General features: G+C 32.4%; 69 protein-coding genes and 3 tRNA genes (1 of these 72 only partly in view). 57 read left to right on the forward strand and 15 right to left on the reverse strand.

Going from position 1 to position 55,719, the window contains the following annotated elements; all coding sequences use genetic code 11:
• The first annotated feature begins 87 nt into the window (after window positions 1-87).
• The 3 genes from MK115_RS03750 to MK115_RS03760 are packed head-to-tail and all read left to right on the forward strand — an operon-like array spanning window position 88 to window position 3,214.
• A complete protein-coding gene (locus tag MK115_RS03750) occupies window positions 88-987 on the forward strand; it encodes an alpha/beta fold hydrolase (RefSeq protein ID WP_287609408.1) in 900 nt (299 codons plus the stop codon).
• A 9-nt stretch (window positions 988-996) separates the two neighbouring features.
• Window positions 997-1,851: an aldose epimerase family protein gene (locus MK115_RS03755; protein WP_287609410.1), complete on the forward strand. Its 855-nt coding sequence runs from the start codon at window positions 997-999 to the stop codon at window positions 1,849-1,851.
• Window positions 1,852-1,864: 13 nt separating this feature from the next.
• A complete protein-coding gene (locus MK115_RS03760) occupies window positions 1,865-3,214 on the forward strand; it encodes a four-carbon acid sugar kinase family protein (protein ID WP_287609411.1) in 1,350 nt (449 codons plus the stop codon).
• 2 nt (window positions 3,215-3,216) lie between these two features.
• Here the strand turns inward: MK115_RS03760 and MK115_RS03765 are convergent, their stop codons facing one another.
• Entirely contained in the window at window positions 3,217-4,641 is a 1,425-nt protein-coding gene (locus MK115_RS03765; RefSeq protein WP_287609413.1) for an NADP-dependent isocitrate dehydrogenase, read from the reverse strand.
• A gap of 210 nt (window positions 4,642-4,851) precedes the next feature.
• Between MK115_RS03765 and MK115_RS03770 the strand changes: the two genes are divergently transcribed.
• Genes MK115_RS03770 through MK115_RS03790 form a run of 5 tightly spaced genes read left to right on the forward strand, consistent with a single transcriptional unit; the run spans window position 4,852 to window position 8,035 of the window.
• A complete protein-coding gene (locus MK115_RS03770; protein ID WP_032516106.1) occupies window positions 4,852-5,283 on the forward strand; it encodes a Tery_1686 family protein in 432 nt (143 codons plus the stop codon).
• A 57-nt stretch (window positions 5,284-5,340) separates the two neighbouring features.
• Window positions 5,341-6,051, forward strand: a complete 711-nt coding sequence (locus tag MK115_RS03775; RefSeq protein ID WP_011863697.1) for a biliverdin-producing heme oxygenase — start codon at window positions 5,341-5,343, stop codon at window positions 6,049-6,051.
• A 5-nt stretch (window positions 6,052-6,056) separates the two neighbouring features.
• Window positions 6,057-6,767: a 15,16-dihydrobiliverdin:ferredoxin oxidoreductase gene (locus tag MK115_RS03780; RefSeq protein ID WP_287609418.1), complete on the forward strand. Its 711-nt coding sequence runs from the start codon at window positions 6,057-6,059 to the stop codon at window positions 6,765-6,767.
• Window positions 6,768-7,529, forward strand: coding sequence for a phycoerythrobilin:ferredoxin oxidoreductase (locus MK115_RS03785; RefSeq protein ID WP_287609420.1), 762 nt, complete (start codon window positions 6,768-6,770; stop codon window positions 7,527-7,529).
• Between the two features lie 32 nt (window positions 7,530-7,561).
• The gene (locus MK115_RS03790; protein ID WP_287609422.1) at window positions 7,562-8,035 is read left to right on the forward strand and encodes a low molecular weight protein-tyrosine-phosphatase; all 474 of its coding nucleotides are present in this window, start codon (window positions 7,562-7,564) and stop codon (window positions 8,033-8,035) included.
• A gap of 2 nt (window positions 8,036-8,037) precedes the next feature.
• On the opposite strand, the gene MK115_RS03795 is transcribed toward MK115_RS03790, so the two are convergent.
• Entirely contained in the window at window positions 8,038-9,570 is a 1,533-nt protein-coding gene (locus tag MK115_RS03795; RefSeq protein ID WP_287609424.1) for a bifunctional pantoate--beta-alanine ligase/(d)CMP kinase, read from the reverse strand.
• Between the two features lie 98 nt (window positions 9,571-9,668).
• On the opposite strand from MK115_RS03795, the gene purM reads away from it, so the two are divergent.
• The 3 genes from purM (at window position 9,669) to MK115_RS03810 (ending at window position 11,643) form a co-directional block, all read left to right on the forward strand.
• A complete protein-coding gene (purM, locus tag MK115_RS03800) occupies window positions 9,669-10,712 on the forward strand; it encodes a phosphoribosylformylglycinamidine cyclo-ligase (RefSeq protein ID WP_287609426.1) in 1,044 nt (347 codons plus the stop codon).
• Window positions 10,713-10,844: 132 nt separating this feature from the next.
• Window positions 10,845-11,489 carry a DUF8655 family protein gene (locus MK115_RS03805; protein ID WP_011863691.1) on the forward strand — a complete coding sequence of 215 codons (645 nt, stop codon included), beginning with the start codon at window positions 10,845-10,847 and terminating at the stop codon, window positions 11,487-11,489.
• Window positions 11,476-11,643, forward strand: a complete 168-nt coding sequence (locus MK115_RS03810) for a DUF8639 family protein (protein ID WP_179850891.1) — start codon at window positions 11,476-11,478, stop codon at window positions 11,641-11,643. The genes MK115_RS03805 and MK115_RS03810 overlap by 14 nt, the downstream gene beginning before the upstream one ends.
• 211 nt (window positions 11,644-11,854) lie before the next feature.
• Here MK115_RS03810 and MK115_RS03815 read toward each other — a convergent pair.
• Window positions 11,855-11,925, reverse strand: a tRNA-Cys gene (locus tag MK115_RS03815).
• A gap of 42 nt (window positions 11,926-11,967) precedes the next feature.
• On the opposite strand from MK115_RS03815, the gene MK115_RS03820 reads away from it, so the two are divergent.
• A complete protein-coding gene (locus MK115_RS03820) occupies window positions 11,968-13,197 on the forward strand; it encodes a lipid-A-disaccharide synthase-related protein (RefSeq protein ID WP_287609430.1) in 1,230 nt (409 codons plus the stop codon).
• A 35-nt stretch (window positions 13,198-13,232) separates the two neighbouring features.
• A complete protein-coding gene (locus MK115_RS03825; protein ID WP_025972613.1) occupies window positions 13,233-13,499 on the forward strand; it encodes a DUF8658 family protein in 267 nt (88 codons plus the stop codon).
• A 3-nt stretch (window positions 13,500-13,502) separates the two neighbouring features.
• Here MK115_RS03825 and MK115_RS03830 read toward each other — a convergent pair whose 3' ends face one another.
• Window positions 13,503-14,138: a ribonuclease D gene (locus tag MK115_RS03830; RefSeq protein WP_287609434.1), complete on the reverse strand. Its 636-nt coding sequence runs from the start codon at window positions 14,136-14,138 to the stop codon at window positions 13,503-13,505.
• A 163-nt stretch (window positions 14,139-14,301) separates the two neighbouring features.
• On the opposite strand from MK115_RS03830, the gene MK115_RS03835 reads away from it, so the two are divergent.
• Window positions 14,302-14,859 carry a cofactor assembly of complex C subunit B gene (locus MK115_RS03835; protein ID WP_025928914.1) on the forward strand — a complete coding sequence of 186 codons (558 nt, stop codon included), beginning with the start codon at window positions 14,302-14,304 and terminating at the stop codon, window positions 14,857-14,859.
• A 28-nt stretch (window positions 14,860-14,887) separates the two neighbouring features.
• Here MK115_RS03835 and hemF read toward each other — a convergent pair whose 3' ends face one another.
• A complete protein-coding gene (gene hemF, locus MK115_RS03840; protein ID WP_287609440.1) occupies window positions 14,888-15,916 on the reverse strand; it encodes an oxygen-dependent coproporphyrinogen oxidase in 1,029 nt (342 codons plus the stop codon).
• 159 nt (window positions 15,917-16,075) lie between these two features.
• Here hemF and MK115_RS03845 point away from each other — a divergent pair, with 159 nt between their 5' ends.
• The 8 genes from MK115_RS03845 (at window position 16,076) to MK115_RS03880 (ending at window position 26,488) form a co-directional block, all read left to right on the forward strand.
• The gene (locus MK115_RS03845; RefSeq protein ID WP_287609442.1) at window positions 16,076-17,146 is read left to right on the forward strand and encodes an Mrp/NBP35 family ATP-binding protein; all 1,071 of its coding nucleotides are present in this window, start codon (window positions 16,076-16,078) and stop codon (window positions 17,144-17,146) included.
• A 3-nt stretch (window positions 17,147-17,149) separates the two neighbouring features.
• The gene (gene rodA / locus MK115_RS03850) at window positions 17,150-18,418 is read left to right on the forward strand and encodes a rod shape-determining protein RodA (RefSeq protein WP_287609443.1); all 1,269 of its coding nucleotides are present in this window, start codon (window positions 17,150-17,152) and stop codon (window positions 18,416-18,418) included.
• Window positions 18,418-19,782, forward strand: coding sequence for a sensor histidine kinase (locus tag MK115_RS03855; protein ID WP_287609444.1), 1,365 nt, complete (start codon window positions 18,418-18,420; stop codon window positions 19,780-19,782). The genes rodA and MK115_RS03855 overlap by 1 nt, the downstream gene beginning before the upstream one ends.
• A gap of 111 nt (window positions 19,783-19,893) precedes the next feature.
• Entirely contained in the window at window positions 19,894-20,316 is a 423-nt protein-coding gene (locus tag MK115_RS03860; protein ID WP_002807018.1) for a photosystem I reaction center subunit II PsaD, read from the forward strand.
• A 59-nt stretch (window positions 20,317-20,375) separates the two neighbouring features.
• A complete protein-coding gene (locus MK115_RS03865; RefSeq protein ID WP_287609445.1) occupies window positions 20,376-21,896 on the forward strand; it encodes an anthranilate synthase component I family protein in 1,521 nt (506 codons plus the stop codon).
• Complete coding sequence (gene gshA / locus MK115_RS03870) at window positions 21,897-23,015, forward strand: glutamate--cysteine ligase (protein WP_287609447.1); 1,119 nt, start codon at window positions 21,897-21,899, stop codon at window positions 23,013-23,015.
• 53 nt (window positions 23,016-23,068) lie between these two features.
• Window positions 23,069-26,038: a phosphoenolpyruvate carboxylase gene (gene ppc / locus MK115_RS03875; protein WP_287609449.1), complete on the forward strand. Its 2,970-nt coding sequence runs from the start codon at window positions 23,069-23,071 to the stop codon at window positions 26,036-26,038.
• 3 nt (window positions 26,039-26,041) lie between these two features.
• Window positions 26,042-26,488 (forward strand): N-acetyltransferase, encoded by a 447-nt coding sequence (locus MK115_RS03880; RefSeq protein WP_287609451.1) that lies wholly within the window; start codon window positions 26,042-26,044, stop codon window positions 26,486-26,488.
• Window positions 26,489-26,499: 11 nt separating this feature from the next.
• Here the strand turns inward: MK115_RS03880 and MK115_RS03885 are convergent.
• Window positions 26,500-26,573: transfer RNA gene (locus MK115_RS03885), tRNA-Arg, on the reverse strand.
• Between the two features lie 77 nt (window positions 26,574-26,650).
• On the opposite strand from MK115_RS03885, the gene recF reads away from it, so the two are divergent.
• Window positions 26,651-27,742: a DNA replication/repair protein RecF gene (gene recF / locus MK115_RS03890; RefSeq protein ID WP_287609563.1), complete on the forward strand. Its 1,092-nt coding sequence runs from the start codon at window positions 26,651-26,653 to the stop codon at window positions 27,740-27,742.
• Window positions 27,743-27,794: 52 nt separating this feature from the next.
• Window positions 27,795-28,229: an adenosylmethionine decarboxylase gene (speD, locus tag MK115_RS03895; protein ID WP_287609454.1), complete on the forward strand. Its 435-nt coding sequence runs from the start codon at window positions 27,795-27,797 to the stop codon at window positions 28,227-28,229.
• 6 nt (window positions 28,230-28,235) lie between these two features.
• On the opposite strand, the gene larE is transcribed toward speD, so the two are convergent.
• Window positions 28,236-29,060: an ATP-dependent sacrificial sulfur transferase LarE gene (larE, locus tag MK115_RS03900; RefSeq protein WP_287609456.1), complete on the reverse strand. Its 825-nt coding sequence runs from the start codon at window positions 29,058-29,060 to the stop codon at window positions 28,236-28,238.
• Window positions 29,061-29,168: 108 nt separating this feature from the next.
• Between larE and MK115_RS03905 the strand changes: the two genes are divergently transcribed.
• Window positions 29,169-30,329, forward strand: a complete 1,161-nt coding sequence (locus MK115_RS03905; protein WP_287609457.1) for a cob(I)yrinic acid a,c-diamide adenosyltransferase — start codon at window positions 29,169-29,171, stop codon at window positions 30,327-30,329.
• Between the two features lie 14 nt (window positions 30,330-30,343).
• On the opposite strand, the gene moeB is transcribed toward MK115_RS03905, so the two are convergent.
• Window positions 30,344-31,489 (reverse strand): molybdopterin-synthase adenylyltransferase MoeB, encoded by a 1,146-nt coding sequence (gene moeB, locus MK115_RS03910; protein ID WP_287609458.1) that lies wholly within the window; start codon window positions 31,487-31,489, stop codon window positions 30,344-30,346.
• A 294-nt stretch (window positions 31,490-31,783) separates the two neighbouring features.
• Here moeB and MK115_RS03915 point away from each other — a divergent pair, with 294 nt between their 5' ends.
• Window positions 31,784-32,149: a CAAD domain-containing protein gene (locus MK115_RS03915; protein ID WP_011819180.1), complete on the forward strand. Its 366-nt coding sequence runs from the start codon at window positions 31,784-31,786 to the stop codon at window positions 32,147-32,149.
• 7 nt (window positions 32,150-32,156) lie between these two features.
• Here the strand turns inward: MK115_RS03915 and MK115_RS03920 are convergent, their stop codons facing one another.
• Window positions 32,157-33,035, reverse strand: a complete 879-nt coding sequence (locus MK115_RS03920) for a fructosamine kinase family protein (protein ID WP_287609463.1) — start codon at window positions 33,033-33,035, stop codon at window positions 32,157-32,159.
• A 4-nt stretch (window positions 33,036-33,039) separates the two neighbouring features.
• On the opposite strand from MK115_RS03920, the gene crtD reads away from it, so the two are divergent.
• A complete protein-coding gene (gene crtD, locus MK115_RS03925; protein WP_287609465.1) occupies window positions 33,040-34,545 on the forward strand; it encodes a C-3',4' desaturase CrtD in 1,506 nt (501 codons plus the stop codon).
• Here the strand turns inward: crtD and MK115_RS03930 are convergent.
• Entirely contained in the window at window positions 34,535-35,374 is an 840-nt protein-coding gene (locus MK115_RS03930; RefSeq protein ID WP_287609467.1) for a prephenate/arogenate dehydrogenase, read from the reverse strand. The genes crtD and MK115_RS03930 overlap by 11 nt on opposite strands.
• Before the next feature lie 95 nt (window positions 35,375-35,469).
• Between MK115_RS03930 and MK115_RS03935 the strand changes: the two genes are divergently transcribed.
• Together MK115_RS03935 and MK115_RS03940 are read left to right on the forward strand one after the other, a co-directional pair.
• On the forward strand, window positions 35,470-36,918 hold the full coding sequence (locus MK115_RS03935) for a DNA helicase (RefSeq protein WP_287609469.1): 1,449 nt from the start codon (window positions 35,470-35,472) through the stop codon (window positions 36,916-36,918).
• 29 nt (window positions 36,919-36,947) lie between these two features.
• Window positions 36,948-37,193, forward strand: a complete 246-nt coding sequence (locus MK115_RS03940) for a DUF2839 domain-containing protein (protein ID WP_025895071.1) — start codon at window positions 36,948-36,950, stop codon at window positions 37,191-37,193.
• A gap of 2 nt (window positions 37,194-37,195) precedes the next feature.
• On the opposite strand, the gene recA is transcribed toward MK115_RS03940, so the two are convergent.
• The 5 genes from recA to ndhN form a co-directional block, all read right to left on the reverse strand.
• A complete protein-coding gene (gene recA, locus MK115_RS03945) occupies window positions 37,196-38,293 on the reverse strand; it encodes a recombinase RecA (RefSeq protein ID WP_011819174.1) in 1,098 nt (365 codons plus the stop codon).
• Window positions 38,294-38,405: 112 nt separating this feature from the next.
• Window positions 38,406-39,182 (reverse strand): HAD family hydrolase, encoded by a 777-nt coding sequence (locus MK115_RS03950; protein WP_287609480.1) that lies wholly within the window; start codon window positions 39,180-39,182, stop codon window positions 38,406-38,408.
• A gap of 16 nt (window positions 39,183-39,198) precedes the next feature.
• Window positions 39,199-39,270: transfer RNA gene (locus MK115_RS03955), tRNA-Gln, on the reverse strand.
• 94 nt (window positions 39,271-39,364) lie between these two features.
• A complete protein-coding gene (locus MK115_RS03960) occupies window positions 39,365-40,372 on the reverse strand; it encodes a Light dependent period protein LdpA domain-containing protein (protein ID WP_287609482.1) in 1,008 nt (335 codons plus the stop codon).
• A 5-nt stretch (window positions 40,373-40,377) separates the two neighbouring features.
• Window positions 40,378-40,854 (reverse strand): NAD(P)H-quinone oxidoreductase subunit N, encoded by a 477-nt coding sequence (ndhN, locus tag MK115_RS03965; protein ID WP_011819171.1) that lies wholly within the window; start codon window positions 40,852-40,854, stop codon window positions 40,378-40,380.
• Window positions 40,855-41,133: 279 nt separating this feature from the next.
• Between ndhN and rplC the strand changes: the two genes are divergently transcribed.
• From rplC to rpsI, 28 genes are all read left to right on the forward strand, one after another.
• Window positions 41,134-41,787: a 50S ribosomal protein L3 gene (gene rplC, locus MK115_RS03970; protein ID WP_287609484.1), complete on the forward strand. Its 654-nt coding sequence runs from the start codon at window positions 41,134-41,136 to the stop codon at window positions 41,785-41,787.
• On the forward strand, window positions 41,784-42,416 hold the full coding sequence (gene rplD / locus MK115_RS03975; RefSeq protein ID WP_025956207.1) for a 50S ribosomal protein L4: 633 nt from the start codon (window positions 41,784-41,786) through the stop codon (window positions 42,414-42,416). The genes rplC and rplD overlap by 4 nt, the downstream gene beginning before the upstream one ends.
• Window positions 42,413-42,715, forward strand: a complete 303-nt coding sequence (locus tag MK115_RS03980) for a 50S ribosomal protein L23 (RefSeq protein WP_011377190.1) — start codon at window positions 42,413-42,415, stop codon at window positions 42,713-42,715. Before rplD ends, MK115_RS03980 begins: the two co-directional genes overlap by 4 nt.
• Before the next feature lie 12 nt (window positions 42,716-42,727).
• A complete protein-coding gene (gene rplB, locus MK115_RS03985) occupies window positions 42,728-43,591 on the forward strand; it encodes a 50S ribosomal protein L2 (protein WP_002807290.1) in 864 nt (287 codons plus the stop codon).
• 37 nt (window positions 43,592-43,628) lie between these two features.
• Window positions 43,629-43,907, forward strand: coding sequence for a 30S ribosomal protein S19 (gene rpsS, locus MK115_RS03990; RefSeq protein ID WP_011819167.1), 279 nt, complete (start codon window positions 43,629-43,631; stop codon window positions 43,905-43,907).
• Window positions 43,904-44,290, forward strand: coding sequence for a 50S ribosomal protein L22 (gene rplV, locus MK115_RS03995; RefSeq protein WP_025895064.1), 387 nt, complete (start codon window positions 43,904-43,906; stop codon window positions 44,288-44,290). The genes rpsS and rplV overlap by 4 nt, the downstream gene beginning before the upstream one ends.
• The gene (gene rpsC / locus MK115_RS04000) at window positions 44,290-45,021 is read left to right on the forward strand and encodes a 30S ribosomal protein S3 (protein ID WP_011819165.1); all 732 of its coding nucleotides are present in this window, start codon (window positions 44,290-44,292) and stop codon (window positions 45,019-45,021) included. Before rplV ends, rpsC begins: the two co-directional genes overlap by 1 nt.
• An 11-nt stretch (window positions 45,022-45,032) precedes the next feature.
• Window positions 45,033-45,515 (forward strand): 50S ribosomal protein L16, encoded by a 483-nt coding sequence (gene rplP / locus MK115_RS04005; RefSeq protein WP_025942068.1) that lies wholly within the window; start codon window positions 45,033-45,035, stop codon window positions 45,513-45,515.
• The gene (rpmC, locus tag MK115_RS04010) at window positions 45,512-45,730 is read left to right on the forward strand and encodes a 50S ribosomal protein L29 (RefSeq protein WP_025895061.1); all 219 of its coding nucleotides are present in this window, start codon (window positions 45,512-45,514) and stop codon (window positions 45,728-45,730) included. The genes rplP and rpmC overlap by 4 nt, the downstream gene beginning before the upstream one ends.
• Before the next feature lie 9 nt (window positions 45,731-45,739).
• The gene (gene rpsQ, locus MK115_RS04015; RefSeq protein ID WP_011819162.1) at window positions 45,740-46,006 is read left to right on the forward strand and encodes a 30S ribosomal protein S17; all 267 of its coding nucleotides are present in this window, start codon (window positions 45,740-45,742) and stop codon (window positions 46,004-46,006) included.
• Entirely contained in the window at window positions 46,003-46,368 is a 366-nt protein-coding gene (rplN, locus tag MK115_RS04020; protein ID WP_002807235.1) for a 50S ribosomal protein L14, read from the forward strand. The genes rpsQ and rplN overlap by 4 nt, the downstream gene beginning before the upstream one ends.
• Window positions 46,369-46,725, forward strand: a complete 357-nt coding sequence (gene rplX / locus MK115_RS04025) for a 50S ribosomal protein L24 (protein ID WP_011819161.1) — start codon at window positions 46,369-46,371, stop codon at window positions 46,723-46,725.
• 74 nt (window positions 46,726-46,799) lie between these two features.
• Window positions 46,800-47,339: a 50S ribosomal protein L5 gene (gene rplE / locus MK115_RS04030; protein ID WP_011819160.1), complete on the forward strand. Its 540-nt coding sequence runs from the start codon at window positions 46,800-46,802 to the stop codon at window positions 47,337-47,339.
• Window positions 47,340-47,348: 9 nt separating this feature from the next.
• Window positions 47,349-47,750, forward strand: a complete 402-nt coding sequence (gene rpsH / locus MK115_RS04035) for a 30S ribosomal protein S8 (protein ID WP_011819159.1) — start codon at window positions 47,349-47,351, stop codon at window positions 47,748-47,750.
• A gap of 12 nt (window positions 47,751-47,762) precedes the next feature.
• A complete protein-coding gene (rplF, locus tag MK115_RS04040; RefSeq protein ID WP_025922639.1) occupies window positions 47,763-48,302 on the forward strand; it encodes a 50S ribosomal protein L6 in 540 nt (179 codons plus the stop codon).
• A 14-nt stretch (window positions 48,303-48,316) separates the two neighbouring features.
• Window positions 48,317-48,685, forward strand: coding sequence for a 50S ribosomal protein L18 (gene rplR, locus MK115_RS04045; RefSeq protein ID WP_011863649.1), 369 nt, complete (start codon window positions 48,317-48,319; stop codon window positions 48,683-48,685).
• Window positions 48,686-48,700: 15 nt separating this feature from the next.
• The gene (rpsE, locus tag MK115_RS04050) at window positions 48,701-49,321 is read left to right on the forward strand and encodes a 30S ribosomal protein S5 (RefSeq protein ID WP_052044759.1); all 621 of its coding nucleotides are present in this window, start codon (window positions 48,701-48,703) and stop codon (window positions 49,319-49,321) included.
• 4 nt (window positions 49,322-49,325) lie between these two features.
• Window positions 49,326-49,784: a 50S ribosomal protein L15 gene (gene rplO / locus MK115_RS04055; RefSeq protein WP_079318692.1), complete on the forward strand. Its 459-nt coding sequence runs from the start codon at window positions 49,326-49,328 to the stop codon at window positions 49,782-49,784.
• 29 nt (window positions 49,785-49,813) lie between these two features.
• Complete coding sequence (gene secY / locus MK115_RS04060) at window positions 49,814-51,133, forward strand: preprotein translocase subunit SecY (RefSeq protein WP_079339907.1); 1,320 nt, start codon at window positions 49,814-49,816, stop codon at window positions 51,131-51,133.
• Entirely contained in the window at window positions 51,133-51,681 is a 549-nt protein-coding gene (locus MK115_RS04065; RefSeq protein WP_287609539.1) for an adenylate kinase, read from the forward strand. Before secY ends, MK115_RS04065 begins: the two co-directional genes overlap by 1 nt.
• A gap of 45 nt (window positions 51,682-51,726) precedes the next feature.
• Window positions 51,727-51,843: a 50S ribosomal protein L36 gene (gene rpmJ / locus MK115_RS04070; protein WP_011377173.1), complete on the forward strand. Its 117-nt coding sequence runs from the start codon at window positions 51,727-51,729 to the stop codon at window positions 51,841-51,843.
• Between the two features lie 41 nt (window positions 51,844-51,884).
• Window positions 51,885-52,250 (forward strand): 30S ribosomal protein S13, encoded by a 366-nt coding sequence (gene rpsM / locus MK115_RS04075; RefSeq protein ID WP_002807728.1) that lies wholly within the window; start codon window positions 51,885-51,887, stop codon window positions 52,248-52,250.
• Window positions 52,251-52,294: 44 nt separating this feature from the next.
• Window positions 52,295-52,687, forward strand: a complete 393-nt coding sequence (gene rpsK, locus MK115_RS04080) for a 30S ribosomal protein S11 (protein ID WP_002805825.1) — start codon at window positions 52,295-52,297, stop codon at window positions 52,685-52,687.
• 51 nt (window positions 52,688-52,738) lie between these two features.
• The gene (locus tag MK115_RS04085) at window positions 52,739-53,677 is read left to right on the forward strand and encodes a DNA-directed RNA polymerase subunit alpha (RefSeq protein WP_025937644.1); all 939 of its coding nucleotides are present in this window, start codon (window positions 52,739-52,741) and stop codon (window positions 53,675-53,677) included.
• A gap of 14 nt (window positions 53,678-53,691) precedes the next feature.
• Window positions 53,692-54,042, forward strand: coding sequence for a 50S ribosomal protein L17 (gene rplQ / locus MK115_RS04090; RefSeq protein WP_025895051.1), 351 nt, complete (start codon window positions 53,692-53,694; stop codon window positions 54,040-54,042).
• A gap of 38 nt (window positions 54,043-54,080) precedes the next feature.
• Window positions 54,081-54,887: a tRNA pseudouridine(38-40) synthase TruA gene (gene truA / locus MK115_RS04095; protein WP_287609546.1), complete on the forward strand. Its 807-nt coding sequence runs from the start codon at window positions 54,081-54,083 to the stop codon at window positions 54,885-54,887.
• A 114-nt stretch (window positions 54,888-55,001) separates the two neighbouring features.
• On the forward strand, window positions 55,002-55,433 hold the full coding sequence (gene rplM / locus MK115_RS04100) for a 50S ribosomal protein L13 (RefSeq protein ID WP_011863640.1): 432 nt from the start codon (window positions 55,002-55,004) through the stop codon (window positions 55,431-55,433).
• A gap of 9 nt (window positions 55,434-55,442) precedes the next feature.
• Window positions 55,443-55,719 carry the 5' portion of a 30S ribosomal protein S9 gene (rpsI, locus tag MK115_RS04105; protein WP_011819147.1) on the forward strand. It continues 134 nt past the right edge of the window, so only the first 277 of its 411 coding nucleotides appear in the window; the start codon lies at window positions 55,443-55,445; its stop codon lies beyond the right edge, outside the window.

The following is a 55,719-nucleotide window of genomic DNA, read 5'->3' on the forward strand; positions in this document are numbered from 1 at the left end:
AAATTTCAGATGATGTTGCAGCTGATCCTGTCGGTCTTCTTTAAGAAATAAGTTTATTAGAATCGACCAATATAATATTTTCAATAAATGGAAAAATCAGCTCAGATAGATAGTGATGTAAATTATGACTGGAATTTTTTAAATTACCCAATACATACTGTTTCTGCTAAGCCTGAACAAACATCTAAAGAATACGCAATTTTATTAATTCATGGTTTCGGTGCTTCTACGGATCATTGGAGATTTAATATCCCTGTTTTGAGTACAAAATACGAAGTTCATGCTATGGATTTACTCGGTTTTGGAAAAAGTCCTAAGCCTCAAGACGTCGAATACTCAGGATCTTTATGGAAAGATCAGGTTGTCGCTTATGTAAAAGAGAAAATAAAAAAACCTACAATTGTTGTTGGAAATTCATTAGGTGGTTATGCAGCATTAGCAGCTGGTGCAGAATTAAATGAGCTAAATGCAGGAGTGATATTACTTAATGCTGCAGGATATTTTAGTGAAGAAAAAACTATCAAAAAGAATATGTTGCAAACTTCAATTGAAACAGTTGCCGGCATATTTTTGAAAAATATTGTTCTTCAACGTTTGATTTTTGAGAATATGAGAAATCCAAAAAATATTAAAAAAACTTTGAATCAAGTTTATGTTGATAAAAAAAATGTTGATGATTTTTTAGTTGAGTCAATAAGGAAGCCTTCTCTAGATTTCGGAGCTTTTAATGTTTTTAGAAGTGTATTTAACCCATCAGGTCCTCAGGGATTGCCGTTGGATAAGCTATTCGCAAAACTAAATGCACCATTATTACTTCTTTGGGGAGGGAAAGATCCATGGATGAACACTCCAAAAAAAAGAAATCTATATAAAAAATTTACACCAAAGAATACAAAAGAAATTATTCTTGATGCAGGACATTGTCCTCATGATGAGATACCTGAATTAGTTAATCAGCATATTTTGGATTGGGTTGATTCTCTTTAAGTAATAATCGTGAAACTTGAATTATCTAATAAGGACCAAGGAATTTTTGTCTTTCAATTAGATAAAAATAATTACATTAAATTTTGTCCTGAAAGAGGAGGCGTTATTACAAATTGGGTTTCGGATGGTAATGAAATACTTTATTTCGATGAAACAAGATTTATGGATAAGACAAAAAGTATTAGGGGAGGCATTCCAATCTTGTTTCCAATTTGTGGAAATCTCAATACCTCTAGTTCAGTATTTGGAAATGGTTATTTGCAATTACCACAACATGGTTTCGCTAGGGATTTGCAATGGCAATACTCCTTCAATGAAAATGAAAAATTTTTATGCTTATTCTTAAATGCATCTAAAAAAACCAAAAAATATTATCCTTTCGATTTCGAACTAAAAATAGAAGTTACCTTAAAAATTAACTCTTTAGAATTTGAAATTACAATCCATAACAAAACAGACTTTGCTATGCCTATAAATTTTGGTTTGCATCCTTATTTTAATGTTTCAGATTTCAAAAATTTAGAGTTTGTTGATAATCCACTTAATTGTCAGGATCAAGAAAGAAATACTATAAGTAATACTTTGGATGAATTAAACAAAATTAATTTAGGAGTTGATCTACTTATGTATACTTCCGGTAGAAGCTCTTTTCGAGATAAAATTTTTAAAAGAGAGGTAACTTTAAATCATCCATATCCTTTTGATTTAGGCGTTATTTGGAGTGATCCTCCAAGAAGAATGATATGTCTCGAACCTTGGACTAGTCCCCGAAATTCTTTTGTTGATGGATTTAGAAACATTATGATTCCTTCAAATGATAGTAAAAGGTTAAATGCCTCAATACAAATAAAATCTCTTAAGTAATTTTGCAATACTTATGAAATTTGTCGTTATAGATGATGATCCCACAGGCTCTCAAACTGTTCACGATTGCTTATTACTGCTTAAGTGGGACTGCTCAACTTTAGTCAAAGGTTTTGAATCTAAATCTAATTTATTTTTTATTTTGGCTAATACAAGGTCACTATCGGAAAATGATGCGAAATTAACAATAGAGGAAATTTGCAAAAATCTTAAGACTGTAATTACTTCTCAAGCCTATGAAGAAGAAATTATTTTTATAAGTAGAGGAGACTCTACTCTTCGAGGACATAACTTTTTAGAGCCAAGTGCCCTAAATAGTTGCTTAGGTCCTTTTGATGCTACTTTTCATATTCCAGCTTTCATAGAGGGTAAAAGATTAACAATTAATGGATCTCATTTTGTTGATAAAACTCCTATTAGTCAAACAATTTTTGCAACAGATAAAATTTTTGGATATGAGACAAGTAATGTCAAGAATCTTTTATTTCAGCAGAGTAAATCGCAAATAAATTTTGAAGATATTCAAAATCTTTTATTGTCAGATATCGAAATGCTAAATGATGAAGAAAATAATATTGTTTTTAAAACACTAAAGAACTTGAAGAATAATAAACATGTAGTTGTAGATGTAGAAAATTATTCTCAACTAAAAAAATTTTCTTTAGTAATTAAAAAATTAATTAAACAAAAAAAATTCCTTTTTCGAACTGCAGCAAGTTTTATAAGTTCAATTTCTGAGAAAAAAAGTGTCTCTCAGAGTGAAATATTTTTCTCTAATTTAAGAATAAGAAATAAAGAAAAGAGTTTTCTTCCAGGACTGATAATTGTTGGATCTTATGTAGAACTTTCAACAATACAATTGAATAATTTATTAGAGATAAGTAATTGCAATCCAGTTGAATTAGATGTTTTTGAATTCTTTAAAATTACTTCATCAGATAATAATCAGAAGCGAAGGAATTTGTTTAAAAATAAATTTTTGAAAGAAATTAGATTTTCTTTTGAGAAAGGAAAAACTCCTGTTTTGTTTACTTCAAGAAAATTTATGTCTTTAGATTCTTCTGAACTATTTAATTTTTATAATTTACTTGCTTGTTTTATTGCTGAATTAGTCGCAGATTTGAAGTATGAAATAGGATATTTGATTTCAAAAGGTGGAATAACAACAAATTTGATTCTTAGTAAAGGACTTAATGCAGATTATGTTTATCTTGAAGGACAGATTTTAACTGGCATTTCAGTGGTGACTTACAACCTAAAAAATGGCGAAAAACTTCCCATTGTTACTCATCCTGGAAACATTGGCACTAAAGATTCACTGGTTAATATTTGGAAAGTTTTTGAAAATAAAAATAATTTTTAAAATTAGAAATTTGAGATAATTTCTTCAGCAAAACTGCTGCAGGATAAGGGTTCTACTTTTGGTTCCATTAAGCGTGCTAGATCATAGGTGACTTTTTTTTGCTCTATTGCCTTACTTAAACCATTAGTAATTAAGTTAGCTGCCTCATCCCAACCAAAATATTCAAGCATCATTACACCACTAAGAATTACTGAGCCTGGATTAATCTTATTTAAGCCTGCATGTTTTGGCGCAGTACCGTGCGTAGCTTCGAAAATTGCTGCATTATCTCCAATATTTGCACCAGGAGCCATACCTAGGCCACCAACAATTGCTGCAGCTGCATCAGAAACATAGTCTCCATTGAGATTTAAGGTTGCAAGAATTGAATATTCTTGAGGTCTAGTTTGAATTTGTTGAAATATACTATCAGCTATCCGATCATCAACAAGAATAAGTTCTCTCCATTTTCCATCTCCGTGAGAATTTGATATTGATGCAATAACTTCTTTAATTTCTTCGCAAATGAATGCTTTTTTGTTATTTGTAAGCTTGTCAAAACCTGGTTCAATTTTTCGAGCATTATTTTCAATTGTAATTTCTGGATTTTTCTGAATATTATCTAAAATCCAGCTTTCTCTTTCTGTAATGCAATCTTCTCTAAATTCATTTACTGCTAATTCATATCCCCAATCTCTAAATGCACCTTCTGTATATTTCATAATATTCCCTTTATGTACAAGAGTCACATGCCTTTTATCTCCTGATAATCTTTTGGCATGTTCAATAGCTTTTCTAATATGCCTTTGGCTACCAGATTTACTCACCGGTTTTATTCCAATACCTGATCCGTCTGGTATAGATCTATTTTTTAAATTTTTACTTTTTGGTATGACAACGTTATTTAAGTGATTAATTAATTCAAGACAATTATTATCCTCCGCTTCCCATTCAATTCCCATGTAGATATCCTCAGTATTTTCTCTATAAACAATAACGTCTAAATTTTGGGGATTTTTGTGAGGGCTTGGAGTTCCTGAATAATATTTGCATGGTCTAACACAGCTATATAAATCAAATATTTGCCTTAATGCAACATTAAGAGATCTAATACCTCCACCGATGGGAGTCGTTAAAGGACCTTTGATGGCTACACCAAAGTGTTTGATTGCTTCAATAGTATCTTGAGGGAGATAGTTATATGTTCCATAAAGTTCACAAGCTTCATCGCCTGCATAGACTTTAAACCAATTAATTTTTCTTTCATCTCCATAGCTTTTTTTAATCGCTGAATCAAGAACGATTTGAGTAGCAGGCCAAATATCAACTCCAGTACCATCACCCCTAATAAATGGGACAATTGGATTATTAGGAACATTAGGTTTGCCTTGATTAAAAGTTATTATCTCGCCTTCATTAGGTAAAGTTAATTTTTCAAATTTTGGCATAGCATTGAATTAATAAAAGATAACTCATTGAAGTTCCTCGTATTGTAATTTGCGATGAGTTATTTTCTTTAAAACCTAGAAATTTATTATTCAAATGTGAATAGAGAATAGTTTATTGATCAGCATTTCAACATCTTTATTAAAAGAAAAAGTAGTTAATAAGCAAGTTAAAGCAAATTATGTCATTTTCAAAAAAATACTCAGCTACTTATGAATGCGAGTTCAAATGTAAGTAATGTTGAAATAGCTAATAAAATTGCTTCCACTGCAGCTTTGTTTCGGAAATATTTTCCAGATGCAAGCGTAAACTTTAGTCCCTGGGACAATTCAAATAATGAATCCATGCAAGATACTATTGATTTTGCGTTTCATTTCCCTGGTTGGAGTCCTCTTATTGAATGTAGAGCAATACTCTTACAATTAAGAATTGAAAATGATAATAATGGCAGAGTTCCGAAATTGTTGGGAATAATAATGCGAGGTATGATTGTTCCCTCCGAGAGATGGAGAGTGGCTACCATCGGTGATTGGGAAATGACTGGTACTCATCTACCGCAAAAGGAACAAAAAGATAACCTTTTTTTGGTTTGTAAAGAACTTTATAAGCTATTCTCTACAACATCCGCTGGTAACAAAAATTAGCTGTTTTATGTATTTTCCTTGTAGATTAAATACACTTACAAAAATAATTCAAAATATATGGCAGTTGCTCTTGCAGGACAATTAAGAGAAGGGACAAAAAAATCCCATACTATGGCAGAAAATACTGGCTTTGTGGCTTGTTTTTTAAAAGGAGTTGTTGAAAAAAAATCTTATAGAAAATTAATTAGTGATTTATATTTTGTTTATGAAGCTATGGAAGAAGAAATTGAAAGACTGGTCAATGAGGAACATCCCGTAATAAAACCTATAGGTTTTAAATCATTATTCAGGAAAGAAACTCTTGTAAATGATCTTAAATTTTATTTTGGTGAAAACTGGAAGAATGAAATTAATATTTCTCACTCAGCAAAAGAATATGTTGAAAGAATCCGAGAGGTCGCAAAAAATTCACCAGAGCTATTGGTTGGTCACCACTACACTCGCTATATAGGAGATTTATCTGGGGGGCAAATCTTGAAAAGGATCGCTAAAAAAGCATTAAATTTGCAGGGAAATGATGGTTTAAATTTTTATGAGTTTGAATTAATTGCTGATGAAAAGAAATTCAAGGAAGAATATTCCCTTACTTTGAATCAACTTCCAATAAATCAAAAGACTGCTGATCAAATTATTGATGAAGCTAATCAAGCTTTTACTTACAATATGAAAATGTTTAAGGAGCTTGAAGGTAACTTGATTGCTGTTTTAGGCAAGATTGTATTCAATTACATTACAAAAAAAGTTAGGAAAGGAAGTACCGAGACCTAATATTTATGTTTGATTCATTAGTTGATTTCCTTAAAACCAATATTGATGAATTAAATGGTCATGAAGTACAAATATCTAGCGAATTCAAAGAACATCACAATGAAGACTCAAAATATATTATTAAAAATTGGCTTTTTTCATCTCCCGAATATAGAAAGTGGCGAATAACAAGATTAGATGGTGGCAAAAAACTGCAAGTGTTTAATACGGTCGCATATCCTAATTTTGATAGTGAAATGCCTATTTTAGGAGCTGATATTTTATGGTTTGGAACTTCTCAAAAGTTATTAGCAATACTTGATTATCAACCTTTAATTCAAGAAGGCAAATATCTTGAAAAATATTGTTCAAGTTTAGGTAGTATTAAGAAAAAATATTCTGCATTTGATAATAATAAAATGAAGAATATATATGATTCAAAAAAGTATTTTTCCCCATGGGTGATTATATGTAGAGGAAATAAATTAAATCTTGATAGAGATTTAAATAATATATTCCATTCATTTGTAAATAATTATTTGAACATTTATAAATCGAATCCTGTTAATCAATTTTTAAATGCAGAAGAAATAAAGATTAATCAAATTAAATATGATAAGTACAGTTTTGAAAAAGACCCTGCAGATAAATTGTTTAAATCTTTTTTTGGAGAAAAATGGACAAAAAAATTTATCAATAAATTTCTTTTTACATTAAATAATGAGATTATTCATTGAATGTTAATACAAGATACTATTTTTTACAGGCCAGATTGGAGATGGCATAATTTTTTAAAATATTTAACAAATAATTTAAGTAAATATAACTGTTTAGAAAAAACAATACCCTCGGAATATTCTTATAAAGATTCAACTTATGGTTCAAAAAAATCAAAAAAAAATGTGAATCTATCTACTTGGGGTGTAACGCATAAAAAAAGAATTCAATTCGCAAGAGCAGTTTGTATAAATAGTCCAAATTATTCTGTTTTAAATTTTTTAATTATTCCTAATACTATTTATAACGTCCCATTTTTTGGAGTAGATTTTGTTTCTCTACCTAATAGTCATTTATTAGTATTAGATTTTCAGCCTTCATTAAAAATACAAAATCAATACAATAATGAGTTATTAGAAAAACTTATAAAACTCAAAAATCATTGTCATTCATCACTCCCATTAGCTGAAAAAATGTCTGCAGATGTAGCTAGATTTTTTTCTCCAGGAGTAATATGGTCAAAATTACCAAAAGAAGAAAGAAGTGATTTTTTAATTGCTAATCAGCTTTATACCTCATTTAAGGAATATCTTGATTTGTATTTGGAAATTCTTTTCGAAAGCAAAGAAGTCAATATTGAACTGCAAAAAGAATTAATAAACGGTCAAAATAATTATTTGAATTATAGAAGAGATAACGATCCAGCAAGGCCAATGTTGTCGAGTTTGTTTGGTAAAGAATTTACTGAATCTTTAATTAAAGAAGTTTTATTTACTACTTAAAAGTCTTATAATTTATTGAAATTTGAAATCATATGAAAAAAATTTCTGTTCTTTTTGTATGTTTGGGAAATATTTGTAGGTCTCCTGCAGCAGAAGCTATCTTTATAAGTCTACTTGAAAAGAAGGGATTAACCGATGGCTTTATTGTAGATTCTGCTGGAACTGGGAGTTGGCATATTGGAAAAAAAGCTGACTCTAGGATGAGAATTGCGGCAGAAAGAAGAGATATAAATATCTTAAGCAGGGCTCGTCAAATTACTAGCAAAGATTTTGACGAATTTAACTATATTCTTGCGATGGACGATTCAAATTTTAGAAATATTCAAGATCTTAAAAATAGAACAGCTTCAACTGGTTTTGCATCAATTAAAAAAATACAAGATTTTAGATCAGTTTTTAATGAGCAAGAAGTTCCTGACCCATATTTTGGAGGTGATGAGGGCTTCGATTATGTCCTTGATATTTTAGAAGACTCTGTAAACGGTTTTTTGGAAAGTATTTCTTGAATTTATTTGATCTCAGTCTCTTTAGGAATCTTGTCATTATAAAGATCAATAATTTTATCCACTACCTCATTAATTGTATATCCATCCGTAATAATTTCTATTGCGTCATTCGCTTTTATTAGAGGTGAAATTTCCCTATTGGAATCTTCAAAATCTCTTTTCTTTATAAGTTCTTTTAATGTATGAAGGTCTATTTCTTGTGAGTCTTTACTATTTTTATCAGATTTTCTTCTTTTTGCTCTTTCATCGATGCTAGCAGTTAAAAATATTTTAAGTTCTGCATGAGGAAAAACAGTAGTTCCTATATCTCTTCCCTCAGCTACAAGTCCGCCTGATTCTCCAATTTTTCTTTGTTCTTCTACTAAGAATTTTCTTACTTCTTTTATTGAGGAAATTTTAGAAACGATGGAACTTATCTTTTGCGACCTAATTTCTTCAGTAACACAGTAGTTATTAACATAAACATCCTGATGTGAATTTGTATTTGACTTGAAAACAATAGATATATCTTTAAGAATATTCTGTAATTTTTTTTCTTTTTTATAATCAATATTTTCTTTTAGTATAAGCCAACTCAATGCCCTATACATTGCGCCAGTATCTAAATATAGAAGTTTAAGTTTCTTCGCTATTAACTTTGTTACAGTACTTTTACCTGAACCTGCAGGACCATCAATTGCAATAATCGGCCTTCTTTTCATTAGAAAAACGTGATCAATTAATCTTGTCTCTCCACATCTTATCGCACCAGCCAGTAACGAAATATTATCCTCAAGTCTTGCTTTTTGGAGTGTATGAGGGTGTAAATGTTCTAAATATTCAATTGAAATTTTTTTTGCTGATAGCTTTTTAATTATTTGGTTTAAATTGATCTTTTTATCTTGTTGAAAATTTTTTTTTGCTTCTAATAACTCACTTGAAAAAAACCTAATCAATTTTCTTTCGTTTTTTGATAAATGTACATTACGTGAACTTAAAGGAATTCCATCAAAATCTCTTTGTGTAGGAATGGATTTAATAGCAACATTTAATTTCTTTCTTAGGACAAGATTTTTTAAAATTAAAAGTTGTTGCCAATCTTTTTCTCCTAAGTAAAGATTTTTTGGCTTGATGAGATTAAGTAATCTATAAACTACTGTACAAACGCCATCAAAATGTCCAATTCGATTTAATCCACATAATGCAGAAGATAATTCTATTGGAGCTTTTAGGAATTTAATATTTTTATTATTCGGTGGATATATATCTTCATTACTTGGGATGAAGATGGCATCTGCGCCATTTGAAAAGGAGATTTTTATATCATTATCAATTGTTTTAGGGTAATTCTCTAAATCTAACTTGTTATCAAATTGAAGTGGATTAATAAAAATACTTACTAAATTAACATTAGAATTGTCATTTTTTGCTGTTGATATTAGTTTTATATGTCCATTATGAAGATTACCCATTGTTGGAATGAAGTTAATTTCACTATTTATATTTCTCCTCCAATTTTCTATTTCTTCAGTTTTCCTTATGATTACTTTCTTCACTTTGTTTTTAAAAAATAAATCTATTTGATAAATAATTACTGGACAAAAGCAATCTTAGGAGGAATATCTATATAGGGAAAGTCTATCATTTTTATTTCATGGATTACAAAACATCAGGTGTTGATATAGAAGCTGGGCGAGAATTTGTTTCCGAAATTAAACAGGCAGTTGAAGGAACTCATACATCTAATGTGATTGAGGGTATTGGCGGGTTCGGAGGTTTGTTTAGAATTCCTATCGATAGTTTTAAAAAACCAGTTCTTGTTTCAGGAACTGATGGTGTTGGAACAAAATTAGAATTAGCCCAAAGTAAAAACTTTCACTTTGAGGTTGGTATTGATTTAGTTGCTATGTGCATGAACGATATCATTACTAGTGGTGCAAAACCTTTATTTTTTCTGGATTATATTGCTACTGGTAAGCTTGATAAGAAACAATTATTGAGGGTTGTTCAGGGAATTTCACATGGCTGCGGAGAAAATAACTGTTCATTACTCGGCGGAGAAACTGCTGAAATGCCTGGATTTTATTCAAAAAATAAGTATGATCTTGCAGGATTTTGTGTTGGAATAGTTGATGAGGATAAGCTTATTAATGGTAAAAAAGTCTCTGAAAATGACTTAATAATTGCTTTAAAAAGTAATGGAGTTCATAGTAACGGCTTTAGTTTAGTAAGAAAAATTATTCAAAACAATAATCAAATAGATAAAGAATTTGAAAAAGTTTCTCACTTAAATTTTTATGATGAGTTATTGAAACCTACAAAAATTTACAATAATGTGATTAACCAAATGTTATCTGAAAATATAGAAATTAAAGCAATGTCTCATATAACTGGAGGAGGAATTCCAGAAAATTTACCAAGATGTATTCCTTCTGATTTTATTCCTTATATCAATACCAGTTCTTGGGAAATACCTATTTTATTTAAATTCCTTAAAGAGAAAGGATCGATTCCTGAAAAAGATTTTTGGAATACTTTCAATCTTGGAGTGGGATTTTGTTTAATTATTGATAAACAATTTAAGGACGCGATATTAAGTATCTGTAAAGATTATGATATAGATAGTTGGGAAATTGGAAAGATAGTTCGAAAAAATGATTCAACAATTAGTAAATTTTTGCCAGAAATTTTAACTTAAATTTTTTTATCTTTTTTAAATGAGTTTTAAAAAATTATTTTTTATACCCAAATGAAAAAGTTAGGTGTAATATAATAAAATTACCGCCGAATTATATCGGAAGTTTAAGTATTAAGATTTAACCTTTATTCAATGCCCTTTGCAAATAATCAAAGAATTACACGTAGACGTAGTTCAGCTGGCCCTACACCTCCAAAAAGACCAATAGGTAATAATTCTGAATCAATTGGTAGACAGGCTCAAGGCCCAAGACCAACTTTCTTGACACTAAGGGATCATGGGAAAGTTTTTGTCGCTGATTTACCTAATTTGTCCGATGGTCAATTAGCGCATATTAGTAAAGAAGCTAATGAAGTTTTAAATAGTTTGGAAAAAAGACTTAGTGATCTTGAAAATGAACCTAATGTTAGTAATCCGGAAAACGATACGCTGATAAAAGCTTCTACCAAAAGAGATGTCACACTGAGGTTTATTAAATCAATAGAAGAAGAACAAGAACATAGAAAGAATAATCCTGCTTTACGAGATGCTGCATCTGAATCGTTACCGAGAACTTTTCTTGAGGTTGCTAGACATAGATTGCCTGGAGCAACTTTTGATTCACTACTTCGAGAGGCTCTTGAAGCTTGTGCAGTTGATGAGAGTACTGAAGAAAATCAAGTTATTGATGAGCCTAAAGAAACTGTAAAAATTATGGATATACCCTCTTCCAACACTAATGCTTCACTTGTTGTTAGTATCGACTCAAGTGATGATTCTAAGAATGACTCTATTTGATTCAACACAAGAGTTAATAAGTTTTAAAGACCAAAATAATTCAAAAATTAACCTTACTTCAGAGAAAGATCCCATTTTATGTAATCATTGCAAAAGGACTGCATCAAATGGTGTTAGATGTTTAGGAATGTGTGTAGCAGATAATGATTACTAAAATAATTCAAATTTATATATAAATAATCTGATGAAAATAATTAATAAATTAATTAAATTTTATTTATTAATAGATATCGGGTATTATTTATCAATAAATAAAGAAAAGATCATTTTTCTATATATCAATAAGTAATTGAAACTTTATACCTTTTATTTCAAATTGAAGTTCTTAGAAAACTTCATAATTAAATGTGTAAAAAAATTAAATAAGGCGGCACCCAGATTCGAACTGGGGATAAAGGATTTGCAATCCTCTGCCTTACCACTTGGCCATGCCGCCGAAAAAGATTCGATTGAGTCTTTTTATGATCTTAACAGTAAGGTGTCTCATTCTCTATTATTTATATGCAATGGTCATGGAGAAGATGTAATCGCATCGGAAATAATAAAAAGATTACTAAAAAAAATAAAAAATAAAAATATTGAAGTTTTGCCGTTAGTAGGAAATGGAGATGTATTTAATTCCATAAAATCAAAGAATTTTCGTAAAATAGGATATTTAAAAGAGCTGCCTAGTGGAGGTTTTAGTAATCAAAGTCTGAAGGGATTTGTGCTTGATTTGTTTGCAGGATTTTTAATCGATAATTTAAGAAATTTTCTACTTGTAAAACAGAAGTCAAAACATAACTGCAAAATTATCGCAGTAGGCGATTTCTTGCCATTACTCTACGCTTGGAGTTCAGAATGCGAATTTAGTTTCATTGGAACTCCCAAAAGTGATCATACTTGGAGTAGTGGGCCAGGTTGGGATTTAAGCGATTTTTATCATAAGTTGAAAGGTTCTGAATGGGATCCATGGGAAATGTTTTTAATGAAATCTCCAAGATGTAAAAATTTAATTATGAGAGATAAAATTACAGCTAATAATTTGAATAAAAAAAATATTGATGCAAAATACTTGGGTAATCCAATGATGGATTTTGTTAATGCAACAAACGATAAGATATCAAATATTATTTCTTTTAAAAGGATTATTTTATTAGTTGGAAGTAGATACCCTGAAGCTCTTAAAAATCTTGATAATTTTCTAAATTGTTTGCAAGATTTTGATTTATCAAAGGATTTGGTAATACTTTTGCCTTTGAGCATTAATGCGAATGTGATTCAAATTCAAAATTATTTAAATAAATATGGTTTTATAAAACAGAGTAAAGTTAAATTTCTAATTGATGAAGATTCAGTATGGAAAAAGAAAGATCAATATGTAGTGATTGGAAAAGGTAAATTCAATTCATGGGCCAATATGGCAGAAGTTGGCTTGTCTAATGCAGGAACTGCTACAGAGCAAATTGCTGGCCTTGGAATTCCATCTCTTTCTCTACCGGGACCTGGACCACAATTTACAAAATCATTTGCAAAAAGGCAATCAAGATTATTGGGAGGTAGTGTTTTAGTTTGCAAGAACAAAAAAATTCTTTTAAAACGTTTAAGTTTACTTTTGAAAGGAAAAGTTGATAGGTTAGAACAAGCAAAAATTGGAAAAAAAAGAATGGGGGAATCCGGAGCAAGTAAGAAAATCGTAGATGCCATAAACCTTCATTTGTTATCTTAGTAAATGGCACTAGCTTATTAATTATTAATTCTTTTATGTATCCAATAAATGATCGGCAATATCTAAAAATTTGTGCAGAGATTGCAAAACTTATGAGTATAAGCTTATCTTCTGCTAAAAAGAAAGTAGAAATTCAAATTGCAAAAGAAGGCTCGAAAACTATTCAAGAAAAAATACAAGTTGCGCAAAATGTTTTAAAAATTTGTGAAAAAAATGATGGAGATAAATTAAGTTCTTCAAGAATACTTGATAAGCTTATGGAAACTCTTGATGGTGAAGATAATTTTTTAACTGAAGATTGATTCTTAATGTTCAAATATATTTGAGAATTTTAGTATGTCTAAATCAGCATGTACAGAAACTGTTTCGAAACATTTTTGAGCTAATTCATATCTATTCTCTCTTTCTAAGATAACTTTTAATTTATGCATAGCTTCAATTAAATATCTAACATCATTTGCTGCATAATCTAATTGATCTTTTGTTAAATCTTCGTTGCTACCCCAATCACTACTTTGCGAGCTTTTGTCCAGTTCTATACCTAACAATTCATTAATTAAATCCTTTAAACCGTGTTTATTTGTATAAGTTCTTGCCAACTTACTAGCAATTTTTGTACAAAAAATATTTTTTGTATTAATTTCAAGATTGCATTTTAGAGCTGCTACATCAAATCTCGCATAGTGAAATATTTTAGTAATTTTGTCATCTTCAAGAAGTGCTTTTAAATGAGGTGAAGAAGATGTATTAAGTTCGATTTTTATACAGGATGTTCTTTTAAATTCATTGCATATTTGTACTAAACAGAGTCTATCTCTTCCATGAATTAAACCCATTGCTTCAGTGTCAATAGCTAGGTAGGATGATTTTTTATAAAGATTGTATAAATCTACTGTTAAATCGCTATAAAGAAGATCAATATTTTTATTTTCAATAGTCATTTTTAATAAGTATTTAAGGAAATTTAAGATTTAGAATATTACTTAAGATTTTATTTAATTAAGAATTTTTATCTAATAGGAATATTTTACAGAATAATTCTAAAAAATTATAATATGATGTAACTTTAATTTTTATTCTCGAGTTACTAGAAAAAATTATTTAATGTCATATTCCTTAAATTCAACATTATTGCTGACAATTCTCTTGGCCATAGGATTATTTTTTTTTCTTAGGGCTTCCAGTAAAGATAGAACAACCATCGTTGAGATTTCATCTTCTCAGCAGCCAATTAAGGTTTTAAATGGTTTATGTGAATGGCTTAATTTGAGGGGATGGAAGCAAACAGGAGGAGATTTTGAACAAAGAATTTTAATATTCAAGGGTCAAGTTGTTTCTAGTAAATTTTTAGCAATTTTTTTAGGTTTTCTTGGCGGTTTTGGTTCTTGTGCTTTGGGATTAGTAATTATTCAAATATATCCTGAATTAGGTTGGTGGCCTATTCTTTTGGGATTAATTGGTGGCCCTTTGTCTGGAATTGTTTATTTTAAAAAATCAGCAAGAGAGGAGAAATTTGAATTAAGGTTGATCAACGAAAATGAAAATGATTCAACTTTCATGAGACTAAGAGCGCATAGGGATGAATTAATCTCTTTAGAAAATGAACTTGGAGAAAAACTTCAATTGAAAAGTGACGGTTCTTTATTTAAAACACCTATTTAAGATACTTTAAAATTTTATTCGATAATTTTTAATCAAAAATATTATTCTCTATACAGAATTTCTCTAACTCTTTATCATTTAACCAATCTTGGGGTTTTGTAAAAATTGATGTGAGAAATTCCTCTCGAGAACCCTTTTTAGCTTTATATCCATATTCCCATCTAGCTAAAGGCGGTAAGGACATTAATATAGATTCAGTTCTGCCATTTGTTTGTAGTCCAAAAATCGTCCCTCTATCCCAAACTAAATTGAATTCGACATATCTACCTCTTCGATATAGCTGGAATTCTCTTTCCTTCGATGAATATGTTTGAGAAGCTCTTTTTTCAATAATGGGCAAATATGAAGGGAGGAATGCCTGCCCACAGTTTTCCGCTAAAGAAAATAAATCATCCCAATTTAAATTAGATCTGCCAATATTTTGTGAAGCTTTTGATGCTTCTCCATTTTGATTATTTCCTCTATAAATATTGCCTGAACCATCTTGATAATCATAAAAAATACCTCCTATGCCTCTAGATTCATTTCTATGCTTCAAGAAGAAATATTCATCACACCATGGTTTGAAAACTTTATGCAAATCTTGATCAACTTTCTCACAAGCTTTTTTATGCTCATTATGAAAATTCCTTACATCAGAAAGATAAGGATAAAAAGGGGTTAAGTCTGCACCTCCCCCAAACCACCAAACAGGACCAGCTTCGAAATATCGATAATTCAGATGAACTGTAGGAATATAGGGATTCTTAGGATGCAAAACCATAGAAGTTCCCGTAGCAAACCATTCATGACCTTTTGCTTCGGGCCTTTGAGAGATTATAGATTGAGGTAATTCTTTTCCCTGTACTTCCGAGAAATTTACGCCTGCTTGCTCAAAAATAGAACCATTTTTCAATACTCTTGATCTTCCACCGCCACCTTCGTCTCTTAGCCAGGATTCTTCTGTAAATTTCCCTTTGCCATCTACATTTTCAAGTCCTGAACAAATTTTGTCTTGTAGAGTTAATAAGAGATTTTTAGTTTTTTCTCTCGAGTTTTTAGGAGGTTCTTTCAACATGTATTTAGTAAATCTTGAAGAAAAAAATTTTTTTGGTTAATTATAAGTTTCTCTTTATAATTTCTCTTAGGGGGTCCTTATTGCCTATTATTTGATAGTTCGACATAGTTCTTAATCTTTTAAACAGTCGACTACCTTGTCAAAATATTTAAAAATTTAATGACCACAATAGAAGATGCGAATTTTGCTTTACAAAAAGTTCTAGATGCTGGATCACAGAAAAATGTAATTGAATTAGCTTGGATTAAAAATGTAAGAGTAACTATACCGAGAGTAATCGTAACATTATCATTACCATCATTTGCAAATTCTCAGAGAGATAGAATTGTACAAGAGGTTAGAAAAGTACTACTGGATTTTGAAGATATTGATGATGTTCAAATAGAGATAGATAATAATCCTTCCAAAACAGAATCTCAAAATCAAAGTAATGCTCCTGAGTTGCAGAAGATTGATGGGATTCGGCATATCATAGCTGTTAGCAGTGGTAAAGGTGGAGTTGGAAAAAGTACCATTGCAGTTAATCTCGCTTGTTCTCTAGCTAAATTAGGCTTAAAAACTGGTTTGCTGGATGCGGATATATATGGACCTAATACTCCCTCAATGATGGGAGTTGCCGAACAGAATCCAAAGGTTACAGAAGGTAGTGGCAGTGATCAAAGGTTAATACCAATAAATAAATATGGAATTTCATTGGTATCAATGGGTTTCCTCATAGAAGAAGGTCAGCCAGTTATATGGAGAGGACCAATGCTTAATAGTATTATCCGACAATTTTTGTACCAAGTTGAATGGAATAATCTTGATTTTTTGGTTATTGACTTGCCTCCAGGAACAGGAGACGCTCAAATATCCCTTTCTCAATCTGTGCCTATTTCTGGAGCTATAGTTGTCACTACTCCTCAACAAGTATCTTTGCAAGATGCAAGGAGGGGATTAGCAATGTTTAAACAACTCGGAGTACCTTTACTGGGAATTGTAGAAAATATGTCAGTATTTATTCCGCCAGATATGCCAGGTAAAAAATATGAAATTTTTGGTAAAGGTGGTGGACAAACATTAGCTAACGAAAATGACTTACCATTATTAGCTCAAATTCCTATTGAAATCCCTCTCGTTGATGATAGTAATAAAGGTGTACCAATCTCAATAAGCCAGCCCAATAAAGAAAGTTCTGTTGTATTTGGTAATTTAGCTCAATTAATTAAGAATCAATTTGTTAATAGTTAATTGATGTTTAAGAGAATTTCTTTATTAAATAACAGAGGATTTTTACAAAAAAAAGACAACTTTAATAGAGGTTTTTTATTTTCTCCGCTACTTATAATTCCCCTGTTTTTAGTTATTATTTCGGGTTTTTTGATAAAAAGTATTCAGGGTGATTTTTTAGTATCGAACTATTTAGGTCATATCCTAACTGGTTTTTTAGGTTATTTTTTAGCATTTTTTATTTCTTATATACCGTTAGAGAGAATTAGAAAGTATGTGGTTCCATTTTATTTGTGTACTTTAATATCCTTATTACTAATTTATTTTTTTGGGATTTCAGTTTCTGGAGCTCAAAGATGGCTAAACTTGGGCATCTTTTCTTTTCAGCCTTCAGAGGTAGCTAAACTTAGTACTGTATTAACTCTTGCTTTAGTACTCGACAAAAAAATAATCCTAACAATAAGAGATTTAGTATTGCCCTTATTAGTAGTAGTTATTCCTTGGTTATTAATTTTCTTTCAACCGGACTTAGGTACCTCTTTAGTTTTAATTGTTTTGACAGGTGTGATGCTCTATTGGTCGCAAATGCCCATAGAGTGGATTTTGATATTAGTGTTTTGTATTATCACATCTATATTATATCTAACCTTACCAACTCTTCTTATTTTCTGGATTCCAGTTATAGGATATCTTGCTTATAGATCTTCAAAAAAGAAAATTATTTTTTCTGCTCTCGCTATTTCGTTCCATTTATTAGTGGCAAAATTGACACCAATTTTGTGGCAATATGGCTTAAAAGAATATCAAAAAGATAGATTAGTTTTATTTTTAGATCCAAATAGAGATCCATTAGGTGGCGGATATCATTTGATACAGAGTCAAATTGCAATTGGTTCTGGAGGATTATTTGGGACTGGTTTGCTAAAAGGTAAGCTGACTAATTTGCAATTTATACCAGAACAACATACTGATTTTATATTCAGTGCTTTAGGCGAAGAATTGGGTTTTGTGGGGTGCATAGTAGTTTTATTTTTGTTCTTTTTTTTGATTAAAAAACTTATTAATACTGCAACAATTGCTAGGACTAACTTTGAATCTCTAATTGTTATTGGAATAGCCTCAACTTTTTTATTTCAAATAATTATTAACTTATTTATGACTATTGGATTAGGACCAGTTACTGGGATTCCCCTTCCTTTTATGAGCTATGGTCGAACGTCATTGGTGACTAATTTTATATCTATTGGATTTGTTTTATCTATATTGAAACGTTCTAGATCACTAAGAAGTTGATGAAATCACAAATAACTATAAAAAAAATTCAAGAGCTTTTGATTAAAGGAGTTCAAACCATATATGTGGATGATGATACATCCAGAAGAATGTGGTGGGCTTCTTTAGAAGTTATTCAAAAAGATTTCCTTTCTCAGAATTATAAACAGGGGGGGATATGGGTTGCCTCGCCTTTGCCAGCTTTTAATGATAAAAAATTTTTAAATCAACTTCATGGATGGCTTTGGTCTCCTGAGGGGTTTCCATACTTTCAAAATGAGAATGCAGGTTTTTTACCAGTCAATAATTCAGAAAAGATAAAAAAAGATTTCGATTTAGTTAGTAATTATAAAGTCTTAAATCTTTGTCAAGAAGATGGCTATGAACCTTTTTTGATGATAATCACCCCAAATTTTCAATGCGTATTATCAATTGTAGGAGAAAAAGATAAGAAAATTCTATTAATGAAGTGTGATGAAGAAAGCCTAAAACTTTCAATTGAATTAATGCATGCAAAATTAAATCAAGAAAATTATGAGGAAGGAGTAAAATTTCGTAATGCAATCAATAATTTAGGTAACCTTAATATTAATAATCAATTTGAAAAATTATTTTGGCCAATATTATCGGCAAAATTAGCAAATATTACGCCAAATCATAATATACAGAATTCTGTGAAAAATGATGAAAAAAATGTGCAAATAACTGAAGCAAAATTATTACGTGCAATTTCTCATGAAGTAAGAACTCCTTTGGCAACAATAAGAACCCTAATAAGTTCTACTTTAAAAAAATATAAAATGGATGAATCAATGAGAAATCGTTTAATTCAAATAGATAATGAATGTAATGAACAAATTGATAGGTTTGGTTTAATCTTTAATGCAGCAGAATTAGTTAGTAATGAAGTACCATCATTGAATAACTTGGCGAAAATTAATTTAGCCGAAATTTTCAAAAAGCTTGCTCCTTTGTGGAATAAACAATTAAATCGACGTGGTATTTCTTTGAAGATAGATATCCCCAAACAACTTCCACAAATTTTGAGTGATTCTGAAAAATTAGAATTAATGTTAAGAGGATTAATTGATAAAAATACTAGAGGATTAAAAGAAGGTAGTACATTAATTTTAGAATTAAGACCAGCTGGTCAAAAACTCAAACTTCAACTCAAAGTACAAAAATTAGATAACAATCAAAAAGAAATTCTAAAAAAAGATAACGGTTCTGATATTGGTCCTGTTTTAAATTGGAACCCTCAAACTGGAAGTTTACAACTTAGTCAAAATGCCACTCAAAAGTTGTTAGCTAGTTTAGGAGGGCATGTCACACAAAGACGTGATACAGGTTTGACAGTATTTTTTCCGATTTCAGATGCAAAATGAAATGAGAATTAAGTTATACATATATTAAATAATGTAGAAAATTTCTTATTAATTTTGAATTTTGCAAAATATGAATGCTAATTTCTTATTATAAATAACTCAAAATTTAGGATGACTGAAACTTTAGTTGGTCAATTTCCAAAGCATATAGGAAGTACTGGGGGTTTATTAAACTCAGCAGAAACCGAAGAAAAATATGCAATTGTATGGAAAAGTTCAAAGGAACAAGCATTTGAATTGCCCACCGGTGGAGCGGCTATTATGCATGAAGGTGATAATTTAATGTACTTTGCAAGAAAAGAACAATGCCTTGCATTAGGGACACAATTAAGAGCCTTCAAACCAAGAATTGAAGATTTTAAAATCTACCGAATTTTCCCAGGTGGCGATATTGAATTTTTACACCCAAAGGATGGTGTTTTCTCTGAAAAAGTAAATGAAGGCAGAGAGAAAGTAGGTCATAATCCTAGAAGAATAGGTGAGAATCCTAATCCAGCTGGTTTGAAATTTACAACTAAGAATACTTTTGATTAACTTCCTTAAAGTTGATATAAAAGAAGAAAATAATTATAATTTGGGCTGACATTATTAATATGATCAGCTCACAGAAAGATAGTTTTTTAAAGGCTTACAAAGAAGGTAAAAATTTTATACCTATAGTTGAAACTTGGCCAGCAGATTTAGAGACTCCATTATCGACTTGGTTAAAATTATCTTCAAAAGATTCCCATGGTGTTTTTCTTGAATCTGTTGAAGGTGGGGAGAATTTGGGTAGGTGGAGTATTGTTGCTACTAAACCTCTTTGGGAAGCAGTTTGTTATGGAGAAGAAATAGTTAAAACTTGGAATAATGGCAAAACTGAAACACATAAAGGTGATCCTTTTGATATTTTAAGAAGTTGGACAAAGGAATATAAGTCAACCATGCTTGATGACTTACCATCAATTGGACAGTTATATGGCTCTTGGGGTTATGAATTAATAAATCGAATAGAACCAAGCGTTCCAATAAATGAAATACCAGAAAACAATATCCCTTATGGTTCCTGGATGTTTTTTGATCAGTTAGTTGTTTTTGATCAAATAAAAAGATGTATTACTGCAGTGGTTTATGCAGATACAACTTCTTCAAAAGAGTGCTCAATTGAAGAGTTGTATCTAAACTCAATTTCTAAAATTCAGAAAACTAGAAATTTAATGAGAGTTCCTCTAAAAGAAAATGAGTTTTTAGATTGGAATGAAAATGAGAATTTGAATTTAGATCTAGAAAGTAATTGGGAGAAAAAAGATTTTGAGGATGCAGTTCTCTCTGCAAAAGAATACATAAGAAAGGGAGATATCTTCCAAATAGTTATAAGTCAGAGATTCCAAACTCAAGTCAATAATGATCCCTTTAATTTATATAGAAGTTTGAGGATGGTTAATCCATCTCCATACATGTCATTTTTTGATTTCGGCTCATGGTATCTGATAGGTTCAAGTCCTGAAGTAATGGTTAAAGCAGAAAAAAATAAAAATAGTCAGATTGTTGCAAGCTTAAGACCAATAGCTGGCACAAGACCTAGAGGTATTGATAATCAACAAGACTTGGAATTAGAAAAGGATTTATTAAAAGATCCAAAAGAGATAGCTGAGCATGTAATGCTAATTGATCTTGGGAGAAATGATCTTGGAAGAGTTTGTGAAATTGGTACTGTCAAGGTTAAGGATTTAATGGTTATTGAGAAATATTCACATGTTATGCATATAGTCAGTCAAGTTGAGGGAATCTTAAAAAACAATGCTGATGTATGGGATTTGCTCAAAGCATCCTTTCCCGCTGGGACAGTAACTGGCGCCCCAAAAATAAGAGCTATGCAATTGATTAAGCACTTTGAAAAAGATGCTAGAGGACCTTATGCTGGTGTTTACGGATCTATTGATATTAATGGTGCATTAAATACAGCAATTACGATAAGAACCATGATAGTTAAACCCTCAAGAGATGGGAAATATGATGTATCAGTGCAAGCAGGAGCTGGAATAGTTGCTGATTCTTTTCCTGAAAATGAATATCAAGAGACGATAAATAAAGCAAAGGGGATACTAAAAGCATTAGCCTGTTTGGATAAATAAATGAGTCAAAATAATCTTTATAAGGGTTTTGAGGTGGAACTTTTCACAGGTTCTTTAAATTCTCATATTGGTGTTTCGGCTGAAATTGAGAAAAAATTTCCTGATTTTGTAAAAGAGCCAGATAACAGAAACGTTGAATACATAACAACACCTGAAAAAGACTACGGTTCTTTATATGAGAAATTAATAACTCCAAGAAAAAAGTTAAGGAAGTGGCTAAATACTAAAAATTTAACAATCATTCCTTCATCCACTCTTTGTTTTAAACACGATATTCAATTTCAAAGATCTGATATTGACAACGTCTATCATCAATTTATTCAAGATAATTATGGAATATCTATTGCAACTTCAAGTGTCCATATAAACATAGGAATAGATGATTTAGATAAACTTTTTACAGCTATAAGACTTATAAGATCTGAGGCTGCTCTATATCTATCATTAAGTGCTAGTTCACCTTTTTTAAATAATAAAATTACGAATAATCACTCTCAGAGATGGATCCAGTTTCCTAAAACACCAAGTAGGGTGCCTTTTTTTGTAAATCATAATTCTTATATCGACTGGATAGAGGAAAATATATCTAATAAAAACATGCAAAATATTAGGCATTTTTGGTCGTCAATCCGACCAAATGGTCCCCAAAGACCTTTAATTCTTGATCGTTTGGAATTAAGAATTTGTGATTTTGTTCACGATATTAATCTGCTTTTAGGGATAACGGCCATGATAGAACTAAGGATTTTAAATCTTTTTGAAAATATAAATACCTTAGATCCTATGAATGCTAGTATTTTTTCTATGGATGAGTTGTCAGAAATATGTGATCAAAATGAAATTAATGCTGCTAAAGATAGTCTGAATTCAGAGTTAATTCACTGGCAAGATGGCAAAAAAGTTATTTGTAGAGAATGGATTCAAAACTTATTATCAGATTTATCATCCACAGCAGAAAATTTTGGTATGAAACATCTTTTAGATCCTATCTATAAAGTGCTTGAAGAAGGTAATCAATCTATGAAATGGATAAATCAATATGAAAAAGGTCTTTCTATTGAGCAGATAATGAAAATTTCTATCGAAGATATGATTAGGAGTGAGGCCAAGAATGTTTGATTATTTAAATAAACATTTGATCTGAACATTTTCACTTGTGACATAATGATTATATGGAATCTTTTCGACAGATAAAAAATAATAACGTGGATCTGATAAGTAACAATGATCCACTTGATAAAAATCGTCTTTTAATTGAAGATCTCTGGGAATCTGTGCTCAGAGAAGAATGCCCAGATGATCAAGCAGAGAGATTGATACAGCTTAAAGAATTAAGTTATTCAAAACAAATTGATGGTGATAGTTCAAAAACTTTTAAAAATGAAATAGTTGATATTGTAAATTCTATGGATTTAGCAGAATCTATAGCAGCAGCAAGGGCGTTTTCATTATATTTTCAACTCGTGAATATTTTGGAACAAAGAGTTGAGGAAGATAGATATATTCAAAGCTTTACCAATAAGGATGTTCAAAAATCGCCCGACAATCTTGATCCTTTTGCCCCAGCATTGGCTAGGCAAAATGCTCCAGTAACTTTTAGAGAATTATTTTACAGGCTGAGAAAATTAAATGTACCACCAGGAAAATTAGAGGAGTTATTACAGGAAATGGATATTCGTTTAGTTTTTACTGCACATCCGACGGAGATAGTAAGACATACGATTAGACATAAGCAAACAAGAGTAGCAAATTTGTTAAAAAAAATACAGATTGAGCAATTTCTAACAAAAGAAGAAAAAATTTCTCTAAAAACCCAATTAAAAGAGGAAGTAAGACTTTGGTGGAGAACAGATGAATTGCATCAATTTAAACCTTCAGTTTTAGATGAAGTTGATTATGCCTTGCATTATTTTCAGCAAGTTTTATTTAATGCGATGCCTCAATTGAGGGGCAGGATCGCTGAAGCACTTACCGAAAATTATCCAGATGTTCAGTTGCCCTCAGAATCTTTTTGTAACTTCGGTTCTTGGGTAGGCTCTGATAGGGACGGTAATCCATCGGTCACTCCTGAGATAACATGGAGAACTGCTTGCTACCAAAGGCAGTTGATGTTGGAAAGATATATTATTGCGACGTCTAATCTTAGAGATCAATTAAGTGTGTCGATGCAATGGAGTCAAGTAAGTTCCTCCTTATTAGAGTCACTCGAAACTGACAGGGTTAAGTTCCCTGAAATATATGAAGCTAGAGCTACAAGGTATAGATCAGAACCTTACAGATTAAAATTAAGTTATATTTTAGAGAAATTAAGGTTAACACAAGAAAGAAATAATTTATTAGCTGATAGTGGGTGGAAATTTGACTTGGAGGGAGAAACTGATAACAAAAATCTAGATAAAGTTGAAAACTTATATTACAAGTCAGTAAACGAATTTACTTATGATCTCGAACTAATTAAAAATAGCTTGATTAGTACAGATTTAACTTGTGAGTCTGTAAATACCTTACTTACTCAGGTTCATATTTTTGGATTTTCTTTAGCAAGTTTAGATATTCGTCAAGAGAGTACAAGGCATAGTGACGCTATACAAGAGCTTACAAATTATCTTGATTTATCTGTTCAATATGACCAAATGTCTGAGGAAGAGAAAATTAAATGGCTTATAGACGAATTAAATACAAAAAGGCCTTTAATTCCATCTGACGTTAACTGGACAAAAACTACAGAAGAAACCTTTTCAGTTTTTAAAATGGTTAAGAGACTACAGCAAGAATTTGGAAGTCGCATTTGTCATTCTTATGTAATTTCAATGAGTCATAGTGCATCTGATTTGCTTGAAGTTCTCTTACTGGCAAAAGAAATGGGACTTCTTGATCAAAATTCACAAAAGTCAAAATTATTAGTTGTTCCTCTTTTTGAAACTGTGGAAGACCTTAAAAGAGCACCAGAAGTAATGGAAAAGTTGTTTAAATTAGATTTCTATAGATCATTATTGCCAAAAGTAGGAGAATCTTTTAAACCTCTGCAAGAATTAATGCTTGGATATTCTGATAGCAATAAAGATTCAGGGTTTGTTTCTAGTAATTGGGAAATTCATAGAGCCCAAATAGCTCTTCAAAATCTCTCAAGTAGAAATAACATATTGCTAAGACTTTTTCATGGAAGAGGTGGTTCTGTAGGGAGAGGAGGAGGACCAGCCTATCAGGCAATATTGGCTCAACCAAGCGGCACTTTAAAAGGGCGAATAAAAATAACAGAACAAGGTGAAGTTTTAGCTTCTAAATATAGTCTTCCCGAACTGGCTTTGTACAATCTTGAGACTGTAACTACAGCGGTAATTCAAAATAGTTTGGTAAATAATAGACTTGACGCTACTCCAGAATGGAATCAATTAATGTCTAGGTTGGCAGAAACATCAAGGTCTCATTACAGAAAATTAGTGCATGAGAATCCTGATTTGTTAAATTTCTTTCAAGAGGTCACTCCAATAGAAGAAATAAGTAAATTACAGATATCTAGTAGGCCTGCTAGAAGAAAAAAAGGTGCAAAAGATTTGTCAAGTTTAAGAGCTATTCCATGGGTATTTGGTTGGACACAAAGTAGATTTCTTTTGCCAAGTTGGTTTGGAGTAGGCACTGCATTGTCATCTGAATTAAATTCAGATCCACAACAAATTGAATTATTAAGAGTTCTGCATCAAAGATGGCCATTTTTTAGGATGCTCATATCTAAGGTAGAAATGACATTATCTAAGGTGGATTTGGAAGTTGCTAGATATTATGTTGATACTCTTGGTAGTAAAGAAAATAAAGATTCTTTTGATGATATTTTTGAAGTAATTTCTAAAGAATATAATCTTACAAAATCTTTAATACTTGAAATTACTGGTAAAAATAAGCTCCTAGAATCTGATAGAGACTTGAAATCATCAGTAAGCTTGAGAAATAAGACAATTATTCCATTAGGGTTTTTGCAGGTTTCACTTCTAAGAAGATTAAGAGACCAGACAAGACAACCTCCAATAAGCGAATTTATTATAGATAAAGATGAATCTAGAAGAGCTTACAGCAGAAGTGAACTATTGAGGGGAGCACTTTTAACTATTAATGGGATAGCAGCTGGCATGAGAAATACAGGTTGATAATTGCAATATTTTTCTAAAAAAAAACTTGTTCTTCCAGAAGGTTATTTTGTTAACTCTTCTCAAATCCCATTAGCTAAAGAAGTTAACAAACTTTTAGCGAATTGTGGTTGTGAGACATTTCCAATAAAACCTCTTTCTGAGGCTATTCAGAAAAGTAATTTCTTTTTTACCATACAGAATGAATTAAAAAATAAATTATATGGCTTTGTAAGGGTTACGTCCGACAGGGGATTGAATGCTAACTTGTGGAATTTAAGTGCATTGCCAGGGAATAATCAGCAACTTTATTATTCAATATTGCTTCAAGTAACTCTTGAGAAAATAAATAGAGAAATGCCTGGATGCAGTATTTCTGTACAGGCTCCAGTATCTTCTTTTATAAGTTTAGAGGAAAATGGATTCATACTAGATCCAAATGGAATAAGAGTAATGGGATATAAACTTTAAAAATCATTTTACGAGCATGGAGGGATTCGAACCCCCGACTCTCAGAACCGGAATCTGATGCTCTATCCAACTGAGCTACATGCCCTTTAATTTTTCAATTTCTTTAAAGAAAATCTAAATATTTTAAACTTAGCTAATTTAATTAATGAATGCACAAAAAAAATTTTTTTAAATAAATTAAAAATTAAAAATTTTCGGAACCATAAAAGTTTTGAAATTGATCTAAAAGAGCAAAGAGCAATTGTTCTTGGCTGCAATGGTATTGGCAAGTCAAATTTACTTGAATCGGTTGAATTTTTAAGTCAATTAAAATCTAATAGAGCACTAAGCGATAAAGATTTAATAGAGAACGATAGTGATATGGCTGTAGTTATAGGACAGATAAATTTTAAAGACGATTTAAAGTTAAATTTATTCCGAAAAGGGCCTAAAAGAATTTATGTTAATGAATCAATCTTGAAAAAACAGAGTGAAATAAAGAATTATATTCGGAGTGTATGTTTCTGTTCTAATGATATAGATATTGTTAGAAGTGAACCCAGTTATCGAAGAACATGGATTGATAAAGTCGTATCTCAGCTTGAACCAGTATATTTAGACCTGATAAGTAGATTTAATAGGCTTTTAAAACAAAGAAGTCATTTTTGGCGTTCGGAAAGTTTCTTAAAAACCCAATCCACAGATATTGTTGAAAGCTTTGATATTCAAATGTCAATAATAAGTACAAGAATTTTTAGGCGCAGAAGAAGAGCTTTATTAAAAATAAAACCATATGTTGAATATTGGCATAATCATTTAAGTAAATCTCAAGAGCAAATAGACATAAATTATCTTTCGGGGATACAAAATATAAGTCCAGAAGAAGAAGAAGAAGAAGTTATTAGTAAAAAAATAGCAGAACAACTCTTAAATCAGCGTTCAATAGAAGCATTGACTGGTAAATGTAATTTTGGCCCTCATCGTGATGATGTTGAGTTTCTAATCAATAATGTTTCAGTTAGAAAATATGGTTCCTCAGGACAGCAAAGGACTTTTATCTTGGCTTTAAAGATGGCTGAACTCGATTTATTAACTAAAACATTAAATGTTCCTCCAATACTTATATTGGATGATGTCTTGGCGGAATTAGATTTAACCAGGCAAAATTTGTTATTAAATTCTGTTGGTAAAGATAGTCAATGTTTTATAAGTGCGACACATTTAGATAAATTTAATCAGTCTTTCTTAGGCTCGTCACAAATGATTCACTTATAATTTTAAAAAGGCATGATTTTTAGCTAATCTTAATTTCATATAAATTTCTTAAATGGAAATCTACAAAAAAAGTCAAATTTTAAGTTCGTTAAGTGATGAGCAAAAATTAAGTCATCAAAGTAAACACCTTTTGTTGGAACTTTATAGATGCGATCGCGAAAAATTAAATGACGAATCCTTTTTGCGCTGTATTTTAAATAGAGCTGCTAAATTGGCAAATGCAACAGTTTTGAATTTGATAAGTAATAAATTTGAGCCTCAGGGGGTTACGGCAATTGCATTACTGGCAGAATCTCATATTTCAATACATACTTGGCCTGAATCTAATTATTCGGCAGTCGATATTTTTACATGTGGTCAAAATATGATGCCTGAACTAGCTAGTCAATATTTAATTGAATCTTTGATGGCTAAAGAACATTCTTTGCGTGTCATTGAGCGAAATCCACCTTCAGCAGTCTCTAAACAGATCAGAACGGTTGTTTGACAATATTTACCTATTTAATTTTCCGCTTACTAGTCCCTCAAGATCTAAACTTGTGCAATTAAATCCTAAATTAGAAAAATATTGAACTAACTCACTAAAATTATATTTGTTAAAAAAATGCTTTAATTCATCTTGGGGAATTTCTATTCTTGCAGTTGAGCCTTGGCATCTAACTCTAACCTCCGATAATCCACATTCTTTAAGATATTCTTCTGCTTTCTCAACCATTTTTAGCCTTTCACTAGTTATTTCATGGCCATAAGGAAATCTTGATGATAAGCAAGGTTGAGCAGGTTTATCCCACCAAGGAAAACCCAATGCTCTTGATATATCCCTAATGTCTTGTTTTGAGAATTTAAATTTTGCAAGGGGAGAGATAACTCCTGCTTGTTTTGAGGCTTGTATACCTGGTCTGTAATCTTTAAGATCATCAAGATTGACTCCATCTAAAACAATCTTGTAATTAAGTTTTTTAGAGAGGTAGGTTGTATGTTTGTGGAGCTCTTTTTTGCATGCAAAGCACCTATCCTTAGGATTTTTACTGTAACTTGATTGGTCTAATTCTGATGTTTTAATTTCTAAATGCTTTACTCCAATCCATTTTGCTTGCCTTCTTGCTTCTTCACGAAGAGTATTGGCTAATGCAGGAGAAATACCAGTTATAGCAATTGCTTTGCTACCTAATTGCTCGAATGCTAATGATGCTACTAATGTACTGTCAACTCCTCCGGAATAAGCAATACAAACACTATCAAGATTCTTAATGTATCTTCTAATTGTATAAAGCTTTTCACTTTGTTCATCAGAGAGAATTTCTAGTTGATTGAACATGCTAATTACTTTAAAATTCAAATTACCTATGAATAGGTTGAATTTATTATTAAATCTTTAATAATATTCTTATCTATATCTTAGATTAAATTTACTAATTTTGTTCAATTGACGAATACGAGTAGAAATAGAGGAATTGGAATTGTCACAGCAAGTGACAGTCAAGAGAGATCAAAAGGTCAATTACATATTTATGATGGAGAGGGTAAGGGGAAAAGTCAGGCTGCTTTGGGAGTAGTTCTCAGGACAATAGGATTAGGAATATGCGAAAAAAGACAGTCAAGAGTTTTACTTCTAAGATTTTTAAAAGGCCCTGAGAGGCCATATGACGAGGATTCAGCTATAGAGGCTTTACAAAGAGGCTTTCCACATTTAATTGACCATGTAAGGACAGGAAGATCTGAATTCTTTACTGCTGACCAAGTGACAAAGTTTGATGTTGGTGAGGCTGAGAGAGGTTGGAATATTGCTAAAGGAGCAATTGCTAGTTCTCTTTATTCTGTAGTTGTACTAGATGAGTTGAATCCAGTTCTTGATTTAGGAATGCTTGATATCAATGAAGTAGTTGATTCTCTTCAAAATCGTCCAGATGGATTAGAAATAATTATTACTGGAAGGGCAGCCCCGCCCTCTTTGGTAAGAATATCTCAACTCCATTCAGAAATGAGACCACGTTTGATAGGAGACTTATCAGAACTAACCAGACAAAGTAGTTCTAGTGGTGGAATTGAGATTTATACAGGTGAAGGAAAGGGTAAATCCACAAGTGCACTCGGTAAGGCTCTTCAAGCTATCGGTAAAGGAATATCTCAAGATAAAAGTCATAGAGTTTTAATATTACAGTGGTTAAAAGGTGGAAATGGTTATACCGAAGATGCTGCCATAGAAGCTTTGAGAGAGAGTTACCCTCATTTAGTAGATCATTTGCGTTCAGGCAGAGATGCCATCGTATGGAGAGGTCAGCAACAACCAATTGATTATGTTGAGGCTGAAAGAGCATGGGAAATTGCTAAAGCTGCTATTTTGTCTGGCTTGTATAAAACAATCATTTTAGATGAATTGAATCCAACTGTTGATTTAGAGTTGTTACCTGTGGAATCAATACATCAAACGCTCTTAAAAAAACCAGCAGATACAGAAGTTGTAATTACTGGGAGGTGTAAAAATGAACCTTCATACTTTGAACTAGCTGATGTTTACTCTGAAATGGTTTGTCATAAGCATTATGCAAATGTGGGAGTTGATTTGAAAAGAGGTGTAGATTACTAACTATTCTTAAAAAATTAATTGCACAATATTTTTTTTACCTTTTCAATGCCGCCTTCAATAGATCTTGACTGAATTTTGAATTTAGACAAGATTCTTGAAGCTTTTTCAGAACGTTTCCCCGATTTACATATAGTGAAAACCTCTTTATTTAAACTTTCTTTTTGAATAAATTTTAAGTCAGATTCTTGGTTCAAATGACTTAAGGGAATTGAGATAGATCCCTCTATTGCAGATGTAGAAAATTCTTCATTTTCTCTAACATCAATTAAAAGAATTTTGTTGGGTTTTGCTTTGTATAAACTATTAAAGTCATTAGCATTAATACTTTTAATTACATCGTTTTCCCCGCAATATTCATCACTATTATAAAAGCTCTCAAACTGAGACAGATTTTTTATTCGTTTATTTAACTGATCACTTTTTAGATGTAATTTTTTCATATTCATATTCAATAGATCAAAAATTAAAATCTTCCCATCTAAAATTTCACCTTTTTTCAAAATGATTTTGATAATTTCATTAACCTGAAGAATTCCTATTAAACCTGTTGAAACACCTACAACCCCGTATTCTGCACAACTAGGGGCAGCATTTTTTGAAGGTGATTCTGGAAGTAAGTCTCTTAAATTAGGACTATTTTTATATAAATTGAAAACACTCACTTGCCCTTCAAAGCCTTGTACACTTCCAAAGACTAGGGGTTTATTTAATATCAGGCATGAATCATTTATTAAATATCTTGTGCCAAAGTTATCCGAGCAATCACAAATAACATCAAACTCCTTTATTAATTCAAGAGCATTTTTAGGATTAATTCTCTCTGAAAAGGTTAATATTTCACAATTAGGATTGAATTTTTTAATTCTTTCCCTAGCAGAATCAATTTTAAGATTGCCAATAGTATTTGTTTCATGAATTATCTGTCTCTGGAGATTAGACTTTTCAACTTGATCGTTATCAACTATTCCAATTCTCCCAATTCCTGCTGCAGCTAGATAAAGCAAAACGGAAGAACCAAGCCCACCTGCTCCAATGCATAATACTGAGCTGTTTTTAAGATTTAGTTGGCCCTCATAACCTATCTCTTTGAGGGTCAAATGTTTTTGATATCTTTCTTCTTCATCAGAGTTTAAGAAATTAAATTTTATATCTTTGGACATTGAAATCCTTTAATTTTTGCGAGATAAACTATGAAAATATAATAATTAAAATAAAAATTTTAGACTTTTAAATTTTTCTTATTACTCTAATTTATTAATGTTTTTGTTAGAACTAGACCATAATGTGAAGTTTTTATAAATCAATTTTAAGTTTAAATATCTTCAGAAAGCATATATACCAACGCCTCTAAAAAAATACAAAATGTTTCGGTTCGGAATTTTGCACAACAAAAAGGTAGTCAATAGACGTTTTTTCCGATACTGTCTGGTTCATATATTAAGTTTACTGAATTCATGAGTGATAACACTCCAGAGTCAAACCAAGACTCCGGCTCCGATACAAGCTCAGAAACCAAAAGTTTTTCAGAGAAGTACTCTGATGTTATGGGAAAAGTCAACGAAACCCTTGGTAATGTTGATTGGACTCAAATGGGTAAGTACGGCAAGGCGGCAGGCATAATTGCTGTTGTCGTAATAGCTCAGATAATAATTAAAGTTGTCATTGACACGATAAACTTTTTCCCAATTCTTCCTGGTTTACTAGAACTGCTAGGGGTCATTGTTGTCGGTCAATGGAGCTGGCAAAATCTTCGTACCAGTGAAAATCGTGAAGCTGTTCTAGATAAGGTACAAAATCTTAAGAAGACATATTTAGGGTAGTTAAAGATTACATATTAAGAATTGCTTTTACGTAATCTTCAACTTGGTTTAAGTACCCTCCTCCAAACATATTGGCGTGATTCAATATGTGATAAAAATTATAAATAATAATTCTTTTTTCAAATCCGTTTTTTATAGGAAAAATTCTATGATATTCTTCATAAAATTCTTTTCTAAAACCTCCAAATAGTTTTGTCATAGCTATATCTACTTCATTATCTGCCCACCAAGATGCAGGGTCAAATATAACCCCCTTTCCATTTTTGTCCATTCCTGCATTGCCTGACCATAAATCACCATGAACTAGAGCATTTATTGGTTTGTGATTCAGCAATTCTGATTTAATTTTTTCTTTAACTTTATTTATAATTTCTTTATCTAAAATTCTCGATTTAAGACTTAATAATTGAGGTATTATCCTTAAGTTTAAAAAACAATCTATCCAATTATCTTCCAAGCCTTTTTTCTGATCTGTTGTTCCGATAAAACCCTCAACTGGAAACCCAAACATTTTGGGATTAGATTCAGCTGATTTTAAGTGCAATTCACCTAAACCTTTTCCAAGCTTTTTTTGGTCAAAGTTATGCATATCTATCCATTCAATTAAAAGAATCTCTATATTTTTTATATTTTTATATGCAATAACTTCAGGAATAACTAAGTTTTCTTGATTAATATATTTTCTCAAATTTTGGAGACAATATTTTTCAAATTCAAGAAATTTTTTGTTTCTAATGTTTCTTTTAAGGAATAACTTTTTGTTTGAGAATTCTATTCGCCATGCATTATGAATATCGCCACCATGTACTTGTTCAATACTTTTTGGATAGGTTTCACCTAATTCTTCACAAATTTCGTTAATTTCAATAGGAGATAATTTTTGCATTTTAATGAAAAAGTCTGAAGTTATTGTTGTAGGCGCCGGTATAGCAGGACTAACTTCTGCAGCGATTTTATCAAAACAAGGCTTATCAGTGACTTTAATCGAATCTCATACTCAAGCCGGAGGATGTGCCGGTACTTTTAAAAGAAAGAATTATACTTTCGATGTTGGCGCAACTCAGGTTGCTGGTTTAGAGAAGGGAGGAATACATTCTAGAATTTTTGATTTTTTAGATATTCCATCCCCAGAAGCCACAATTTTAGACCCTGCTTGCATTGTTGATTTAAATGATGGTGGTAATCCTATACCTATTTGGTATGAAAAAAGTAAATGGATTGCTGAACGAGAAATGCAGTTTCCTGGGAGTCAAAGATTTTGGAAGCTTTGTACCCTAATACATGAAAGTAATTGGATATTTGCTAATAATAATCCTGTATTACCAATAAGTAATTTTTGGGATTTTTCTCAACTTCTTAAAGCACTAGTACCTTCAAACCTTGTCACAGGTATCTTACTTAAATCTACTATTTTTGATCTATTGCGGATATGTGGATTATCCAAGAATGAGCGCTTGATTAAATTCTTAAATCTTCAACTAAAACTTTATTCTCAAGAGGACGTTTATAGTACTGCAGCATTATATGGATCTACTGTTCTTCAGATGTGTCAACAGCCACATGGTCTGTGGCATCTTAAAAAATCTATGCAGTCTTTAAGTGAATCATTAGAAAGTTCATTAATTAAAACTGGAGTTAATTTAATTTTTGGACAAGAAGTTAATTCTATAACTTTTGACGACGTAAATATGTGTTGGCAACTATCTGCTAATTCGAAAAAAAAATCATTTATTTATCAAGCAAAAGATGTGATTTATACCGCACCTCCACAATCTTTGCTCAAGCATTTGAAAGATCCTTTAGAAAGAAAAAAAAATTATAAAAATCGACTTAATAATTTGCCTGATCCAAGTGGAGCTGTAGTTTTTTATTCAGCATTAAAAAAGGAACATATTAAAAAAACATTCTCCAATCATTATCAATTTGTTTCAAAAGAATTTTGTTCGTTATTTGTATCAATTAGTGATGATGGTGATGGAAGAGCGCCAAAAGGTGAGGTTACTTTAATTGCCAGTATCTTTACCAAAACTAAAGATTGGTTTGATCTAGATAAACAAACTTACTTAAAGAAGAAAAATGATTTCATGAAAAAAATATCGCTTGAATTGGAAAGTCAATTTGATATTGATCCTGAAAATTGGCTACATAGGGAATTAGCAACTCCATTGGGCTTTGAAAAATGGACAAAAAGACCTAATGGAATAGTAGGCGGGCTTGGTCAAAATCCAGATATTTTTGGTTTATTTGGATTATCAAGTAGGACACCTTTTGAAGGTTTATGGTTATGTGGAGATTCGATTTATCCAGGAGAGGGGACTGCAGGTGTTAGTCAGTCTGCATTAATGGTTTCAAGGCAAATTTTAGCTTCCAAAGGTATAGAAAATTTTAGTTTATAAAATTTTGTCTGTTTTCTTTTGCTTCAGCAAGTTTTTTAGAAAGTAAATCCCAATTTTTTTCTTTAATAAGAGATTCCAGTATATTCAGCTTATTTTTAAAATTATTTATGGAATTTAAAACATTAATCTGATTATTAATAGCTAAATCTAGGCCTAGTTGTTCATTGCCTCCGCCAACTCTCGAAGTGTCAGCAAATCCTGTAGCAGCTAATTTTTGCGAGAGATCTAATAAAGATTGATTATTTTTTGTTTGCGCAGTTTCTATGAGGGCAGAAGCTAAAAATATAGGCAAATGAGAAATTAGAGATACTGCTTCATCATGCTCTTTTGGCGAAGCTTGGCAAATTTCACAATCCATTGATTTTATGAGCTCGGAAATAGTTCTGACTGAATTTAAATCACTATTTTGTGTTGGGGTAATAATCCATTTTGCATTTTTAAAAAGACCTTCAAAACCTGAATCAACTCCTTTTTTTTCTGTTCCTGCCATTGGATGAGATCCAATAAATAGAGGATGTAAATTTTCCCATGTATTTACAATTGGTTCTTTTACAGAGCCTACATCAGTTAGTATTGTTTCCTGAGGTATTGATGCTACTAATTGTTGCGACGGACTGATCAAATCTTTGATAGGCAATGCCAAAATTATTAGCTCACATTTTTTTAATAAGCTCAGATCACAGCTAACAAAATTTGCAAGTTTTTTATCCTTAGCTTTTTTTTCATTAAATTCATTATTTGCTATTCCATAAATTGTATGATTTAGACTTTGGAGTTTTAATCCTAAAGAACCACCAATTAATCCTAATCCTACTATTCCAATTTTCATAAATTAATTAATTCAAGACCCTCTTTTATTGATACCAATTTTTTGTATATTAGGTTCATAAATTTTGCATGTTTTTGAAATTAAATTAATTATAAATGCTTGAAATTTTAAGTCATCAATATTTGAAAAATTTTTTGAGAGATCAAAGTATTAATTGGGAGCACATATATTCTTTTGGGAGGATAGTTTCCAAATGTATTGAAAATGATTCTACCTATCTAATTAATTCAGAAATTTTCTCTAGCTATGATTGGTTACCTCCAATTTTGATTTCTTTATTTTTAAAGGAAGAGGATTCAACTTTTATTTTATCTAAAGAAAAAATCCAATTTATAAGCCAATTTCAGATTGATTCATTGAAAAATCTAGGTTTTAATTTTATTTTGAAAAATGATCAATTTATTTTTGCAAATCATCATGTTCACTTGATAACTATCCAAAATTTTCTTAATGATCCCAATTCTCGTAATCTTAGAAATCATCGAATAGTTTATTCAGGAATTGAGGATATAAAACAGGATTTAAAAAATCATTTTAGGATTTCTTTACTTAAAAAGGATTGGACAAAAAATTTTAAAGAATTTGAATTAATCAATCAAAAATTTATAAAAGTATATGATTCGTTGAAGAAAAAGTTCTTCTTGAGAAAGGTCTTAGGAAATAGTTATATCAATTTAGATGAAAAAGAAATTAGTTTCTTGTCAAACTTTTTTCATGAAAATTCTTTTTTTTCTGATAAATTTTTAAGCGTCAACAAAGCATTATCTCAAGGTTGGGCATGCTGGGTAAAGTTAAACGATACAAATTTAGATTGGAATTTGTATTTACAGCCAATAGATGAACTTTTTCAAATTAAGGAATTTTTTTCAAATAATAAATTTGTTTTTTTATCAGCATTGAGAAAAGATAATTTTTTCCAAATGTATTTTAAAAAGCATAGTTTAGATATTGACTTGGTTATTAATTTTAAGAGTAATTTTGAAGAGAAAAAGATTTCTTTATATATACCCTCTAAACAGTTGCTTCCTAATAATCCTCTTTTTACCAATTCAATCTTGGACAAATGCAAAAAGTTAATACTTTTTAGAAAGGGTTTAACTTTAGTGTTGTCTGATGATATTGATTTAAAAACTAATCTTGCTACAGAATTAGCTTCTACTTACGGGAAGAGAGTATTGCTAGAGACAATTCCCTCAGGTAGAAATGAAATCCTTTGCTCTAGTTTTGACTGGTGGATTATGAATTCTTATTTAATTCAAATTCCAGAACAAATTATCATTCCTTTACTTCCGATTCCGAATATGTCAGAACCCATTAATGCAATTACTGTCTCTCATAAAAAGAAGCTTTCTCAAGATTGGTTTAGAGACTTCTTTCTTCCTCAAGCTAGAATTAAACTTGAAAGATCTATTTCTCCTTTAAGAAGAAATTCAGGTAAGTTAATAATCCTAGATGGAAGAGCAAATAAAAGAAACTGGGGAAGATTACTTTTGCAAAACATTCAACCCTCAAAACAAATTAACTATATGCTACCTTTTGATTAGGTTATGATTTTGTAAATAACTAAAGAAATATGGGAGAAGCAAAAAGACGTAAAACACTTGGTTTACCTCCAAAAAAAAATAATACTAAAACTAAAATTGATGAGTCTCCAAGATTATTTGAATGGCTTCCCTTTACAATCAATCAAAGAGATAACCTAATTAAATTAAGTATTAAGGCCAGTTGGTTTGGAATCGGAGGGTTAGTAATCTTATGGATTGTAGTGAGATTTATAGGCCCTGCTGCTGGGTGGTGGACTTTAGCTGATTCTTTATAAATCTAAGCTACTGTTTTTATATCATTAACAGCGATTGTATTAGCAGGATTGCTATTTAATGCTTTCATTGAATTAGAACTGACTTCAGTTCCTTCTGTTAATTTCTCTTTAACCATAGATTCTACTTTATTCCTGATTTCTAAGTTTTGATCAAGCCAAATAATTGTATTATCTCTTCCTTGTCCAATATTTTCTCCTTCATAACTATACCAAGCACCTCTCCTTATTATGATATTAGTCTCTTCTGCTAAATCTAATAAACATCCTGTTGTACTAATACCTTTTCCGAAGAGAATATCAAACTCTGCAATTCTAAATGGTGGTGCAACTTTGTTTTTTGCTACTTTCACTTTTGCTCTTATGCCATATTCTTCAGTACCTCTTTTAAGAGTTTGAATTCTTCTGATATCAAGTCTCACTGAGGCATAAAATTTTAATGCATTACCTCCTGTGGTTGTTTCTGGATTGCCGTATGTAACGCCAATTTTTAGGCGTAATTGATTCAGGAATATTACCGTACATCCAGATTTGCCAATATTTCCTGTTATTTTCCTCATTGCTTGGCTCATTAGCCTTGCTTGGCTTCCAATTACGTGATCTCCCATCTCTCCTTCTATCTCGGCTCTTGGGGTTAGTGCTGCGACCGAGTCAACAACTACAAGATCTACCGCACTCGATCTTATAAGTTGGTCAACTATTTCTAGAGCCATTTCACCAGTATCTGGCTGTGAAACTAACAAATTTTCAACATCAACACCTAAAGAGGCCGCATAAACTGGATCGAGTGCATGCTCAGCATCTACAAATGCAGCTACTCCTCCATTTTTTTGGACTTCCGCAATCGCGTGAAGCGTTAATGTAGTTTTTCCTGAACTTTCTGGTCCGTAAACTTCTACTACTCTTCCTTTTGGATAGCCTCCTCCTAATGCTAAATCTAAGGTGAGCGCTCCAGTAGATATTGTTTCTACTTTCATTCTTGAGGCGTCACCAAGTCTCATTATTGAACCTCGTCCAAAATTTCTTTCTATTTGACCTAAGACAAGACTTAATGCCTTGTCTTTTTCTTTTGATTCAGTTTTTTTCTTTTCTTCAAGGCTCATTGTTTGATTTATCGGTTAAAGTTCTTGTAATTATTCTAAATTTGGAAATTTTTATTTAAACCAAACTTCATAAATACAAACTATAGTACATCTGTACTCTAGCTGATTATCTTTAAATTGCAACTAATTCTCCAAGGTTTCCTAATTTTAATAATTTGATTTCATTACTTAACTTATTTTTATCTGATTCTTTCAAATATCCCCAATCAGCTAGGAAGCATGGAATGTGAGAAGTTTCTGAATTTTGTTTAATATCGATTAGAGTTTTTTTTCTATCTTCTATAAAGCCTAAAATTTCATAAGTTTGTGTAAGTTTTTCAGCTATTTTGATTTTTGTTCCTGATTCATAACCAAAAATAAATTCTGGAAAAATATTTAATTGTTTAAGAATTTTTTCTGCAAATATTTTACCTTTAGTTGTTATAACTCCAGTTTTTATTCCTCTTTTGCTTAATTCTTTCATAAAATTTATAATTTCAAAAAAAGGTTTATGTAAATTTACCCACGATTTAAAATCTTTATCAATTTGGTACTTGCGAGACTTATCTAACATTTTTTGTATATCTTCTGCTATCCAGGAATTTTCATTTAATATCCTCTGGCAATTTTGATGATAATTATTAATGAAATCATCTTTATTATCACTTTTTAATGGATTTTCTGTTTTTATAATTTCGTGAACAATTAGAATCATTTCCCAACCATATTTAACCCAAGGCCTAATTTCTTTGAAAGAATTTGGTACTCCTTGATAAAGTTTTTGATCAATAGTGATGTTGGGTGAATTTAAATATCTTTCACAGGCCAGCAAGGAGCTATGCCAATATTCTTGCATTCCATCAACTATTACTCCATCAAAATCAAATAGAAAAATTTTTTGAGAAGACACCAATTGAATATTAGAACTGGGCCGCTAGGATTCGAACCTAGGAATGTCGAGACCAAAACCCGATGCCTTACCACTTGGCGACGGCCCATTGAATTACCATTTTAATACATGAGAAGATTTTTTTCTATCCAAAAAATACAAATTTTTTATAAACATGGCGCTAGTTTTGAAAAATAAAAATATTATTTGAATGAGCTCGATTTCCATGGCTCTAGAAATTTCTGAGCTTTTTTGATCGCCAAACCCATTATTTCAGGATACTCATAGAGTTTTTTGTTATTTTTGTGAGCAAATTCAATAAGGGGCTGCATAATTTTTCTTGCAGCACTTCCAAATGCTATTCCATCTGGGAGATTGTTTGAATTCAACAATTCATGAGTTTTTTCATTTGTTCCTCCTGCTAATTGAATTAATCCTGGTGGAAGATCTGAACCGATTTTTTCAAACAACTTAACAGCATCTCTACTTGTTGTAGGAGCAAGATCTCCAGACATTGGCCTTCCATCTAGTTGCCAAATAAGGGGAATATCTAGCTCATTCAGAATTTCATATCTTTCCCAAAGAGCTTTCAAAAGATCTTCGGGCTCTTGGGCTTTTTTGAAAGATTGATTTAATCCACAACTAATAGATATCTTGTCTAATTTCATTCCAGAACTTTTAAGGATACTTACAACTTTTGTAAAAGAATCTAGGCGATTGATTTCTGTATGAATTTCTACTGCATTAGGCCTTATTTTTTGAAGTGTTGATGCTAAATCATTTTTTGACAAATTATATTCATATTCACTAATTAGATTTAGAGGACAACTATTTAAACATCTTCCACATCCATAACATTTACTCTCTTTAATTCCGAAATTATCAATTGCAAAGGTGGGGCATACTTTTTCGCATGGTCTTGGACAACTAGGGGGACATTTTAAAGGATCAAATTTTGCTTTTCGAAAGTGGATATCATTACCATCACTAATACTTATCATTAATCCAGGGGAGTTTTTAAAGACTTTTTTTGCCCAATCGATTCCTTTTTTTGCTGCATAAACTATAGATTCTTCTGCTGCAACATCTATGTAGTCGACACCAGCAGCAGTATAAATTGCACATAAATCTTCTATGGCAACAATATCTTCATTACTGGCACCACAAATTAACTTAATCCATTTATCTTTTTTATTCTTGGTTTTAATCAAACAATTTAACTTTCAAATTCATCCAAAATATAATTACTTAATGGTTTCCATTCAAGTTTTCTTGAACCCCCCATTTCAACAACTATTGTTAGTTTATTATCGTTAGTGCAAATCTCTATTAAGCTCTCTAATTCAGATTGAGATAATACTTGACCTTCTAATAACCAAAGTAATTTATTTTTATCATTTTCATTAAATAACTCAGAAGCTTGTGGGATTACTTGTTGAACTTCCCCAAGCGCTCCGTTTCTTCCTACACTTTGATGACCAAGGTGAGGTGGTCTAACGCCATGCAATTTGAGCAAGAAAACTTCTGGATCTCCAAGCCCTCTTGCTGAAGTTATAAAAGTTTTAAAGCCTTTGGCCCTCATTCTCCTCAAAAGACGAGTTTCATAACCACCTTCAAGAGGAGCAAATATTGCGAGACATTTGTTAGTTTTTAAATCGTTATGAAACTTTTTCCCTGAGAGAAGTAATGGCATAAAAATTTCCTTTATTTCTATTTTATTTTATTTTATGGTACTTGATGATGTACAATTGTGATTCAGTGAATTTTTAAGCTCGCAAGCTAGCCGAGCCTCTGAAAATTTCACATTTTTTAGCGTTTCGTTAAAAAACTCAGGTGGGTTTATCCCGAGAGAAACTATCTATTATTTCAGATAAGTCTCGACCTTACTAATTGTTTTTTTATTAACTTCACCTTAATAACTGAAGGGTTTAGATAATTGAAAAATTATTACGAGCTAGCCTAATTTAGTCTTATGTCTATCGGAATTTTAGGAAAGAAATTGGGCATGTCCCAACTTTTCGATGATAAAGGTAATTCGGTACCAGTTACTCTTATAGAGGCTGGTCCGTGCCGCGTCACTCAATTGAAAACAACTGCTTTGGATGGTTATACCGCCGTTCAGATAGGTTATGGCTTGTCCAAAGAGAAGCATTTAAGCAAACCTGAAAAGGGACACTTATTGAAATCAGGTGAAGAACTTTTAAAGCATTTGAAAGAATATAGGGTTGAAGAAACTTCATCTTATGAAATCGGAAATCAAATAACTGTAAAAAACTTTGAGGTTGGTCAAAAAGTTGATATCAGTGGCAAATCTATGGGTAGAGGTTTTGCAGGTTACCAGAAAAGACATGGTTTTAGCAGAGGTCCTATGAGTCATGGTTCAAAAAATCATAGAGCACCAGGATCTACAGGAGCAGGAACAACTCCGGGTAGAATTTATCCAGGGAAAAGAATGGCAGGAAGATATGGAGGAAAACAGATAACTACCAAAGGATTGTTAGTTCTAAAAATTGATGATCAGAAGAATTTGCTTGTAGTAAAGGGTTCTGTTCCAGGTAAGCCCGGCTCAATTGTCAACATTAAGCCAAATAATGTTGTAGGCAAAAAAGGAGGTGAAAAATCATGACAACACTTGAAACTTTAAAGTGGGATGGTAAAAAATCAGGCAAAGTTACTCTTGATTTAGCAGTTGCTAAAGAAACTTCTTCGGCAGACTTAATCCATAGAGCAGTCCTTAGACAGCTAGCAAATAAAAGACAAGGGACAGCATCAACTTTGACAAGATCTGAAGTGCGCGGGGGCGGTAGAAAGCCATACAAACAGAAAGGTACAGGAAGAGCTCGTCAAGGATCAATAAGGACACCCTTAAGACCTGGTGGCGGAATTATTTTTGGACCGAAGCCACGTTCTTACAATCTTGATATGAATCGTAAGGAACGTAGATTAGCTCTTAGAACAGCTCTTATGTCCAGAGTATCTGATATGAAGGCTGTTGAAGATTTTGGATCTACTTTAAAGCAGCCTAAAACAAGTGATATCATCAATGGCCTTGCTCGATTAGGTATACAAAAAACTGAAAAAGTTTTGGTTATTCTTGATAGTCCTTCCGATATTATAAAAAAATCCATTAATAATATTGAGAAAGTAAAATTAATCGCCGCCGATCAATTAAATGTATTTGATATTCTCAATGCCAATAAATTGGTAATAGGTCAATCAGCGATAGATAAAATTCAGGAGGTTTATGCATCATGAGTAAATTATTCGATTCTCGTTTAGCCGATGTAATACGAAAGCCAGTTATTACTGAAAAAGCTACAAATGCACTAGATCTTAACCAATATACTTTCGAAGTAGATCATAGAGCGGCTAAACCACAAATAAAGGCAGCTATTGAAGCCTTGTTCAGTGTTAAAGTCATAGGAGTTAACACTATGAATCCTCCTAGGAGAACAAGAAGAGTCGGGAAATTTTCCGGTAAACGTTCTCAGGTCAAGAAGGCAATTGTACGTCTTGCTGAAGGAGACAAAATCCAACTATTTCCAGAATCTTAAGGAGTTTTAATCATGGCAATACGTAAATTTAAACCTTATACACCTGGCACTAGGCAGAGAGTAGTTACTGACTTTAGTGAAATCACAAGTGCAAAACCTGAAAGATCACTAATAGTTTCAAAACATAGAGTTAAAGGCAGGAATAATCGTGGAGTTATCACTTGTCGTCATCGTGGAGGTGGTCACAAAAGGCAATATAGATTGGTCGACTTTAGAAGAGATAAAAGAAATATCAACGCTAAAGTTGCAGCTATACACTACGATCCTCATAGAAATGCAAGGTTGGCACTTTTATTTTACGAAGATGGAGAGAAAAGATATATTATCGCTCCAGCAGGAGTAAAAGTCGGACAAAATGTCATTTCTGGAGAAAGTGTTCCAATTGAAGATGGAAATGCAATGCCGCTTTCTGTTATGCCATTAGGATCTAGTGTTCATTGTGTTGAGTTATACGCAGGTAGGGGTGCTCAAATGGTTAGATCCGCAGGAGCTAGTGCTCAAGTTATGGCAAAAGAGGGAGATTATGTTGCTTTAAAACTCCCATCTACTGAGGTAAGACTTGTAAGAAAAGAATGCTACGCAACTCTTGGTGAAGTAGGTAATTCTGAAATAAGAAATACTAGCTTAGGTAAAGCAGGAAGAAGAAGATGGCTTGGAAGAAGGCCTCAAGTAAGAGGTAGTGTAATGAACCCATGTGATCATCCACATGGAGGAGGAGAGGGAAAAGCACCAATTGGTAGAGCAGGCCCAGTTACTCCATGGGGTAAACCAGCTCTTGGACTAAAGACACGTAAAAAGAACAAACCAAGTAATAAATTAGTTGTTCGAAGACGCCGTCGCGTTTCTAAGAGGAGTAGAGGAGGAAGAGACTCTTGATTACTTCATTTATTATTTCAATTTCTATTACATAATCATGGGACGTTCACTAAAAAAAGGACCTTTTATAGCAGATAGCCTGCTCAAGAAGGTAGAAAAACAAAATACCGATAATGACAAGTCTGTTATCAAAACTTGGTCAAGATCCTCTACGATTTTACCTTTAATGATCGGTCACACAATCGCTGTACATAATGGCAAGACTCACATTCCAGTATTTATTACTGAACAAATGATTGGTCATAAACTCGGTGAATTTGCTCCTACACGCACTTACCGAGGTCATATAAGAGATAAGAAAGGAGCAAAATCATGACAAAAACACCTGAAACAACAAAAACAGCAATTGCTCATGGGAATTATGTTCGCGGATCAGCCTCTAAAGTGAGAAGAGTTTTGGATCAGATAAGGGGTAGATCTTATAGAGATGCATTGATTATGTTGGAATTTATGCCTTACAGATCTACAGACCCCATTACTAAAGTTCTAAGATCTGCTGTTGCTAATGCAGAACATAACCTTGGAATGGATCCATCTACCCTAGTTATTTCCTCTGCATGGGCTAATAGTGGTCCAGTAATGAAAAGGTATAGACCCAGAGCTCAAGGTCGAGCTTTTTCAATTAAAAAACAGACTTGCCACATCAGTATTTCTGTTGAATCTGCTCCTACTCAAACTAATGCGGAGGTACAAAACTAATGGGACATAAAATACATCCTTCTGGACTAAGATTAGGAATTACACAAGAGCATCGCTCTAAGTGGTTTGCTACTTCTAAAACATATCCAATTCTTCTCCAAGAAGATTTTAAAATTCGTACCTTCATACAAAAAAAATATGGAGCAGCAGGAATTAGCGATGTCTTAATAGCAAGAAAAGCTGACCAACTGGAACTTGAATTAAAAACAGCAAGACCAGGAGTTATAGTTGGAAGACAAGGAAGTGGTATTGAAGAATTAAGATCTGGCATTCAAAAAACTATAGGGGATAGAACAAGGCAAGTTAGAATAAACGTTGTAGAAGTTGAACGCGTAGATGCTGATGCTTTTTTACTAGCTGAATATATTGCGCAACAACTTGAAAAAAGAGTCGCCTTTAGAAGAACTATAAGGATGGCCTTACAAAGGGCTCAAAGGGCTGGAGTCTTAGGTCTTAAAATTCAAGTAGGGGGAAGGTTGAATGGTGCTGAAATAGCTAGAACTGAATGGACTAGAGAAGGTAGAGTACCTTTACATACTTTGAGAGCTGAAATTGACTATGCAACACGTGAAGCTAATACAACTTACGGTGTTCTAGGCATTAAAGTTTGGGTTTTCAAAGGTGAAGTTCTCCCTAAAGAAGAACAAACTATCCCTGTGGGTGCGAGCCCTAAGAGGAAAGCTAGTAGAAGACCTCAGCAATTTGAGGATCGTTCAAATGAGAATTCATAGGAGGTATAAAAATGCTTAGTCCAAAACGTACTAAATTCCGTAAACAACATAGAGGCAGAATGAGGGGTGTAGCCTCAAAAGGTAATACTATTGCATTCGGTCAATTTGCTCTCCAAGCTCAAGACTGTGGCTGGGTAACTGCACGTCAGATTGAAGCAAGCAGAAGAGCTATGACTAGATATATCAAACGTGGTGGTCAAATCTGGATAAGAATATTTCCTGATAAACCCGTAACCATGAGACCTGCCGAAACCAGAATGGGTTCTGGTAAAGGTAATCCAGAGTTTTGGGTCGCAGTTGTAAAACCTGGAAGAATACTTTTTGAAATGGGTGGTGAGGATATCACTGAGGAAACTGCAAAGGAAGCTATGCGTCTGGCTCAATACAAACTTCCTGTAAAAACTAAATTTATCTCAATTGATAAAAATCTAGAAAATTCCTCCCAAGAAAATACAAAAAATATTAAAAAATCTCAAGAGGAGGTTAAACAATGAAAAACTCAGAGTCACTTAAGGAATTTAAAAAATTAAATTCTGAACAAATTACTGAAAAGATTGACCAATTACGAAAAGATCTTTTTGACTTGAGATTCAAGCAAGCTACAAGACAGCTCAATGAAACTCATAAATTTAAAATTATCAAGAAACAAGTTGCGCAATTACTCACTCTCAGTAAGAGTCAATCTGCTTCTAAAACAACTTCTGATTAATTATTAGTTATGGCACTTAAAGAAAGAATTGGTACTGTTGTCAGCGACAAAATGGATAAAACAGTTGTTGTTGCTGTTATTAACAGATATCCACATCCCACTTATAAAAAAATTGTAAGTAGAACTACACGATATAAGGCGCATGATCCAGAAAATACATGTGTTTTAGGTGATCGAGTTAAAATTAGAGAAACTAGACCGCTCAGTGCTCATAAAAGATGGGCAATAGAAGAGATTCTCAATAAAACAAGTCAGGCTAAGGAGGTTAAAAAATGATTCAACAAGAAACTTATTTAACAGTTGCCGATAATAGCGGAGCAAAAAGACTCCAATGTATTAGGGTTTTAGGTTCTAATAGAAGGTATGCACATGTCGGGGATGTAATCGTAGCAACTGTAAAAGATGCTCTTCCTAACATGGGAGTTAAGAAATCTGAAGTTGTTAAAGCTGTTATCGTCAGAACTAAAGCAACATTAAGAAGAAATACTGGTAATTCAATCAGATTTGATGACAATGCGGCAGTATTGATTAATGAAGATAAGAATCCAAAAGGTACTAGAGTCTTTGGTCCTGTAGCTAGAGAACTGCGGGATAAAAATTATACAAAGATTGTTTCTCTTGCTCCGGAGGTGATTTAAATGTTGGATTCATTAAAGCAAAAGAAAAATTTCCAGAGAATAAAAATGAGAATCAAAACTGGAGATTTGGTAAAAGTAATTAATGGCAAGGACAAAGGGAAAACTGGTGAGGTTTTAAAAACTATCCCTCTTGAAAATAGAGTAGTTGTAAAGGGAATTAACCTTAGGACTAAACATGTAAAACCAACTCAGGAAGGAGAAACTGGAAGAATACTTACAGAAGAAGCATCTTTACATGCATCAAATGTAATGTTCTTTTCAAAGGATAAAAATCTTACAAGTAAGATTGAATACTTTATTGATAAAGAGGGGGTTAAGAAAAGAAGATTGAAGAAAACTGGTGAAGTAATTGATTAATTTTTCATCAGAAACCAGATTTCAACTTTTTCTAATTTATCAATTCTGACAAAGACCAGAATTAACAAAAAATTATGACTCTAAAAAATCGCTACAAAGAATCAATAAGACCAAAACTTTTAAAGGACCTTGGTCTTAAAAATATTCATCAAGTACCTAAAGTTGTCAAAGTCAACGTTAACAGAGGTCTTGGTGAAGCAGCTTCGAATTCGAAAGCTCTTGAAGCCTCTTTAAATGAAATGGCAACAATTACAGGACAAAAGGCTTTAGTAACTAGGGCCAAAAAAGCTATCGCGGGTTTTAAAATTCGTGAAGGTATGCCAATTGGTTGTACTGTAACTTTGAGAGGAGACAGGATGTATTCTTTTTTGGAGAGATTTATAAATCTAGCTTTACCAAGAATAAGAGACTTTAGAGGAGTTAATCCAAAAAGTTTTGATGGGAGAGGGAATTACACCGTTGGAGTGAAAGAGCAATTGATTTTTCCTGAAATCTCTTTTGATAAAATAGATTCAATAAGAGGTATGGATATAACTATTGTCACTAGTGCAAAATCAGATCAAGAAGGTAAAGCTCTTTTGCAGGAGTTAGGAATGCCTTTTAGTAAGAATTAAATTAAAACTATGTCAAATCACGATCCTATTTCAGATATGCTTACTCGAATTAGAAATGCGAGTCAAAAAAAGCATACAACCACAACAATCCCAGGTTCAAAAATGTCCTTAAGTATCGCCAAAGTGCTTCAAAAAGAGGGATTCATTTCTGATATTAATGAGGAAGGTGAAGGTTATAAATCACAAATAATACTCGGTCTCAAATATAGTGGTAAAAACAAATTTCCTACTATTCGATCTATGCAAAGAGTTAGTAAACCTGGTTTGAGAATATATAAAAATACTAGAGGTTTACCAAAAGTTCTTGGAGGTCTTGGAGTTGCCATAATATCAACTTCTAAAGGCGTTATGAGTGATCGCGATGCTAGAAAGCAAGGCATTGGCGGCGAAGTCCTCTGCTATGTTTATTAAGGAGAATTAATCATGTCAAGAATCGGAAAAACACCAGTACTTATTCCAGAGAAAGTTACAGTTGATTTTGATGGATTAACAGTTACAGTGAAAGGCCCAAAGGGTGAGTTAAAACGTCTCATGCCTGAGGGAGTTAGTTTTGATAAGAAAGATAATACTGTTGTCGTAAGTCCTACTACAACCAAAATATATTCAAGGCAGAGACATGGTTTATGTAGAGCCTTAATTGCAAATATGGTTGAAGGGGTTACTCAAGGTTTTTCAAAGAAACTAGAAATTGTTGGCGTTGGATCAAGAGCACAAGTAAAAGGTAAAAATCTAGTTGTAAGTGCAGGATATAGTCATCCTGTAGAAATGATCCCCCCTGATGGTATAACATACAAAGTTGAGAGTAATACAAACGTTACCGTATCTGGAATTGATAAGGAAATTGTTGGCAATGAAGCAGCAAAAATCAGATCAATTAGACCTCCAGAGCCATATAAAGGAAAAGGAATTAAATACCATGATGAGAGAATTCTCAGAAAAGCTGGTAAATCTGGCAAAAAATAATTCCAATTAAAAAAATGACCAAACTTTCCAGGAAATTACAAACCCAAAAAAGACATAGAAGATTAAGGAGATTCTTAATTGGAGATGCAACTCGTCCAAGATTGTCTGTTTTTCGCTCTAATAACCATATTTATGCTCAGGTTATAGATGATAGCGCTCAAACAACTATTTGCTCAGCTTCAACTGTTGATAAAGAACTAAGAGAAAAATCTGAGAAATTACCTTCTGATTGTAATTCTTCTTCCATTGTTGGAAAATTATTAGCAAAGAGAGCGATAAAAAAAGGTATTAAGCAAGTAATTTTTGACCGTGGAGGTAATTTATATCACGGCAGAGTAAAGGCACTTGCAGACGCTGCTCGTGAAGCTGGCCTAGAATTCTAACTCTTAATTTTTACTATGACTGACACTCCAACAAAACAAGAAATTCAATCCAAGAACGATAATGTTCCTGGAGCTATGCCCGTAGAACAAAAAAAGAATAATCGTAATGATCGAAAAAGAAATAGAAGAGGTGATTCAAAAAATCTAGAGAGAGATTCTGATTGGCAAGAAAGAGTTGTTCAAATTCGACGCGTTTCTAAGACTGTTAAGGGTGGAAAAAAAATGAGTTTTAGAGCAATTGTTGTTGTAGGTAATGAGAAAGGTCAAGTTGGAGTTGGAGTTGGTAAAGCAGGGGATGTCATTGGTGCTGTGAGAAAGGGAGTTTCAGATGGTAAAAAGAATCTTGTTAGGGTTCCCTTAACCCCAAATAATTCAATACCGACTTTATCTAAAGGTCGAGATGGTGCTGCTAATGTACTAATTAGACCAGCTGCCCCAGGTACAGGTGTAATTGCTGGTGGTTCAATAAGAACAGTTTTAGAATTAGCCGGCATAAAAAATGTCTTAGCAAAAAGATTGGGTAGTAAAACACCTTTGAATAATGCAAGAGCTGCTATGGTAGCTCTTTCTCAATTAAGAACACACAAATCTGCCTCAAGGGAGAGAGGCATCTCACTTGAACAGCTCTATTCTTAAAATTATGACTTCAACATTAAATACACTTAAATCAAACTCTGGCTCGAGAAAGAAAAAATTAAGAAAGGGTAGAGGTATTGCAGCCGGTCAGGGTGCATCATGTGGTTTTGGAATGAGAGGACAAAAGTCACGTTCTGGAAGACCCACACGTCCAGGTTTTGAAGGTGGCCAAATGCCTCTATATAGAAGAGTTCCAAAATTAAAGCACTTTGAAATAATTAATCAAAAGAACTTTTCCATAATAAATTTAGAAAAATTAAATGATTTCAAAGATAACGATACAGTTAACCTTGACTCACTAGTTAAGAAAGGATTGATCTTCAAGCCCAAATTTCCTTTAAAAATCCTTGGTAATGGAAAAATTAATGTAAAGCTAAAAGTCCAAGCTCATGCATTTACAAAAGTTGCAAAACAAAAAATTGAGGACGCAGGTGGATCCTGCGAGCTTATAAATAATAAATAAATTTACTAAAAATTTAGGTAAGCTTCAAAATGTTTGTCAACAAAAGTAGAAATCCTAGCGCTTCTGAAATACTTTCCCAATTATTTTTAAATAAAGAGTTAAGGAGTAGAGTTTTAACTACTTTAGGTCTTCTCCTTTTAGTAAGACTTGGTATATATATCCCTATGCCTGGTATTGATAGGGTCGCTTTTAAAAGTTTTATAGATCAAGGGGGGCAATTAATAGGTTTTTTAGATATTTTTACTGGAGGAGGAATTTCAACCTTAGGAATATTCGCATTAGGCATACTTCCCTTTATTAACGCATCAATTATTATTCAGCTTCTCACAGCTTCATTGCCTGTGCTTGAAGATTTACAAAAAAATGAAGGAGAAGCGGGAAGAAGAAAAATTGCTCAAATAACTAGATATGTTTCATTAGGATGGGGGTTTTTGCAAAGTATAATTTTTTCCTTAATTCTCAGACAATATGCTATTCAGGGGATAAGTGAAACTACATTTGTCTTGCAAACCTCCATTGCCTTGGTTACTGGCTCAATGTTAGTAATGTGGTTTAGTGAAATTATTACGGAGAAAGGGATAGGTCAAGGAGCTTCACTGGTAATTTTTTTGAATATTGTTTCGACTTTACCTAAGGCTCTAAGTTCAACCATTGAAAAAGCTCAAACTGGCGATAGAGGAGATGTTTTAGGTATAGCAGTTTTACTTGGAGTATTTTTACTGACAATTGTTGGGATCATTTTTGTCCAAGAGGGAGCAAGACGCATTCCTATTGTTAGTGCAAAAAGGCAGATAGGAAATTCAACACTACTTCCTACAAGGCAAAGTTATTTACCTTTGAAATTAAATGCAGGAGGAGTCATGCCTATCATATTTGCATCTGCTTTAATCTTTTTACCTATAACTATTGCAAATGTTACGGGCAATCCAGTCTTAATCAAGTTAGCCAGTAGTTTAAATCCAGGATCTTCTAATCCATGGCCATATGCTCTTACATTCTTCTCCTTGATTTTGGGGTTCTCCTATTTTTATGCATCTCTTACTATCAATCCAGTTGATGTAGCTTCAAATTTAAAGAAAGGAGGAGTAGCGATACCAGGAGTTAGACCAGGAACTAATACAGCAAACTACCTATCAGGTATACAAAATAGGTTGACTTTATTGGGAGGATTATTTCTGGGTTCAGTAGCTATAATCCCAGCTGCAGTAGAAAGAGCTACAAATGTTCAGACCTTTCAAGGTTTAGGAGCAACTTCATTACTTATTCTTGTGGGTGTTGCTATAGATACTGCTAAGCAAATTCAAACTTATGTTATTTCACAAAGGTATGAGGGACTAATTAACAATTAATGAAGAAACATTTACTATTTTTAGGAGCTCCTGGAGCAGGGAAAGGGACTCAAGCGGAATTGCTAAGTCAAACTAATTCTTACTTACACCTTTCTACTGGTGAATTATTAAGAAAAGAAATCGAAATGAATACTACCCTTGGTATTCAGGTAAAGGATATTATGAATCGAGGGGAACTTGTTAGTGATGAACTCGTATTAAAGATAGTAAGACAAAATTTAGTCAAGGATAATAAAGGTTGGATTCTAGATGGTTACCCAAGAAATTTATCTCAAGCAAATTCATTGAATGAAGTCTTGAATGAAATAAATCAACCTTTGGAATTAGTTTTTTATTTAGATATTCCAGAAGAAGTACTAATTAAGCGTTTGCTTTTAAGAGGTAGAAAAGATGATACGGAAGAGACAATTAGAACAAGAGTTGACATTTATAAAAAAACTACAGAACCATTGATTCAATATTTTAAAGATCTCTCATTGTTAGAATATATTGATGCTGATAGAGATTTAAAAACCATTTCCTCTGATATCAAACAAAAAATGGCTTGATGATGATGTAGAATATAGTATTAACGTTTTATTTGTTAAACCCCTATGAAGGTCAGATCTTCAGTCAAAAAAATTAGTCCTGACGATCAGATCGTGAGGAGAAGAGGTAAAATCTATGTTATTAACAAGAAAAGACCTCGCAATAAACAGCGTCAGGGTTAAATTTCAACCCTTAAATTCAAACTTTTACTTATTCAAAACACGTGGCCAGGATTGCAGGAATTGACATACCTCGCGAAAAGCGAGTTGAAATTGCACTTACATACGTCTATGGAATTGGTTTAACGAGATCAAAGCTAATTCTTGCTAATACGGGTGTAAACCCAGATACTCGTGTCAAAGACCTTTCAGATTCTGATGTGCAAAAACTTAGAGGTGCCACAGAAGAATTCACTTTAGAAGGGGATTTGAGAAGAAAAGAGGGAATGGCTTTAAAACGTCTACAAGATATAGGGTGTGTAAGAGGAAGAAGACATAGAATGAGTCTTCCAGTAAGAGGTCAAAGAACTAGAACCAATGCAAGAACAAGACGGGGTTCTAGGAAAACAGTTGCTGGAAGAAAAAAATAAATAACTAAATCTATTTACAAATTGAAGTATTAAATTAAAACATCATGGCAGCTACAGTAAAAAAAACAGGTTCAAAGAAATCTAAACGTAATGTACCTAATGGTGTGGTACATATCCAAAGCACATTTAATAATACTATCGTCTCAATTACTGACACCTCTGGTCATGTAATTTCTTGGTCTTCTGCAGGCGCAAGTGGATTTAAAGGCGCTCGGAAAGGTACGCCATTTGCTGCTCAAACAGCTGCCGAAGCTGCAGCTAGAAGAGCACTTGATCAAGGTATGAGACAAATAGAAGTACTAGTTAGAGGGCCTGGCGCAGGTAGGGAAACGGCCATAAGAGCTTTACAAGTGGCCGGATTAGAAATAACTCTAATAAGAGATGTAACTCCATTACCTCATAATGGATGTAGAAGACCTAAACGGAGACGCGTTTAGGTCTTAACCATTCTCAACCCCCAAAAAAAACTCTTAACCTCATTATTTTCCGTGTTGCAATACCAGATTGACAGAATCGACCATCAAATAGCAGATGATCGCTCCCAAACAGGAACTTTTTTAATTGGCCCTCTAGAAAGGGGACAAGCTACAACTTTGGGTAATTCCCTTAGAAGAGTCCTTATGGGAGGACTTGAAGGGAGTGCAGTTACTGCAGTAAGAATAGCAGGAATTAATCATGAATATGCCACTATTCCTGGAGTTAGAGAAGACGTTTTAGATATTCTTCTTAATTGCAAGCAACTATCAATAAATAGTTCTAATCCAGAGCTCGAAATCGGCAGGTTAGTAGCGAGTGGTCCAATGGAGGTGAAGGCGAATGACATTCAATTCTCCTCTCAAGTTGAAATTGTTGATGGCGAAAAACCGATCGCGACTATTCAGGAGGGTCATAACTTAGAGTTGGAAATCCATGTTGAAAGAGGTGTTGGATATAGACCCGTCGACCGTAAGAGTGAAGAGACAACTGCTATTGATTTACTTCAAATAGATGCTGTATTTATGCCAGTGAAGAGAGTGAATTTTACGATTGATGAAACTGCTGTAGCAGAAGGCGGAACGGGAAGAGAAAGATTAAAAATGGAAGTCGTAACAGATGGTTCAACAAGTCCTGACGATGCTATTGCTGAAGCTGCAAATCAGTTAATAGAACTTTTTCAACCCCTTGCTACTGTCACAATGGTTGAGGAAATTCCTGAAGAACCTGAACCATCTCCTGAAGCTCAAATTCCTCTTGAGGAACTAAACTTGTCCGTTAGAGCATATAATTGTTTGAAAAGGGCGCAAGTTAACTCAGTTTCGGATTTAATGGGCTTCAGCTATGAAGATCTTCTTGAAATTAAGAACTTTGGCTCTAAATCTGCAGATGAGGTTATTGAGGCTCTTGAGCGCATCGGCATTTCTATTCCACAAAGCAGAACATCTGTTTAACAATTTTTAAGATTATGAGACACCAACTTAGAATTCCATTATTAAGTAAACCTGCTGACCAGAGGAAAGCACTTCTAAGAGGTTTAACTACACAATTAATTAGGGAAGGTAGAGTAACGACAACAAAAGCTAGGGCAAAAGCTTTAAGAAATGAAGCTGAAAGAATGATTTCACTCGCTAAAGATGGAAGTTTGGCCTCTAGGAGAAGGGCTATTGGATATATTTATGATAAAAAATTAGTTCATTCATTATTTGAAAAAGCAAAGGAAAGATATGGAGACAGAGATGGTGGTTATACACGCATAGTAAGAACTGTATCTAGAAAAGGTGATAACGCTCAGATGGCCATAATCGAGCTTGTTTAAGTTAGTTAATTAAAGGGGCTTTTACTAAAAAATAACTTTTGAAAAGGGTAGCTTTACTAGTCCAATATGATGGATCTCATTATTCAGGTTGGCAAAAACAAAAAAATGCAACTACTGTTCAAGAAATTTTAGACAGAGCTCTCTTAAAGATTACAAATCATACAGTAAAGACTTTTGCAGCAGGTAGGACTGATGCTGGGGTTCATGCATCAGGTCAAGTAGTACACTTTGATGTTGATTGTGTTGTTCCAGGAAATAGTTATTCTGATGTCTTAAATAGTCTTTTACCCTCATCAATTAGGATCTTGGAATCAGTTGAGGTAAAAGATAGTTGGCATGCATGCTATTCAGCAATGTATAGACATTATCGATATGTCATTAATAACAGTAAATTCCCAAACTTGTTCATCAATAATTGGTCATGGCATAGATATCAAAAAGTATTAGATGAAGTTTTAATGTTAAATGCATCCAGGAAAATGATAGGAGAACATGATTTTTTTGCTTTTCAGAAAAGTGGTAGTAATAGAACAAACTCAATTACAAAAATAAAAAATATAGATATTAAAAGAGTAGAAGATTTGATTTTTGTTGATATTAAAGCTACTGGTTTTCTATATGGAATGGTCCGCTTAATTATTGGTCAACTAGTTTTAGTTGGAGAAAACAAAATATCGCCAGAAATTTTTACAGATAGATGGGTAAACAAAAAGAAAAATGATGTTAAAGAATCTGCTCCAGCTAAGGGGTTATGTTTTGTAAATGCTGTTTATGAAGAAAATGTTTTTAAAAAGATTAATAACAATGATTTTTTCCCTGTATTTTTAATTAAGGGTTTTTCTTAAGTAAGGTTTAATTAAGCGAATTTTTTGTGTAAATCATTCAAAACTGTTGTTTAATATTCCTTCAATAAGGTAGAATTTAAGACTAATTTAAATTTATTTGCATAAATTTGGTAAATGAATAAAACAATTACTCCATCTTTAGAAACCATTGAAAGAAATTGGTTTTTAGTTGACGCAAAAGATAAGACACTTGGGAGACTTGCTACAGAAATTGCAACTGTATTGAGAGGTAAGAATAAACCAACATTTACACCTCATCTAGATACTGGAGATTTTGTCATTGTAGTAAATGCCGAAAAAGTTGAGGTAACAGGTAAAAAAGCATCACAAAAGTTGTATAGAAGACATTCTGGAAGACCAGGAGGAATGAAAATTGAAAAATTTGAGTCTCTACAAGAAAGAATTCCTGAAAGAATCATCGAGCAAGCTGTTAAGGGTATGCTGCCACATAACTCTTTAGGAAGACAGCAATTTAAAAAACTAAAAGTTTATAAAGGTGCTGATCATCCTCATGCTGCTCAGAATCCTGTATTATTAAATAGTTAATTTATCAAAATGAATAGTCAAATAAAAAACAAAGCTGTGTATTGGGGAACTGGAAGAAGAAAAACTTCAGTAGCTAGAGTTCGCTTGATTCCAGGAAATGGACTAATAAAAATTAATGGTCGTTCTGGAGATGATTACTTAAACTTTAATCCTCTGCACTTAAATTCAATAAAAGCACCTTTGCAAACATTAGGCCTTGAAAATTCTTATGATATTTTGGTAAATGTTTTTGGTGGTGGATTGACTGGTCAAGCAGATGCTATAAAGCAAGGTGCAGCTCGAGCAC

It is taken from the genome of Prochlorococcus sp. ALOHA_ZT_50, from assembly GCF_022447305.1.
In the GTDB taxonomy this organism is placed as follows: domain Bacteria; phylum Cyanobacteriota; class Cyanobacteriia; order PCC-6307; family Cyanobiaceae; genus Prochlorococcus_A.

Excerpts from the sequence above, each read along its gene's own strand:
- MK115_RS03750 (WP_287609408.1), top strand. The coding sequence starts at position 88 with ATGGAAAAATCAGCTCAGATAGATAGTGATGTAAATTATGACTGGAAT.
- MK115_RS03760 (WP_287609411.1), top strand. The coding sequence starts at position 1,865 with ATGAAATTTGTCGTTATAGATGATGATCCCACAGGCTCTCAAACTGTT.
- MK115_RS03765 (WP_287609413.1), bottom strand. The coding sequence starts at position 4,641 with ATGCCAAAATTTGAAAAATTAACTTTACCTAATGAAGGCGAGATAATA.
- MK115_RS03770 (WP_032516106.1), top strand. The coding sequence starts at position 4,852 with ATGAATGCGAGTTCAAATGTAAGTAATGTTGAAATAGCTAATAAAATT.
- MK115_RS03775 (WP_011863697.1), top strand. The coding sequence starts at position 5,341 with ATGGCAGTTGCTCTTGCAGGACAATTAAGAGAAGGGACAAAAAAATCC.
- MK115_RS03780 (WP_287609418.1), top strand. The coding sequence starts at position 6,057 with ATGTTTGATTCATTAGTTGATTTCCTTAAAACCAATATTGATGAATTA.
- MK115_RS03785 (WP_287609420.1), top strand. The coding sequence starts at position 6,768 with ATGTTAATACAAGATACTATTTTTTACAGGCCAGATTGGAGATGGCAT.
- MK115_RS03790 (WP_287609422.1), top strand. The coding sequence starts at position 7,562 with ATGAAAAAAATTTCTGTTCTTTTTGTATGTTTGGGAAATATTTGTAGG.
- purM (WP_287609426.1), top strand. The coding sequence starts at position 9,669 with ATGGATTACAAAACATCAGGTGTTGATATAGAAGCTGGGCGAGAATTT.
- MK115_RS03805 (WP_011863691.1), top strand. The coding sequence starts at position 10,845 with ATGCCCTTTGCAAATAATCAAAGAATTACACGTAGACGTAGTTCAGCT.
- MK115_RS03810 (WP_179850891.1), top strand. The coding sequence starts at position 11,476 with ATGACTCTATTTGATTCAACACAAGAGTTAATAAGTTTTAAAGACCAA.
- MK115_RS03825 (WP_025972613.1), top strand. The coding sequence starts at position 13,233 with ATGTATCCAATAAATGATCGGCAATATCTAAAAATTTGTGCAGAGATT.
- MK115_RS03830 (WP_287609434.1), bottom strand. The coding sequence starts at position 14,138 with ATGACTATTGAAAATAAAAATATTGATCTTCTTTATAGCGATTTAACA.
- MK115_RS03835 (WP_025928914.1), top strand. The coding sequence starts at position 14,302 with ATGTCATATTCCTTAAATTCAACATTATTGCTGACAATTCTCTTGGCC.
- hemF (WP_287609440.1), bottom strand. The coding sequence starts at position 15,916 with ATGTTGAAAGAACCTCCTAAAAACTCGAGAGAAAAAACTAAAAATCTC.
- MK115_RS03845 (WP_287609442.1), top strand. The coding sequence starts at position 16,076 with ATGACCACAATAGAAGATGCGAATTTTGCTTTACAAAAAGTTCTAGAT.
- rodA (WP_287609443.1), top strand. The coding sequence starts at position 17,150 with ATGTTTAAGAGAATTTCTTTATTAAATAACAGAGGATTTTTACAAAAA.
- MK115_RS03855 (WP_287609444.1), top strand. The coding sequence starts at position 18,418 with ATGAAATCACAAATAACTATAAAAAAAATTCAAGAGCTTTTGATTAAA.
- MK115_RS03860 (WP_002807018.1), top strand. The coding sequence starts at position 19,894 with ATGACTGAAACTTTAGTTGGTCAATTTCCAAAGCATATAGGAAGTACT.
- MK115_RS03865 (WP_287609445.1), top strand. The coding sequence starts at position 20,376 with ATGATCAGCTCACAGAAAGATAGTTTTTTAAAGGCTTACAAAGAAGGT.
- gshA (WP_287609447.1), top strand. The coding sequence starts at position 21,897 with ATGAGTCAAAATAATCTTTATAAGGGTTTTGAGGTGGAACTTTTCACA.
- ppc (WP_287609449.1), top strand. The coding sequence starts at position 23,069 with ATGGAATCTTTTCGACAGATAAAAAATAATAACGTGGATCTGATAAGT.
- speD (WP_287609454.1), top strand. The coding sequence starts at position 27,795 with ATGGAAATCTACAAAAAAAGTCAAATTTTAAGTTCGTTAAGTGATGAG.
- larE (WP_287609456.1), bottom strand. The coding sequence starts at position 29,060 with ATGTTCAATCAACTAGAAATTCTCTCTGATGAACAAAGTGAAAAGCTT.
- moeB (WP_287609458.1), bottom strand. The coding sequence starts at position 31,489 with ATGTCCAAAGATATAAAATTTAATTTCTTAAACTCTGATGAAGAAGAA.
- MK115_RS03915 (WP_011819180.1), top strand. The coding sequence starts at position 31,784 with ATGAGTGATAACACTCCAGAGTCAAACCAAGACTCCGGCTCCGATACA.
- MK115_RS03920 (WP_287609463.1), bottom strand. The coding sequence starts at position 33,035 with ATGCAAAAATTATCTCCTATTGAAATTAACGAAATTTGTGAAGAATTA.
- crtD (WP_287609465.1), top strand. The coding sequence starts at position 33,040 with ATGAAAAAGTCTGAAGTTATTGTTGTAGGCGCCGGTATAGCAGGACTA.
- MK115_RS03930 (WP_287609467.1), bottom strand. The coding sequence starts at position 35,374 with ATGAAAATTGGAATAGTAGGATTAGGATTAATTGGTGGTTCTTTAGGA.
- MK115_RS03935 (WP_287609469.1), top strand. The coding sequence starts at position 35,470 with ATGCTTGAAATTTTAAGTCATCAATATTTGAAAAATTTTTTGAGAGAT.
- MK115_RS03940 (WP_025895071.1), top strand. The coding sequence starts at position 36,948 with ATGGGAGAAGCAAAAAGACGTAAAACACTTGGTTTACCTCCAAAAAAA.
- recA (WP_011819174.1), bottom strand. The coding sequence starts at position 38,293 with ATGAGCCTTGAAGAAAAGAAAAAAACTGAATCAAAAGAAAAAGACAAG.
- ndhN (WP_011819171.1), bottom strand. The coding sequence starts at position 40,854 with ATGCCATTACTTCTCTCAGGGAAAAAGTTTCATAACGATTTAAAAACT.
- rplC (WP_287609484.1), top strand. The coding sequence starts at position 41,134 with ATGTCTATCGGAATTTTAGGAAAGAAATTGGGCATGTCCCAACTTTTC.
- rplD (WP_025956207.1), top strand. The coding sequence starts at position 41,784 with ATGACAACACTTGAAACTTTAAAGTGGGATGGTAAAAAATCAGGCAAA.
- MK115_RS03980 (WP_011377190.1), top strand. The coding sequence starts at position 42,413 with ATGAGTAAATTATTCGATTCTCGTTTAGCCGATGTAATACGAAAGCCA.
- rplB (WP_002807290.1), top strand. The coding sequence starts at position 42,728 with ATGGCAATACGTAAATTTAAACCTTATACACCTGGCACTAGGCAGAGA.
- rpsS (WP_011819167.1), top strand. The coding sequence starts at position 43,629 with ATGGGACGTTCACTAAAAAAAGGACCTTTTATAGCAGATAGCCTGCTC.
- rplV (WP_025895064.1), top strand. The coding sequence starts at position 43,904 with ATGACAAAAACACCTGAAACAACAAAAACAGCAATTGCTCATGGGAAT.
- rpsC (WP_011819165.1), top strand. The coding sequence starts at position 44,290 with ATGGGACATAAAATACATCCTTCTGGACTAAGATTAGGAATTACACAA.
- rplP (WP_025942068.1), top strand. The coding sequence starts at position 45,033 with ATGCTTAGTCCAAAACGTACTAAATTCCGTAAACAACATAGAGGCAGA.
- rpmC (WP_025895061.1), top strand. The coding sequence starts at position 45,512 with ATGAAAAACTCAGAGTCACTTAAGGAATTTAAAAAATTAAATTCTGAA.
- rpsQ (WP_011819162.1), top strand. The coding sequence starts at position 45,740 with ATGGCACTTAAAGAAAGAATTGGTACTGTTGTCAGCGACAAAATGGAT.
- rplN (WP_002807235.1), top strand. The coding sequence starts at position 46,003 with ATGATTCAACAAGAAACTTATTTAACAGTTGCCGATAATAGCGGAGCA.
- rplX (WP_011819161.1), top strand. The coding sequence starts at position 46,369 with ATGTTGGATTCATTAAAGCAAAAGAAAAATTTCCAGAGAATAAAAATG.
- rplE (WP_011819160.1), top strand. The coding sequence starts at position 46,800 with ATGACTCTAAAAAATCGCTACAAAGAATCAATAAGACCAAAACTTTTA.
- rpsH (WP_011819159.1), top strand. The coding sequence starts at position 47,349 with ATGTCAAATCACGATCCTATTTCAGATATGCTTACTCGAATTAGAAAT.
- rplF (WP_025922639.1), top strand. The coding sequence starts at position 47,763 with ATGTCAAGAATCGGAAAAACACCAGTACTTATTCCAGAGAAAGTTACA.
- rplR (WP_011863649.1), top strand. The coding sequence starts at position 48,317 with ATGACCAAACTTTCCAGGAAATTACAAACCCAAAAAAGACATAGAAGA.
- rpsE (WP_052044759.1), top strand. The coding sequence starts at position 48,701 with ATGACTGACACTCCAACAAAACAAGAAATTCAATCCAAGAACGATAAT.
- rplO (WP_079318692.1), top strand. The coding sequence starts at position 49,326 with ATGACTTCAACATTAAATACACTTAAATCAAACTCTGGCTCGAGAAAG.
- secY (WP_079339907.1), top strand. The coding sequence starts at position 49,814 with ATGTTTGTCAACAAAAGTAGAAATCCTAGCGCTTCTGAAATACTTTCC.
- MK115_RS04065 (WP_287609539.1), top strand. The coding sequence starts at position 51,133 with ATGAAGAAACATTTACTATTTTTAGGAGCTCCTGGAGCAGGGAAAGGG.
- rpmJ (WP_011377173.1), top strand. The coding sequence starts at position 51,727 with ATGAAGGTCAGATCTTCAGTCAAAAAAATTAGTCCTGACGATCAGATC.
- rpsK (WP_002805825.1), top strand. The coding sequence starts at position 52,295 with ATGGCAGCTACAGTAAAAAAAACAGGTTCAAAGAAATCTAAACGTAAT.
- rplQ (WP_025895051.1), top strand. The coding sequence starts at position 53,692 with ATGAGACACCAACTTAGAATTCCATTATTAAGTAAACCTGCTGACCAG.
- rplM (WP_011863640.1), top strand. The coding sequence starts at position 55,002 with ATGAATAAAACAATTACTCCATCTTTAGAAACCATTGAAAGAAATTGG.